This is a genomic window from Cupriavidus sp. 10L43_2 (assembly GCF_056395265.1).
On record NZ_JBFTJE010000019.1, the window covers coordinates 56786 to 114456 of the forward strand.

Annotated in this window: 52 protein-coding genes and 2 pseudogenes (2 of these 54 running past the window's edge); 20 read left to right on the top strand and 34 right to left on the bottom strand. The window is 62.6% G+C overall.

The features are described 5' to 3' along the window. The 4 genes from kdpA to AC1DEL_RS22760 all read right to left on the bottom strand — a co-directional run. Positions 1 to 1323, bottom strand: partial view of a potassium-transporting ATPase subunit KdpA gene (gene kdpA / locus AC1DEL_RS22745; RefSeq protein WP_441644158.1) — the 5' portion only. It extends 504 nt beyond the left edge of the window; the window shows 1323 of its 1827 coding nt (coding positions 1-1323); its start codon is at positions 1321 to 1323; the stop codon falls past the left edge of the window. 11 nt (positions 1324 to 1334) lie between these two features. After that, positions 1335 to 1424 (bottom strand): K(+)-transporting ATPase subunit F, encoded by a 90-nt coding sequence (gene kdpF, locus AC1DEL_RS22750; protein WP_092291198.1) that lies wholly within the window; start codon positions 1422 to 1424, stop codon positions 1335 to 1337. After that, positions 1424 to 1552, bottom strand: a complete 129-nt coding sequence (locus tag AC1DEL_RS22755; RefSeq protein WP_255370702.1) for a hypothetical protein — start codon at positions 1550 to 1552, stop codon at positions 1424 to 1426. The genes kdpF and AC1DEL_RS22755 overlap by 1 nt, the downstream gene beginning before the upstream one ends. 178 nt (positions 1553 to 1730) lie before the next feature. Then, positions 1731 to 2702 (bottom strand): magnesium and cobalt transport protein CorA, encoded by a 972-nt coding sequence (locus tag AC1DEL_RS22760; RefSeq protein ID WP_441591503.1) that lies wholly within the window; start codon positions 2700 to 2702, stop codon positions 1731 to 1733. Between the two features lie 197 nt (positions 2703 to 2899). Here AC1DEL_RS22760 and minC point away from each other — a divergent pair, with 197 nt between their 5' ends. From minC to AC1DEL_RS22780, 4 genes are all read left to right on the top strand, one after another. Next, positions 2900 to 3718 (top strand): septum site-determining protein MinC, encoded by an 819-nt coding sequence (gene minC, locus AC1DEL_RS22765; RefSeq protein ID WP_441591505.1) that lies wholly within the window; start codon positions 2900 to 2902, stop codon positions 3716 to 3718. Positions 3719 to 3790: 72 nt separating this feature from the next. Then, positions 3791 to 4606, top strand: a complete 816-nt coding sequence (minD, locus tag AC1DEL_RS22770) for a septum site-determining protein MinD (RefSeq protein WP_092291192.1) — start codon at positions 3791 to 3793, stop codon at positions 4604 to 4606. 15 nt (positions 4607 to 4621) lie between these two features. Continuing rightward, on the top strand, positions 4622 to 4876 hold the full coding sequence (gene minE, locus AC1DEL_RS22775; protein ID WP_011296252.1) for a cell division topological specificity factor MinE: 255 nt from the start codon (positions 4622 to 4624) through the stop codon (positions 4874 to 4876). 450 nt (positions 4877 to 5326) lie between these two features. Beyond that, a complete protein-coding gene (locus AC1DEL_RS22780) occupies positions 5327 to 6430 on the top strand; it encodes a porin (protein ID WP_092291190.1) in 1104 nt (367 codons plus the stop codon). A gap of 80 nt (positions 6431 to 6510) precedes the next feature. Here the strand turns inward: AC1DEL_RS22780 and AC1DEL_RS22785 are convergent, their stop codons facing one another. After that, a complete protein-coding gene (locus tag AC1DEL_RS22785; RefSeq protein WP_477126254.1) occupies positions 6511 to 7314 on the bottom strand; it encodes a response regulator transcription factor in 804 nt (267 codons plus the stop codon). A 176-nt stretch (positions 7315 to 7490) separates the two neighbouring features. On the opposite strand from AC1DEL_RS22785, the gene AC1DEL_RS22790 reads away from it, so the two are divergent. Beyond that, the gene (locus AC1DEL_RS22790; RefSeq protein WP_092291186.1) at positions 7491 to 8222 is read left to right on the top strand and encodes a response regulator transcription factor; all 732 of its coding nucleotides are present in this window, start codon (positions 7491 to 7493) and stop codon (positions 8220 to 8222) included. Between the two features lie 21 nt (positions 8223 to 8243). Here AC1DEL_RS22790 and AC1DEL_RS22795 read toward each other — a convergent pair whose 3' ends face one another. Both AC1DEL_RS22795 and AC1DEL_RS22800 read right to left on the bottom strand, forming a co-directional pair. Then, complete coding sequence (locus AC1DEL_RS22795; protein ID WP_441591508.1) at positions 8244 to 9236, bottom strand: Bug family tripartite tricarboxylate transporter substrate binding protein; 993 nt, start codon at positions 9234 to 9236, stop codon at positions 8244 to 8246. Positions 9237 to 9353: 117 nt separating this feature from the next. Then, positions 9354 to 9617 carry a hypothetical protein gene (locus AC1DEL_RS22800; protein ID WP_177219853.1) on the bottom strand — a complete coding sequence of 88 codons (264 nt, stop codon included), beginning with the start codon at positions 9615 to 9617 and terminating at the stop codon, positions 9354 to 9356. A gap of 262 nt (positions 9618 to 9879) precedes the next feature. Here AC1DEL_RS22800 and AC1DEL_RS22805 point away from each other — a divergent pair, with 262 nt between their 5' ends. Then, positions 9880 to 11187: a M20/M25/M40 family metallo-hydrolase gene (locus AC1DEL_RS22805; RefSeq protein ID WP_092291180.1), complete on the top strand. Its 1308-nt coding sequence runs from the start codon at positions 9880 to 9882 to the stop codon at positions 11185 to 11187. A 94-nt stretch (positions 11188 to 11281) separates the two neighbouring features. Here the strand turns inward: AC1DEL_RS22805 and AC1DEL_RS22810 are convergent, their stop codons facing one another. Further along, positions 11282 to 12511, bottom strand: a complete 1230-nt coding sequence (locus AC1DEL_RS22810; RefSeq protein ID WP_477126255.1) for an MFS transporter — start codon at positions 12509 to 12511, stop codon at positions 11282 to 11284. Between the two features lie 189 nt (positions 12512 to 12700). Between AC1DEL_RS22810 and AC1DEL_RS22815 the strand changes: the two genes are divergently transcribed. Continuing rightward, positions 12701 to 13519, top strand: coding sequence for an AraC family transcriptional regulator (locus AC1DEL_RS22815; protein WP_092292079.1), 819 nt, complete (start codon positions 12701 to 12703; stop codon positions 13517 to 13519). Positions 13520 to 13565: 46 nt separating this feature from the next. Here AC1DEL_RS22815 and AC1DEL_RS22820 read toward each other — a convergent pair whose 3' ends face one another. The 8 genes from AC1DEL_RS22820 to AC1DEL_RS22855 form a co-directional block, all read right to left on the bottom strand. After that, positions 13566 to 14825 carry a M20 aminoacylase family protein gene (locus AC1DEL_RS22820; RefSeq protein ID WP_477159185.1) on the bottom strand — a complete coding sequence of 420 codons (1260 nt, stop codon included), beginning with the start codon at positions 14823 to 14825 and terminating at the stop codon, positions 13566 to 13568. Positions 14826 to 15052: 227 nt separating this feature from the next. Next, positions 15053 to 15901 carry a fumarylacetoacetate hydrolase family protein gene (locus tag AC1DEL_RS22825; protein WP_092291174.1) on the bottom strand — a complete coding sequence of 283 codons (849 nt, stop codon included), beginning with the start codon at positions 15899 to 15901 and terminating at the stop codon, positions 15053 to 15055. Positions 15902 to 16048: 147 nt separating this feature from the next. Beyond that, positions 16049 to 16828, bottom strand: a complete 780-nt coding sequence (locus AC1DEL_RS22830) for an oxygen-binding di-iron domain-containing protein (RefSeq protein ID WP_092291172.1) — start codon at positions 16826 to 16828, stop codon at positions 16049 to 16051. Between the two features lie 97 nt (positions 16829 to 16925). Then, positions 16926 to 17591 (bottom strand): glutathione peroxidase, encoded by a 666-nt coding sequence (locus AC1DEL_RS22835; RefSeq protein WP_369823464.1) that lies wholly within the window; start codon positions 17589 to 17591, stop codon positions 16926 to 16928. A 131-nt stretch (positions 17592 to 17722) separates the two neighbouring features. Next, the gene (locus AC1DEL_RS22840) at positions 17723 to 19213 is read right to left on the bottom strand and encodes an MDR family MFS transporter (protein WP_441644157.1); all 1491 of its coding nucleotides are present in this window, start codon (positions 19211 to 19213) and stop codon (positions 17723 to 17725) included. Between the two features lie 251 nt (positions 19214 to 19464). Continuing rightward, complete coding sequence (locus tag AC1DEL_RS22845; RefSeq protein WP_441591515.1) at positions 19465 to 19905, bottom strand: CBS domain-containing protein; 441 nt, start codon at positions 19903 to 19905, stop codon at positions 19465 to 19467. A gap of 202 nt (positions 19906 to 20107) precedes the next feature. Further along, positions 20108 to 21538, bottom strand: a complete 1431-nt coding sequence (gene dbpA, locus AC1DEL_RS22850) for an ATP-dependent RNA helicase DbpA (protein ID WP_092291166.1) — start codon at positions 21536 to 21538, stop codon at positions 20108 to 20110. Positions 21539 to 21591: 53 nt separating this feature from the next. Next, complete coding sequence (locus AC1DEL_RS22855) at positions 21592 to 22467, bottom strand: DUF72 domain-containing protein (protein WP_477110339.1); 876 nt, start codon at positions 22465 to 22467, stop codon at positions 21592 to 21594. A 182-nt stretch (positions 22468 to 22649) separates the two neighbouring features. Here AC1DEL_RS22855 and AC1DEL_RS22860 point away from each other — a divergent pair, with 182 nt between their 5' ends. The 3 genes from AC1DEL_RS22860 to AC1DEL_RS22870 are packed head-to-tail and all read left to right on the top strand — an operon-like array spanning position 22650 to position 25343. After that, the gene (locus AC1DEL_RS22860; RefSeq protein WP_441591518.1) at positions 22650 to 23090 is read left to right on the top strand and encodes a DUF3375 family protein; all 441 of its coding nucleotides are present in this window, start codon (positions 22650 to 22652) and stop codon (positions 23088 to 23090) included. Then, a complete protein-coding gene (locus AC1DEL_RS22865; RefSeq protein ID WP_477126256.1) occupies positions 23087 to 23701 on the top strand; it encodes a DUF4194 domain-containing protein in 615 nt (204 codons plus the stop codon). Before AC1DEL_RS22860 ends, AC1DEL_RS22865 begins: the two co-directional genes overlap by 4 nt. A gap of 10 nt (positions 23702 to 23711) precedes the next feature. After that, positions 23712 to 25343, top strand: a complete 1632-nt coding sequence (locus AC1DEL_RS22870) for an ATP-binding protein (RefSeq protein ID WP_477126257.1) — start codon at positions 23712 to 23714, stop codon at positions 25341 to 25343. A 14-nt stretch (positions 25344 to 25357) separates the two neighbouring features. Here AC1DEL_RS22870 and AC1DEL_RS22875 read toward each other — a convergent pair whose 3' ends face one another. The 3 genes from AC1DEL_RS22875 to AC1DEL_RS22885 all read right to left on the bottom strand — a co-directional run bounded on the left by AC1DEL_RS22875 (position 25358) and on the right by AC1DEL_RS22885 (position 28445). Next, positions 25358 to 25690 carry a nucleotide pyrophosphohydrolase gene (locus tag AC1DEL_RS22875; protein WP_441591525.1) on the bottom strand — a complete coding sequence of 111 codons (333 nt, stop codon included), beginning with the start codon at positions 25688 to 25690 and terminating at the stop codon, positions 25358 to 25360. A 347-nt stretch (positions 25691 to 26037) separates the two neighbouring features. Further along, positions 26038 to 27102, bottom strand: a complete 1065-nt coding sequence (locus AC1DEL_RS22880) for a hypothetical protein (RefSeq protein WP_477126258.1) — start codon at positions 27100 to 27102, stop codon at positions 26038 to 26040. A 383-nt stretch (positions 27103 to 27485) separates the two neighbouring features. Then, entirely contained in the window at positions 27486 to 28445 is a 960-nt protein-coding gene (locus tag AC1DEL_RS22885; RefSeq protein WP_477126259.1) for a hypothetical protein, read from the bottom strand. Positions 28446 to 28896: 451 nt separating this feature from the next. On the opposite strand from AC1DEL_RS22885, the gene AC1DEL_RS22890 reads away from it, so the two are divergent. From AC1DEL_RS22890 to AC1DEL_RS22900, 3 genes are all read left to right on the top strand, one after another. Then, positions 28897 to 30156 (top strand): hypothetical protein, encoded by a 1260-nt coding sequence (locus AC1DEL_RS22890; RefSeq protein WP_477126260.1) that lies wholly within the window; start codon positions 28897 to 28899, stop codon positions 30154 to 30156. 96 nt (positions 30157 to 30252) lie between these two features. Continuing rightward, positions 30253 to 31728, top strand: a complete 1476-nt coding sequence (locus AC1DEL_RS22895; RefSeq protein WP_477126261.1) for a reverse transcriptase domain-containing protein — start codon at positions 30253 to 30255, stop codon at positions 31726 to 31728. A 221-nt stretch (positions 31729 to 31949) separates the two neighbouring features. Beyond that, on the top strand, positions 31950 to 32591 hold the full coding sequence (locus tag AC1DEL_RS22900) for an SLATT domain-containing protein (protein WP_477126262.1): 642 nt from the start codon (positions 31950 to 31952) through the stop codon (positions 32589 to 32591). 163 nt (positions 32592 to 32754) lie between these two features. Here the strand turns inward: AC1DEL_RS22900 and AC1DEL_RS22905 are convergent, their stop codons facing one another. The 15 genes and pseudogenes from AC1DEL_RS22905 to dnaA all read right to left on the bottom strand — a co-directional run bounded on the left by AC1DEL_RS22905 (position 32755) and on the right by dnaA (position 51494). After that, positions 32755 to 33006, bottom strand: coding sequence for a hypothetical protein (locus AC1DEL_RS22905; protein WP_477126263.1), 252 nt, complete (start codon positions 33004 to 33006; stop codon positions 32755 to 32757). Between the two features lie 59 nt (positions 33007 to 33065). After that, positions 33066 to 34883 carry a TniQ family protein gene (locus AC1DEL_RS22910; RefSeq protein ID WP_477126264.1) on the bottom strand — a complete coding sequence of 606 codons (1818 nt, stop codon included), beginning with the start codon at positions 34881 to 34883 and terminating at the stop codon, positions 33066 to 33068. Positions 34884 to 34885: 2 nt separating this feature from the next. After that, the gene (locus AC1DEL_RS22915) at positions 34886 to 35755 is read right to left on the bottom strand and encodes a hypothetical protein (protein WP_477126279.1); all 870 of its coding nucleotides are present in this window, start codon (positions 35753 to 35755) and stop codon (positions 34886 to 34888) included. Positions 35756 to 35881: 126 nt separating this feature from the next. Next, positions 35882 to 36268 (bottom strand): annotated as a pseudogene (locus AC1DEL_RS22920) (TniQ family protein); the annotation flags it as partial. Next, complete coding sequence (locus AC1DEL_RS22925; protein ID WP_477159186.1) at positions 36265 to 37230, bottom strand: TniB family NTP-binding protein; 966 nt, start codon at positions 37228 to 37230, stop codon at positions 36265 to 36267. The gene AC1DEL_RS22925 and the pseudogene AC1DEL_RS22920, both read right to left, overlap by 4 nt. A 9-nt stretch (positions 37231 to 37239) precedes the next feature. Next, positions 37240 to 39207 (bottom strand): transposase, encoded by a 1968-nt coding sequence (locus AC1DEL_RS22930; protein WP_477126266.1) that lies wholly within the window; start codon positions 39205 to 39207, stop codon positions 37240 to 37242. Continuing rightward, positions 39167 to 39754 (bottom strand): TnsA endonuclease N-terminal domain-containing protein, encoded by a 588-nt coding sequence (locus tag AC1DEL_RS22935; protein WP_477126267.1) that lies wholly within the window; start codon positions 39752 to 39754, stop codon positions 39167 to 39169. Before AC1DEL_RS22935 ends, AC1DEL_RS22930 begins: the two co-directional genes overlap by 41 nt. A 363-nt stretch (positions 39755 to 40117) precedes the next feature. Then, positions 40118 to 40540 (bottom strand): helix-turn-helix domain-containing protein, encoded by a 423-nt coding sequence (locus tag AC1DEL_RS22940; RefSeq protein WP_454035716.1) that lies wholly within the window; start codon positions 40538 to 40540, stop codon positions 40118 to 40120. A 491-nt stretch (positions 40541 to 41031) separates the two neighbouring features. Then, entirely contained in the window at positions 41032 to 41244 is a 213-nt protein-coding gene (locus AC1DEL_RS22945) for a KTSC domain-containing protein (RefSeq protein ID WP_179592631.1), read from the bottom strand. Further along, positions 41241 to 43073 carry a helicase HerA-like domain-containing protein gene (locus AC1DEL_RS22950; protein WP_179592630.1) on the bottom strand — a complete coding sequence of 611 codons (1833 nt, stop codon included), beginning with the start codon at positions 43071 to 43073 and terminating at the stop codon, positions 41241 to 41243. Before AC1DEL_RS22950 ends, AC1DEL_RS22945 begins: the two co-directional genes overlap by 4 nt. Beyond that, positions 43070 to 44332, bottom strand: coding sequence for an SIR2 family NAD-dependent protein deacylase (locus tag AC1DEL_RS22955; protein WP_477126268.1), 1263 nt, complete (start codon positions 44330 to 44332; stop codon positions 43070 to 43072). The genes AC1DEL_RS22950 and AC1DEL_RS22955 overlap by 4 nt, the downstream gene beginning before the upstream one ends. A 148-nt stretch (positions 44333 to 44480) precedes the next feature. Then, positions 44481 to 45379, bottom strand: a pseudogene (locus AC1DEL_RS22960) (IS3 family transposase); the annotation flags it as partial. A gap of 134 nt (positions 45380 to 45513) precedes the next feature. Further along, on the bottom strand, positions 45514 to 48039 hold the full coding sequence (gyrB, locus tag AC1DEL_RS22965; RefSeq protein WP_477159187.1) for a DNA topoisomerase (ATP-hydrolyzing) subunit B: 2526 nt from the start codon (positions 48037 to 48039) through the stop codon (positions 45514 to 45516). A 211-nt stretch (positions 48040 to 48250) separates the two neighbouring features. Further along, positions 48251 to 49366, bottom strand: coding sequence for a DNA polymerase III subunit beta (gene dnaN / locus AC1DEL_RS22970; RefSeq protein ID WP_477159188.1), 1116 nt, complete (start codon positions 49364 to 49366; stop codon positions 48251 to 48253). A gap of 367 nt (positions 49367 to 49733) precedes the next feature. Then, positions 49734 to 51494 carry a chromosomal replication initiator protein DnaA gene (gene dnaA, locus AC1DEL_RS22975; RefSeq protein WP_092291122.1) on the bottom strand — a complete coding sequence of 587 codons (1761 nt, stop codon included), beginning with the start codon at positions 51492 to 51494 and terminating at the stop codon, positions 49734 to 49736. An 815-nt stretch (positions 51495 to 52309) separates the two neighbouring features. Between dnaA and rpmH the strand changes: the two genes are divergently transcribed. The 7 genes from rpmH to mnmE form a co-directional block, all read left to right on the top strand. Further along, positions 52310 to 52444, top strand: coding sequence for a 50S ribosomal protein L34 (gene rpmH, locus AC1DEL_RS22980; protein ID WP_008650850.1), 135 nt, complete (start codon positions 52310 to 52312; stop codon positions 52442 to 52444). 143 nt (positions 52445 to 52587) lie between these two features. After that, positions 52588 to 53025, top strand: a complete 438-nt coding sequence (rnpA, locus tag AC1DEL_RS22985) for a ribonuclease P protein component (RefSeq protein WP_092292073.1) — start codon at positions 52588 to 52590, stop codon at positions 53023 to 53025. A gap of 8 nt (positions 53026 to 53033) precedes the next feature. Further along, positions 53034 to 53333: a membrane protein insertion efficiency factor YidD gene (gene yidD / locus AC1DEL_RS22990; protein WP_092291108.1), complete on the top strand. Its 300-nt coding sequence runs from the start codon at positions 53034 to 53036 to the stop codon at positions 53331 to 53333. Positions 53334 to 53355: 22 nt separating this feature from the next. After that, positions 53356 to 55038 carry a membrane protein insertase YidC gene (gene yidC / locus AC1DEL_RS22995; RefSeq protein ID WP_477159189.1) on the top strand — a complete coding sequence of 561 codons (1683 nt, stop codon included), beginning with the start codon at positions 53356 to 53358 and terminating at the stop codon, positions 55036 to 55038. A 122-nt stretch (positions 55039 to 55160) separates the two neighbouring features. Continuing rightward, positions 55161 to 55931 carry a trans-aconitate 2-methyltransferase gene (gene tam, locus AC1DEL_RS23000; protein ID WP_477105413.1) on the top strand — a complete coding sequence of 257 codons (771 nt, stop codon included), beginning with the start codon at positions 55161 to 55163 and terminating at the stop codon, positions 55929 to 55931. 119 nt (positions 55932 to 56050) lie between these two features. After that, entirely contained in the window at positions 56051 to 56848 is a 798-nt protein-coding gene (locus AC1DEL_RS23005) for a CHAD domain-containing protein (RefSeq protein WP_477126269.1), read from the top strand. Between the two features lie 46 nt (positions 56849 to 56894). Then, positions 56895 to 57671, top strand: the 5' portion of a protein-coding gene (gene mnmE, locus AC1DEL_RS23010; protein ID WP_477126270.1) for a tRNA uridine-5-carboxymethylaminomethyl(34) synthesis GTPase MnmE. It continues 651 nt past the right edge of the window; only the first 777 of its 1428 coding nucleotides appear in the window; the start codon lies at positions 56895 to 56897; its stop codon lies beyond the right edge, outside the window.

The window sequence follows — 57671 nt, forward strand, 5'->3', positions numbered from 1 at the left end:
CGTGCGGCCAATCATCAGCCCGGCGATGAACACCGCCAGCACCGCGTAGACCAGCATGCCGTACAGGCCCGAACCCACGCCGCCGAACACCACTTCACCCAGCTGCATCAGCAGCATCGGCACCAGCCCGCCGATGGCCGTGAACGAGTCGTGCATGCCGTTCACCGCGCCGCACGACGCCGCCGTGGTGATCGTCGCGAACAGGGAGGTCGCCGAGATGCCGAATCGCACTTCCTTGCCTTCCATGTTGCCGCCGGCCTGGAGCGCAGAGGCCACGTGGTCGATACCCAGCGATGTCAGCGCCGCGTTGACCTGCTGCTCGGACACCACGGCGGCAATCGCCATGACCACGAAGATCACGGTCATCGACGCCAGCACCGCCACGCCCTGCCGGCGGTCACGCACCATCTCGCCGAAGGCGAAGCACAGCGCCGCCGGGATCAGGAAGATGGCTAGCATTTCCACGAAATTCGTGAACGGCGTGGGGTTCTCGTAGGGGTGCGCCGAGTTGGCATTGAAGAAGCCGCCACCGTTGGTGCCGAGCATCTTGATGGCTTCCTGCGAGGCCACCGGACCCATCGCCAAGGACTGCGTGCGGGTCTTGACGGTCTCCGTCACGGGCTGGCCGGCGGTGTCGAGCACGGGCTGGCCGGCCGCATCCACCTTGGGCTGGGTGTAGGTGAGTTCCGAGACCAGCGCTGCATCCTGGTAGCGGTCGAAGTTCTGGATCACGCCCTGGCTGACCAGCAGCAGCGCGGTAATCAAGGACAGCGGCAGCAGCACATAGAGCGTGGTGCGCACCAGATCGACCCAGAAATTGCCGAGCGTGGCGGCGCCGTGGCGCGCGAAGCCGCGGATCAGCGCAAACACCACCGCAATGCCAGTGGCCGCCGAGACGAAGTTCTGCATCGTCAGCGCCAGCATCTGCGTGAGGTAGCTCATCGTCGATTCACCGGCGTAGCCCTGCCAGTTGGTATTGCTGACGAAGCTGATGGCGGTGTTGAACGAGGAGTCGGGCGAGATCGCGCCGAACGCCTGCGGGTTCAGCGGCAGCATGCCCTGCAGGCGCTGGATCGCATAGACGAAGACCACGCCGAGCACGTTGAAGACGAGGACGGCGATGGCGTACTGCTTCCAGCCCATCTCCGCGTCCGCGCGCACGCCGGCCAGACGGTAGAGCGCGCGCTCAAGAGGGCGGCCCCAGGCGGTCAGGCGATAGTCGCCCTCCTCCAGCGCGCGGCGCATGTAGCGGCCGAGGAACGGCGCCATCGCGAACAGGATCGCGAGGTACAGGACCAGCAGCCCGATGAATTGTGTGGACAACGGCGTGGACATCAGAATTTCTCCGGCCGGAACAGGGCAAAAAGCAGGTAGAGGAAGATCGCGGCGGCCAGGGCCCCGCTCAGGATGTCGGTCCAGTCCATCAACGCCCCCGCTCGTCGTCCGTCTGCCGCGCAGACGGCGGGTTGGCGCCCAGCGCGGCGCACAGTGCCAGCAGCGCGCCAGTCAGCGCGCCGAAGGCCAGCAACACGAGGAAATAGATCCCGTCCATACAAACCCCAAATAGGAAAAACGTGAAGGATTCACGTTGACTTCACGTTCTGGAGATTAGGGACGGCGGGGTAAAAACGGGGTAGAGAGGGGGAGGGGTGGTGTAAAGAAGATATAAAAACGGCGCCAACGCCAGGCGTGGCGCCGTTTTCCAGCCATGGCGGCTGAGTCGGACTGGGCTAGATCCAGCCCGCCCGGTGCAACTTGCGCCAGAGCCAGGTGCAGGCCGTGGCGGTCACGCCGATGACCACCGGATAGGCGTAATGGAGCTTCAGCTCTGGCATAAAGCTGAAATTCATGCCGTAGAGGCTGAAGATCACGGTCGGCACGGCGAGGATGGCGCCCCAGCCGGCCAGCCGCTTGACCACCTCGTTCTGGCCCACCGTGACCAGCGCCAGGTTGACCTGGACCGCCGTGGTCAGCATCTCGCGCACCACGTCCAGCGTGCGGACGATGCGGCTGGCGTGGTCCTCGATGTCGCGGAAATAGGCGCGCAGCTCCTTCGGCACCAGTTCCTCGTGCAGCCGGATCAGTTGGCTGCAGATGTCCTCCACCGGATAGACCGCGTTGCGCAGCCGCAGCACCTGGTGCTTGACCTGGTACAGCCGTTCGATGGCGGCACGATCGAATTCATCGCGGAAAATGTCCTGCTCAAGCGTCTCGAAGCTGTCCTCGAGCCGGTTGACGATGGGCAGGTAGTGGTCCACCACGAAGTCCATCAGCGCATAGAGCACATAGCCGGGGCCGTTGGCCAGCCCCTGCGGGTCGCTCTCGCAGCGCTCGCGCACCGGGGCGTAGGTGGAACTGGCGCCGTGCCGTACCGAAACCACGTAGTTCGGGCCGACGAACAGGTGCGTCTCTCCCACCACCACCTCCTCCCCGACCAGTTGCGCGGTATTGAGCACCACGAAGACCGAATCGCCGTAGGTTTCCAGCTTGGGCCGCTGGTGGGCGTCCAGGGCGTCCTCCACGGCGAGGTCGTGCAGCCCGAACGCCTGCTGGACCTTGCGCAGCAACGCCAGGTCCGGTTCGTGCAGGCCCAGCCAGACAAAGGTGCCGGGCTCGGACAGTACGCCGGCGAGGGCGTCGAATTCGACCGGACCCAGCTTCTTGCCTTGACGATAGGCCGCGCAATTGACGATGGCGCCCATGGGAACTCCGTTGTCGAGATGCGCAATCGTAACAAGAGCGTCACCCTTCTGCGAGCGTAAGCGGCATCGCCCGGCACTTTAGGCGCGCGATCCGGCCGGGAAGCCCCGCATCGGGCACGTTCGGCGCCGGGTTCGAGAATTGTTACAGTTCGCCGGAGAACCGACGTTAGAATGTGGCATTTCCACGGTCACCGACTATGTCTCAGAAGAAATCGCCACGCTTCGAGCTGCGCAGTGGCAACGTCGACGCCCTCCTTCTCGCCCTCAAGACCGCCGACATCGAGGCGCTGCGGGATGATCTCCTCTCCCGCTTCGAATCGACCCCCGATTTCTTCTCCAATGACGTGGTGGCGCTGGACCTGCGCCGCCTGGAAGGCGACGACCGCCTGGCGCTGGACCGCGTGATCGACACGCTGGCCACCCTGCGGGCCCGGGCCATCGGCGTGGTGGCGCGCGACGACCAGCGCGCCTGGGCCGAAGCCTTCGGTCTGCCGCTGCTGGAGAGCCAGAGCCGCCGTGGCGGCCGGGACGAAGCGGCGACGGCTGCCTCGCCCGCCGGCGCCAAGGACGCCACCACGGCCGCCGAAACCCCTGAATCCCCCGCCGCCGAAGCCGCGCCAGTCAACAACACGGCCTCGGATATCGCCGAGATCATGGCCGCTGCCGCCGCCCCGCGCGCGGTGCCAACCCTGCTGATCGACAAGCCGCTGCGCTCCGGCCAGCAGATCTACGCGCAGGGCGACGTGGTGATCCTGGACCTGGTCAGCTACGGCGCCGAGGTCATCGCCGAAGGCAACATCCATATCTATGCCCCGCTGCGCGGACGCGCGCTGGCGGGTGTCAAGGGCAACCCGGACGCGCGCATCTTCTGCACGTGCCTGGAGCCCGAGCTGATTTCCATCGCCGGCATCTATCGGACCGCCGAGCAGACGCTCCCGGCCGATGTGCTCGGCAAGTCGGCCCAGGTGCGCCTGGCTGACGAAAAGTTGATTCTCGAACCGCTGCGGATGAAATAACCGCGCTAACCCATCGGTACGGCCGGCCCGCCCGGTACGAAATACCCTGCACCCATACTGGACCATAGAGCCATGGCAAAAATCATCGTTGTGACCTCCGGCAAGGGAGGCGTTGGCAAGACCACCACCAGCGCGAGCTTCGCCGCCGGCCTGGCCCTGCGGGGCCACAAGACGGCCGTGATCGACTTCGACGTCGGCCTGCGCAACCTCGACCTGATCATGGGTTGCGAGCGCCGCGTGGTGTATGACCTGATCAACGTGGTCCAGGGCGAAGCCAACCTGAACCAGGCGCTGATCAAGGACAAGAAGTGCGAGAACCTGTTCATCCTGCCGGCGTCGCAGACGCGGGACAAGGACGCGCTGACCCGCGACGGCGTGGAAAAGGTCATCAACGGCCTGGTGGGCATGGGCTTCGAGTTCATCGTCTGCGACTCCCCGGCGGGCATCGAGTCCGGTGCGCTGATGGCGATGTACTTCGCCGACGAGGCGCTCGTCGTGACCAACCCGGAAGTCTCGTCCGTGCGCGACTCGGACCGCATCCTCGGCATCCTGGCCTCGAAGACCAAGCGTGCCAGCGAGGGCGGCGAGCCGATCAAGGAGCACCTGCTGATCACGCGCTACAACCCGAAGCGCGTGCATGGCGGCGAAATGCTGTCGCTGACCGACATCCAGGAAATCCTGCGCATCAAGCTGATTGGCGTGGTACCGGAATCGGAAGCCGTGCTGCACGCGTCCAACCAGGGCACGCCCGCCATCCACCTGGAAGGCAGCGATGTGGCCGACGCCTATGGCGACGTGGTGGACCGCTTCCTGGGCAAGGACAAGCCGATGCGTTTCACCGACTACCAGAAGCCGGGCCTGCTCTCGCGCATCTTCGGTAACAAGTAAGGAGGACTCATCCCTATGTCGATCCTGTCCTTCCTGCTGGGGGAGAAGAAGAAGTCAGCGTCGGTCGCCAAAGAGCGGCTGCAGATCATCCTCGCCCATGAGCGCACCGGCCATTCCGCGCCGGCCGATTACCTGCCGGCCCTCCAGCGCGAGCTGGTGGCCGTGATTTCCAAGTACGTGAAGATCAGCGACCAGGACCTGCGCGTCAGCCTGGAGCGCCAGGACAACCTCGAAGTGCTCGAGGTGAAAATCGAAATCCCGCAAAACTGATTGCCCTTCGGCATTTTCGGTATTCGTTTTTCGGTTTTCGAATTAATTCGAGTTTCCCGGTCCTGAACGGCGCGCGGATACCTTTCCGTGCGCCGTTATCCCATTAACTAAGGGATAACCCGCCCCTCGCAAGGAGGGGTTTTTGCATTGCAGCAACCATCCACGTGGTGGCTGCAATCGCGCCTGCACAGCCGCCCCACCGCTCGCCTCCCACGTCCATGCACTGCCATGGCGCACGCTGCAATGCACCATTATCACGAGGGTGTGACATTGTGTAGCGACAAACCAACGGAATTGCACCAAATGTCTCTCTAGAGTGCCGGTTCACGCTGCTTTTATGTCCGAAAGTTCCGTGTTTTGTTAAATTTTCGCGGCGTTTACTGCAAACGTAAACCTTTGTGCCGGCCGTGATCCGGTTACGGCACAACCACAAGACAGAAAAGGAGCACCATGAAGAAATCGCTACTCACCCTCGCCATTGGCAGCCTGCTGGCCGGCAGCGCCTACGCACAGACGTCGGTGACGCTGTACGGTATCGTTGACCAGAGCATTCGCTTCCAGACCAACGCCGACGCCGGCAACCACAGCCAGACGCAGCTGACCAACGGCGCGATCACCAACAGCCGTTGGGGCATCAAGGGCAGCGAAGCACTGGGCAACAACCTGAAGGCCATCTTCCAGCTGGAAAACGGCTTCGATCCGGATACGGGTCGTTCCAACCAGGTCAGCACCGCCAACCCGAGTGGCCGTATGTTCGGTCGTCAGGCCTACGTGGGCCTGGCCGGTGACTTCGGCGCAGTCAAGCTGGGCCGCCAGTACACCGAAGGGTTTAATTTGTTCGGCGACTTCGACCCGCTGACCATCGGTAACTACGACAACAACGCCTGGCCGTTCTTCCTGACCCAGATCCGTACCGACAACGTGGTGAGCTACTCGGGCGCGTTCGCGGGCCTGAACGTGGGCGCCAGCTACGGCTTCGGTGAGACCGCCGGCAGCATGACGCGCAACCAGTACTGGGGCACCCGTGCCTCGTACGACATCGGGCCGTTCGGCATCGGCGCCGTGTACCAGGAATTCCGCAACGCCAGCAGCGAGCGCCAGCAGATGTGGGGCCTGGCTGGTAAGTACACCATCGGCGCAGCCAAGCTGTTCCTCGGTTACGTCGGTGGCCGTGACGCCACCGGTACGATCGACAATGGCTTCCTGAACCGCTCGGCCGCCACGACCACGGTTGCCGCCCAGAACGCCATCGCCGCCGGCGCCGCCAACACGCCGCGCAAGGACATGATCGGCTACGTCGGCATGACCTACCAGGTCAGCCCGGCCCTGGCCGTGACCGGCGTGTTCTACGGCGACCACGTGAAGGACAAGAACGGCGTGGAAAGCAGCGGCAACCGCTACACCGGCGTGCTGCTGGCCGAGTACTCGCTGTCCAAGCGTACCCAGGTGTACGGCACCGTCGACTACAACAAGGTCACGGGCGCTGTGCAGGCCGAAATGCCTGGCAAGAACAACCAGACGGGCGTGGCCGCAGGTATCCGCCACATCTTCTGATTGTTGGTCTGACCGCATCGCAGAAAGGCACCTTCGGGTGCCTTTTTGTTTTTCAGGGCGGCGGGTCGTTCCTGCCGTCATCAGCGATTGGGGCCCAGCACCGGCTGGCGGCCCGTTCCACGGCGCCTGCGGGAGCCGCCGGCCGGCGCGGCGTCGGGCTTGGGTGCAGGCCCCGCCGACCCCTCGTCGCCGAGCAACTCCAGCCGATAGCCATGCGTGTACAGCGGGACGATGCGCACGCCGTTGTCGGGCCAGAGGCCCAGCTTGTTGCGCACGCGGGAGATGTGGGTGTCGATGGTGCGGGACATCGGCGGGATGTCGCGCCCCCAGACCGCCACCACCATGTGTTCGCGCGGCACCACCCGGCCGGCGTTGCGGAACAGCAGTAGCGCGAGGTCGAATTCCTTGGGCGTCAGCGCCACCTTCTGGCCGTGGCATGTCGAGGCCCGGGTGGCCAGGTGGAAGGCGAAGCAGCCCCAGGCCATGTTGCCGTCGCGCGACTGCCGCAGGTCCGGGTACGCGCGGCGCAGCAGCGCCTCGATCCGCGCGGCCAGTTCCTGCGGGCGGATCGGCTTGACCATGTAGTCGTCCGCTCCCGCTGCCAGCGTCGCCACGATGTCCCGCTCGTTGTCCAGCCCGGTCAGGAACATCACCGGCACGCGGGCGTCCAGATGGGCGCGCACCCACGCCAGCACCTCGCGGCCGCTGACCTGCGGCGCGTGCCAGTCCAGCAGCAGCAGGTCGAACGTGACCTTGCGCAGCGTCAGCAGCATGCGCCGGCCGTCGTCGAACGTCACGCACTCGTGCCCGGCGGCGGTCACGATCTCCCGAATCCGCGCGGCGTGGCCGGCGTCTGGCTCCAGCGAAGCTATCCTCAATCCCATCGTCGTTGCGCGCCCCCGAGGCGCATCCGTTGTCTGCCATCCGAGCATTAGAGGCCGGGACGCGTCGCAACCCTATAAGACGATGCTCATTTTTAGTCGGCAACAAATGTTTACTTCGTGCCGGCCGGCGCGCGGCCTACCATGGCCGCATTGAAACAAGCCGAGGGAGGCCCATCGTGAAGATCGCCGCGCTGGCGGACAACCCGTCCCGCGCCGGAATGCTCAGGCACGCGCTGCATCGGGGCGGGCATGTCGTGCGCTGCTTCGGGTGTGGAAAGTCGATGACGGACGCGGTGCGGGATGCCCGCTACGACGTGCTGCTGCTGGACCGCGCCAGTTCCATCGCCGCCGCGACGGCCGCGTGCGACGTGCTGAAATGGGTGCGCGACACGCTCGGACAAGGCGTGCCGGTGATGATGCTGGGCCGGGGCGACGACGACGCACAGGTGGCGGCCTGCCTGGCGGCGGGCGCCGATGCCTACGTGGGCGAGGCGGGGCGCGGGGCCGAGTTGCTGGCGCGCGTGGAGGCGCTGGCGCGGCGCGCGGCAGTACCGGGAATGCTGGCCGGCACCGTGGCGCCGGCGGGCTTCGGCGACATGCCCGAGCAACTCGTGAGCGGCGTCTATCGCTTCGTCACGGCCGAGCGGCAGGCCTGGGTGGCCGGTGTGCCCGTGGCGCTGGCGCCAAAGGAGTTTGCGCTGGCCCTGCTGCTGTTCCGCAACCTGGGCACGCTGGTGCTGCGCGAGGCGATGATCCGGCACGTCTGGCCGGACGGCGGGGTGCACACACACGCGCGCACCGTGGACAGCCACCTCTCGCGCGTGCGGACCAAGCTGGCGCTATGGCCCCGCAACGGCGTGATGCTGCGGGCGATTCACCGGCTGGGCAGCCGGCTGGATCTGGTCTAGCCGATGGTGGACGACGGGGGCTCAGTCGGCCTTGATGCCGGCTTCCTTGACGATGCGCGCGTTGTCTTCCGATTCCGCGCGAATAGCGGCGGCGAACTGCGCGGCGGTGCCGCCGGTGGGCACCTCGCCGCCCTTGAGCAGGCGCTCGCGCACTTCCGGCTCGCCCAGCGCCTTGTTCAGTTCGGCGTTGAGGCGGTTGATGATGGCCGGCGAGGTCTTGCCCGGAGCGAAGATGCCGAACGTCGACGTCAGGTTGGCCTTGGGATAGCCGAGTTCGGCGAAGGTCGGCACGCCGGGCAGGCTCTCCAGGCGCTTGGGCGCGCCCACGGCCAGCGCGCGCAGGCGGCCCGCCTGCATATGCTGGCTCAGCATGGGGCTGGCGTTGGTGCTCATCACCTCGAACTGCGCGCCCAGCGCGTCGTTCATCTGCTGGCCCGCGCCCTTGTAGGGGATCAGCGTGATGTCGGCCTTGGACTTCGCCTTGACCTGCTCGAGCATCACGTGCCCGACCGTGCCCAGGCCCGAAGTGGCCCAGCGGACCGAACCCGGCTTGGCCTTGGCCTGCGCGACGAGGTCCGCGAAGGCCTTGCCGGCGAAGCCCGAGGTGGCCACCACGAGCACCGGCGAGTACATGACGCTCATGACCGGCGCCACGTCGTGCTCGGGGTCGTAGTTGACGCGGCCCACGTGCGGGTTCAGCGTCAGCGGGCTGGTGGAGGCGAAGCCGATGGTGTAGCCGTCCGGCGCGGCCTTGGCCACGGCGTCGATGCCGATGCTGCCGCCAGCGCCGGCCTTGTTCTCCACCACCACGGAGGTGCCCATCTGTACGGACAGCTTCTCGCCCAGCGCGCGGGCCACGGCGTCGCTGATGCCCCCGGTCGGGTAGGCCACGATCACGCGGATCGGGCGGCTCGGGTAGGCGTCGGCCGCGTGGGCGGAGGAAACGAAGGACGGGGCCGCAAGCGTGGCGACAGACAAGGCCGCCAGCAGCGGCTTGGAAATGGCAGGAAACATGGCGGAAACGGGGCGGGAGGGTTGCTGATGGATAGGCGCTATCTTAGCCGAAGGGCCCCGGCGGCCGAACCGCCCGCTTGCCGTTCCGGCCTTGCCAGCCCTCCCGGCGAAGCCGTTTTAGCGCACGAGCGGGTGTTCCGGCACCCACGAGACGAAGAGTTCGTTGGCGCGGTCGTACAGCCGCCACGCCGTGCCGCACTCGCGGCAGGTGAAGGACAGCATGCTGAACGGCACCCCGGCCGCGCTGGCACTGACATGGGGCGCCGTGTTGCGCAGAGCCAGGCAGGCGTGCGGCTCGCGCCGGCGCGGGTCCTCGGCCAAGGCCAGGCAGTGGGCGCAGGCGGGGCGGGTGGGTACCGGCAGGGGCGGGGCGGCTGGCATGGCGGGATGACCGGAATGACCGGGGAGCGGGGGCACGGCGGACTTCATGCCCGCCATGATGCCGCAAAACGCTGGCGTTGGCCCCATCTGGCGGTGATTGGTCCGTGGCCGGGCCATGGGCAGGCCATGTCGCGCCATGTCTGCTGCGTGCGCGCGACAGGCTGGCGTTTTCACGCGGCATCGCGTCTGGCGCACTTTACGTGGCGGCGCCATGCGCTCAAGATTTCCGATCCCACATCCCCATAACAAGGAGCCTGACCGCATGCCATCCGTTCGTCGCCCCCGCTTCCCTGCCCTGCGCGCCCTGCCGTTCGCGCTGGCACTGGCCTCCGCCTGCGCCGCCACGGCCCACGCCGCCCCGGTGGAGCCGGCCTACCAGCTCGCCCAGCAGGAGAAGCCCGCGCTGATCGCCACGCTCAAGGATCTGGTGTCGATCGAGTCCGGCAGCAAGGATATCGAGGGTCTGGACCGCATCGCCGCGCTGATCCGGGACCGGCTGGCCGCGCTCGGCGGCGACGCCAAGCTGGTCGAGCCCACCGAGGTCTACCGGATGGAAGACACGCCGGAGAAGGTCGGCAAGATGGTCGTGGCCCAGTTCAAGGGCACCGGGCGCCGCAACATCATGCTGATCGCCCACATGGACACCGTGTACCTGCGCGGCATGCTCGCGCAGCAGCCGTTCCGCGTGGACGGCGACCGCGCCTACGGGCTGGGCATTGCCGACGACAAGAATGGCGTGGCCGTGATCCTCCACACGGTGGCCATCCTGCAAAAGATGAAGTTCAAGGACTACGGCACGCTGACGGTGCTGATCAACGGCGACGAGGAAATCAGCTCGCCGGGCGCCCGCGCCATGATGACCAAGCTCGGGGCGCAGCAGGACGCCGTGTTCTCGTGCGAGGCCACGCGCGTCACGGGCGACCGCCTGTCGCTGGCGACGAGCGGCATCGGTGCGATTTCGCTGAAAGTCGAGGGCAAGGCGTCGCACGCGGGCAGCGCGCCGGAGCTGGGCCGCAACGCGCTGTACGAGCTGTCGCACCAGATCCTGCAAATGCGCGACCTGTCCAACCCGGACACCGGGCTCAAGGTCAACTGGACGATCTCGAACGCGGGCACCAACCGCAACGTGGTTCCGGCCGTCGCCACGGCGCAGGCCGATGTGCGCGTGCTGCGCACCGCCGACTACGATGGCCTGGAGCGCACGCTGCAGGAGCGCGTGAAGCAGAAGCTGATTCCGGACACCAAGGTCGAGGTCAAGTTCGAGCGTCGTCGCCCGCCGCTCGAGGTCACCCAGGCGGCGCGCACGCTGGCAGCCCATGCGCAGGGCATTTATTCGGAAATCGGCGAGAAGCTGATGGTCTATGACACTGCCGAAGGCGGCGGCACCGACGCGGCGTTCGCGGCGGCGGGCACCAAGGCACCGGTGATCGAGCGCTTCGGGCTGCGCGGCTTTGGCGCGCATTCGAACGATGCCGAGTACGTGGACCTGAACTCGGTCACGCCGCGCCTGTACCTGCTGACGCGGATGATCATGGATGTGTCCCAGGATAAGGCTGGGGCCGCGAAGTAGGCGTTCTACGAGGGGTGGCGGGCAGGTTCATGCGCCGGCCCTCTCCCCCGGCCCCTCTCCCGCAAGCGGGCGAGGGGAGCAATCCAACGGCGGGCTAGGCCGCCGCGGTCTTCTTCCGTCCGCCAAGGTCCGGCAGGAACACCGCCAGCAGGCCGAGCAGCGGCAAATAGGCGCAGACGTCGTACACGGTCTGGATGCCGTGCGTGTCGGCCAGGGTGCCGAGCACGGCGGCGCCGATGCCGCCCATGCCGAACGCGAAGCCGAAGAACAGGCCGGACACCATGCCGACCTTGCCCGGAATCAGCTCCTGGGCGAACACGAGGATGGCCGAGAACGCCGAGGCCAGGATGAAGCCGATCACGAACGACAGCACGCCGGTCCAGAACAGGTTGGCGTGCGGCAGCATCAGCGTGAACGGCGCCACGCCGAGGATCGACGCCCAGATCACGCGCTTGCGGCCGATGCGGTCGCCAATCGGGCCGCCGAGGATGGTGCCGGCCGCCACCGCGAACAGGAACAGGAACAGGTAGATCTGCGAAGACTGGCGGGTCAGCCCGAACTTCTCCATGAGATAGAACGTGTAATACGTGTTCAGGCTCGCCATGTAGAAGTACTTCGAGAAGATCAGCAGCAGCAGCACCGCGATGGCGCGGACCACGGTGCGGGTCGGCAGCGGCTTGGCCGCCGTGCCGGCGCCCTTCTTCTTGGCTGCGCGCTCGGCCAGGTGGCGGCCGTACCAGCCGCCGATCTGCCACAGCACGGCAATCGCCAGCAGCGCGGCCAGCGAGAACCACGCCACGCTGCCTTGCTGGTGCACGATCCACGCCGCCAGCAGCGGCCCCATGGCGCTACCGCCGTTGCCGCCCACCTGGAAGATCGACTGGGCCAGCCCGTGCTGGCCGCCCGAGGCCATGCGCGCCACGCGCGACGACTCCGGATGGAAGATCGACGAGCCGGTACCCACCAGCGCCGCCGCCACCAGCAGCACGCCATAGGTCGGCGCCACGGACAGCAGCAGCAGCCCGCACAGCGTAAAGCCCATGCCGATGGCCAGCGAATGTGGCTTCGGATGCTTATCTGTGTACAGGCCAACGATCGGCTGCAGCAGCGACGCGGTGATCTGATAGGTCAGCGTCAGCAGGCCGATCTGGGTGAAGCTCAGGTTGAAGCCGCCCTTGAGCATGGGATAGATGGCCAGGATCAGCGACTGAATCATGTCGTTGAGGAAGTGCGCGAAGCTGATCGCGTACAACACGCGGAAGCGCGTGCCTTCCTCGCGGTGCGCGGCCTCGGCGGCGGGGGCGGGATTGACGGTTGTGCTCATGGGGCGGGGCGCATTGGCCGATCTGGTTAAAAGTGTGACGATCGCATCCTAAATGGCAAATTTCCGCCTGTCCTGCGAGAATGGGGCCGGAACTTTGGAGAAAAGGACATGCCGCCCACCCCCCGTCCTCGGAAAGCGACGCCGCCGCCAGTCGAGTGGATCGACCGCACCACGCCGGGCGCCCGGCGCCTGCCGCCCGATGCCCCGCACGACCCCGATGCCGACGCCCGGGCCGACACCTACGCGGCCTCGCCAGCCTACATCCGCTACGACCGCAGCCCGATGCCGGTAACGGCCATGGCCGCCGACTACGCCCCGGGCCACGTCACCAAGCCGCACCAGCATCCCCACGCGCAGTTGATCCACGCGATGCACGGCGTGATGGTGGTCTCCACGGCGGACGGGCAGTGGATCGTGCCGCCCACGCGCGGCATGTGGATGCCCGGCGGCACGGTGCACTGGATCCGCATGGTCGGCCGCGTGCAGATGCGCACCGCCTATATCCGCCCGGACGCCGCGCCGGACCTCCCCACCCGCTGCACCGTGCTCGGCGTCACCGCGCTGCTGCGCGAGCTGATCCTGGCCGCCATCGACATCCCCCTGCCCTATGCACCGGACTCGCGCGACGGTCGGCTGATGCGGCTGCTGCTCGATGAGGTGCTGCTGGTGCCGACCCTGCCGCTGCACCTGCCGCGCCCGAGCGATGTCGGCCTGCGGCAGATCTGCGACGCCATCGTCGAAAGCCCGGACACCGACCTGACCCTGGCCGACTGGGGAAACTCGCTGGGGGTAGATCCGAAGACGATCCAGCGACGGTTCGCGCGCGAGACCGGCATGACCTTCGGCCAGTGGCGCCAGCAGGCGCGGCTGCTGGCCGCGCTGGAGCGCCTGGCGGCGGGGGCGAAGGTGGTGGATGTGGCGCTCGACATGGGCTATGGCAGCCCGAGCGCCTTTGCGACGATGTTCCGGCGGCAGTTCGGCGTGCCGCCCAGCGCCTTCTTCCGATAACTGCCCGATGAGCCCGGTCGGGGCTCAGGCCCCGATCGGGTCCCGCTCAGGCCCCATCCAGGTAACGCTCGGCCAGCCGGGTCCAGTACGCCGCGCCCACGGTCAGATTCTGGTCATTGAAGTCGTAGCCGGCGTTGTGCAGCAGCGGCTGGTTGGCGCCGTTGCCCATCCGCACGAAGCAGCCCGGGCGCTGTTGCAGGAAGTACGCGAAGTCCTCGCTGCCGGCGATCCGGTGGAAATTCGGCACGGCACGCTCCGGCCCCACCAGTTCCTCGGCCACCTGGCGCGCGAACTCGGTTTCGGCCTCGCTGTTCACCAGCACCGGGTAGCCGCGCACGTAGTCGATATCGACCGTAGCGCCGTAACCCTCGGCGTGCGATGTAGCCAGCTGGCGGATGCGCGCCTCCATCGACGCCCGCACCTCGGGGTTGAACGACCGCACGCTGATTTCCATGCGCGCGCTGTCCGGAATCACGTTCGGGGCGTGGCCGGCGTGCAGCGTGCCGATGGTCACCACGGCGGTCTCGTTCGGATCCACATTGCGCGATACCACCGATTGCAGCGCCATCACCAGGCTGCCGGCCACCAGGATCGGGTCGATCGACTGGTGCGGGCGCGCCGCGTGGCCACCCTTGCCGCGGATCGTGATCGCTACCGTGTCGCAGGCCGCCATGAACGGGCCGGAACGGAACATGAAGGTGCCAGCTTCCACGCCCGGATGGTTGTGCAGGCCGAAGATCGCATCGCAGGGAAACCGCTCGAACAGGCCATCGGCCAGCATCCGCTCCGCCCCGCCGCCCGCGCCGATTTCCTCGGCCGGCTGGAAGATCAGGTGGATGGTGCCGTTGAAGCGGCGGGTCCGCGCAAGCTGGCGGGCGGCGCCCAGCAGCATGGTGGTGTGGCCGTCGTGGCCGCACGCGTGCATCTTGYCCTCATGCACGCTGGCATAGGGCAAACCCGAGCGCTCGTGAATCGGCAGCGCGTCCATATCGGCGCGAATGCCGACACTCCGCTTGCCCGTGCCGGCGCGCAGCGTGCCGACCACCCCGGTGCCGCCCACGCCGCGCGTGACCTGATAGCCCCACCCCTCCAGGCGGGACGCCACCAGTTCGGCAGTGCGGATCTCGTTGAAGGCCAGTTCGGGATGCTGGTGGATGCTGCGCCGGATGTCCTGCAGCTCGTCGTGGCAATCGAGCGTGTCGTGCAGCGTGCAGTAGGAGCGCGTGGGGGATTCGGTGGAACCGTTCGCGAGCTTGACCGCGACGGTCTTCAATATCGATTCTATTTCGGGGGCATGTTCAGACATGGCATTGCTCTTTTGGCTTGCATGTATGAACAGTATTTCACGCAGGGTCGAAGGGTAAAACCCAGAATGCGGATTTCGTGCGTATGCGCCCTAAACCGTGCCAAAACTGTTGCCCTTAGGGGACGCTTTGTGTGGAACTGCGACCCTTTGTATGAAGACGTTTCAGCGGGGAACCCGAAAGTCCCCCTTTTTCTGGCAACGATGTCGGACATGGGCCGACGCCCGACTCAGCGCTCGCCGTATGGCACGACCTGCTGGGTCTGCTCGCCGAGGCCGGCGATACCGAGGCGCATGGTGTCGCCCGCGCGCAGGTAGCGCGGCGGCTTGAACCCCATGCCCACACCCGGCGGCGTGCCCGTGGCGATCAGGTCGCCGGGCAGCAGGGTCATGAAGCGGCTGACATAGCTGACCACGGTGGCGACGTCGAAAACCATGGTCGCGGTGCTGCCTTTCTGCATGCGCTGGCCGTTCACGTCCAACCACATCGCCAGGTTCTGGGGTTCGGGCACCTCGTCGCGCGTGACCAGCCAGGGGCCGACCGGGCAGAAGGTGTCGCAGCCCTTGCCCTTGTCCCAGGTGCCGCCCCGCTCGATCTGGAACTCGCGCTCGGACACATCGTTGACCACGCAGTAGCCCGCCACGTGCTCAAGCGCCTGGGCCTTCGAGACATTGCGCGCGGTGGTGCCGATGACCACGCCCAGCTCCACCTCCCAGTCGGACTTCTCCGAACCGAACGGCAGCATCACGGCATCGTTGGGGCCGTTCAGCGAGGAATTGGCCTTCAGGAAGACGATCGGCTCGGCCGGCAGCGGCATGCCGGCTTCGGCGGCATGGTCAGCGTAGTTCAGGCCGATGGCGATGATCTTGCCGATGCCGGTCCAGGGCACGCCGTGGCGGGCGCCCTCCACCAGCGGCAGCGTGGCGGGGTCGATCGCGGCCAGCCGGGCCAGCGCGGCCGGCGCCAGTTCGTCCGGGCCGATGTTGCCGATCACGGCAGACAGGTCGCGCACGCGGCCATCACGATCCACGACGCCCGGGCGCTCTGCACCGGGCTGTCCTACGCGTACTAGTTTCATGGTGATTTCCTTGGTTTCTGGGCTGGCCGTGGGAAGCGAGACGGCAAGGAAACCGAGGATAGCCGGAATCTGGCCGGCTTGTCCTGTGCAGCAGCGGAGACATCCCCGGTGGAGAAGTACCGCCAGGGTCACCACCATGCGCTACGTTTACGCCCCGGCCGGCACGCGATAGTGGGAGCTGTCGAGCAGGTCGAGCCCGCATTCGAGCTGCCCCACCCAGTCGATAAAGCGCTTCACCATCGCCCGGCCCCGGAACGACGGCCCGTGCTGCGGCACGATCCATTCGATATCCATGGTCCGCGCCATCTCGGCCCAGAGCCGGCACGCCCGGTTGCCGCTCATATAGCGGCGATGGAACGGCAGCATGCGCGGGAGATGGGCGTCGAAGTCCTCGACCACCGCGCCGGCCTCGGCGGCCGTGGTCATGGCCGCGCCCAGATCGCCCGAGAACAGGATCTTGCTGATGGGATCGTAGAAGTGGAAATTGCCCTCCGAATGGAGGAAGTGGGCGGGGACGGCGATCAGGTTGCTCGCGCCGAGCGGCACGACCATGCCGGCATCCGGAATGCCGACCACGCGGCCGGCCATCTTCCCGGCCTGGCAGATATGGGGCAGGAAGCGCGCCCATACCTGCGAGATCAACACCTTGCTGTCCGATGCCGTCAGCCAGCGCCCCACCGACGCCACGATGTCCGGATCGGCATGGGAGGCCAGCACGTAGTCTAGCCGCTTGGGCGGAAAGTGGCGGCTGATCGCCATATACAGCTCGCCGTAGGTCAGCGCACCGCCGGGATCGATCAACGCCCCGTGACCGTGGTTGACCACCAGGAACTGGTTCGACTGCACGACGTCCCCGTCGCCATCGTCCACCAGGTCGGTGAACACCATGCAGACATGCTCGCTCGATTCATATAGCGCGATAGCCATCGCGGCCCCCCTTTCGCTCGTTTTTGTTTTGAATCGGCGAAAGTACCAGCGGGGGCGGTTCGACCTTTGACGGGGATCAAAGGTCGGTCATGCGGTCTTAGCGCGTGCTGAGCAGCTTCTCGATATTGGCCACGAGTTGCTTGTCGTCCGGCTTGACCATGCTGTTGTAGCTGCCGACGACCTGCCCCTTGCGGTCGATCAGGTATTTATAGAAGTTCCACTTCGGCGCGGTGCCGGTTTCCTTGGCCAGCAGCTCGTACATCGGGTTGACATCGCTGCCGCGCACGTGGGACTTGCCCAGCATCGGGAACTTGACGCCGTAGGTGTTGTAGCAGAAGTCGGAAATTTCCTTCGAGGAGCCGGGCTCCTGCGAGAAATCGTTCGACGGGAAGCCGAGCACGACCAGGCCGCGCTCCCGGTACTTGGCGTAGAGCGCCTCGAGGCCCTCGTACTGCGGCGTGAACCCGCAGTAGCTGGCCGTGTTGACCACCAGCACGACCTTGCCGGCGTACTGGCACAGGTTCTGGGGCGACTCGTCCTGCAGGCGCGGGAACTTGAAGTTGAGCGTCGCCGGGCAACTGCCGGCCTGACCGGCTGAAGCGGCGGCTGTGGGGGTCGACTTCTCGGCGGCGTGGGCTGCGCGCGGCAGCAGGCTGGCCGTGGCGGCGGCCATCGCGGACACCGCCAGGGCGGCGAGCAGCGCGCGGCGCTGGAGCGTCAGGGTGGCCGTGCGCGGGTGGCGCATCCGGGTCGGGGGGACCATGCGGGTCATGACGGGCGACTCCATATTGGGGCGTGAAAGGTAGCCTCCGCAGTCTACGCCTTCGTCGGGTTCACTGCACTCCGTGCTGCAGGATCGATGATGGAAGATGGCGGCCGCCATCCGTCCGGGGGTCAGTCCATCACCGCCGTCGCGGCGTGCTCGGTCACGCTGGTACGCAGTTCCAGGTCCGGCATGCGCCGCACGATCAGTAACGCCACCACCGCCGCCACCGCGCCCGCCGCGAAAATCAGCTGGAAGCCCGACTCCACGCCGGCGGACAGCACCTGCCGCACGGCCGGCGACAGATGCGCCATCGCCTCGCTACCGTGGCGCAGCGCGCCAAGGTCCAGCGCCTGGGTCACGCCGGCGCGGCCCATCGCCTCGCGGAACTCCAGCGCCAGCAGCGTGCCGGCCAGTGCGCCGCCAATCGCGCTGCCGAGCGAGCGCACCACCAGCAGCGCGCCGGTGCCGGCGCCCATGTCGCGGCGCTCGAGCGCGTTCTGTACCGAAATCAGCGTGCCGACCATCGCCATGCCCAGCCCCACGCCGCCCACCGTCATGGCGAGCAGGACGGCAGCCGTGGGCACGTCCGGGGTAGCGCCAGCCAGCGCGCTCAGGCCGATGGCGGCCAACACGAAGCCGGCGCTGAGAATGCCCCGCATGCGTCCCATGCGCGGCGCCAGCCAGGCCACCACGAGGTTGCCGGCCACGGTGGACAGCAGGAACGGCACCACGAGCAGGCCGGACATCGCGGCATCGGCATGGCGCGCCAGCTGGAAATGCAGCGGCAGCGCGAAGATGCACAGGAAGATATTGAGCGCGGCCAGCGCCGAGGCGCCCACGCCCATCACATAGGCGCGGTTGCGGAACAGACGCGGCGGCAGCATCGGGTCCGCCGCGCGGCGTTCCTGCCAGGTCAGCAGCGCCAGCGCCCCGGCCGTGATGGCCAGCAGCGCGCCGGTTTCCGGGGAGATCCAGTCGAAGGCATCGCCGGCCCAGCTCATGGCGAGCAGGAAGGCGACGATGGCCACCGCGAGCAGCAGCGCGCCCAGCCAGTCCACGCGCGGCCGGCCGCCGCGCGGGCGCAGGTTGGCCAGGCCCCGGTAGCACATCGCCATGGCCAGCGCGCCGAGCGGCACGTTGATCCAGAACAGCCAGCGCCAGGACAGATGGTCAGACACCCAGCCGCCCACCAGCGGCCCGGCGATCGAGGCCATCGCCCAGACCATCGCCAGATAGCCCTGGTAGCGCCCGCGCTGGCGCGGCGCCACTACGTCCGCAATGGCCGCCTGCGCCAGCGACATCAGCCCGCCGCCGCCCACGCCCTGCAGCGCCCGGAACAGGATCAGCTGCGTCAGCGACTGCGCCAGCGCGCACGCCACGGAGGCGAGGATGAACAGCGTGATGGCCACCATCAGCAGGCGCCGCCGCCCGAAGCTATCGGACAGCTTGCCGTACAGCGGCGTGGTGACGGTGGAGACGATCAGGTAGGCAGTGACGATCCACGACAGATGCCCAAATCCGTTGAGATCATTCGCAATGGCGGGCACGGCGGGGATGACCACGGTCTGGTCCAGCGCCGCGAGCAGGATACATAACACGATGCCGCCGATCACCCGCATGATGGCGCGGTGATCGTGGACGATGGGCGGATGTTCGGGAACGGAGGCGGTAGCCTCCACGGCGGATTGCGGCGAGGTGGGCGACGACATGTGGCTACGGCGGGATGGAGGCTGCGGGGACCATCCCTTGCGTGGGGACGGCCTAATTCAGTATCCGCATAATTATATGCGGAAGCCATCGTTGACGTAGCAATGAATTTTGGCGAGAAGTGGCCACGGCGCCACATGGCGCGTCCGTGGCCTGATGGCCGCTAGCGCGAGCCGCCGGTGATGTAGTGTTCGAGTTGCTCGATCACGAAACGCTGTTCGCTGATGATGTTGTTCACGAGGTCGCCGATCGACAGCATGCCGAGCAGTTCGTCCCCTTCCATCACGGGCAGGTGGCGCAGGCGGTGCCGCGTCATCAGGCTCATGCAATCGTCCGTGGTCTGGTCCGCCCGCACATAGATCACCGCTGAGGTCATGATCTCCCGCACTAGCGTTTCGCGCGACGTACGTTGCATCAGAATCACTTTTCGGGCGTAATCGCGTTCGCTGAGGATGCCCTGGATCTTGCCGTGCTCCATCACCAGCAACGCGCCGATGCCTTTCTCCGCCATCAGTTGCAGCGCGGCGTAGACCGTCGCTGAAGGAGGAATGCTGAAGATCGCCTGATTTGGCTTCGCTTCCAGAACCTGCCGTGCGGTTTTCATAGACCGACTCCTTATTGCTGTCTGGGGAAATCGCTGCACCGGCCCGCCGCGCTGTCTTGCCCCCGCATACGCCGCCGGCCGCTCATTCAGATTAGCAAAGGATAGTCGGCGCTTACAGGGTGACTTTCACGAATCTTTGTAAGCAAGCCGACGTGCCTTATTGTTTCTTCTTGCGCACAATTCCCAGCAGCGAAGTCGCGCGTTACTCGGTCAGCATCCGCACCCGCACCTTGCGGCCCTTGACCTTGCCATCGTTGAGCCGTTTGACCGCTTCCTTGCCGATGGCACGATCCACGGCGATGTACGTGGACATCTCCATCACGTTGATCTTCCCGATCTGTTCCTTGGTGAAGCCGGCCTCGCCGGTCAGCGCGCCGAGGATGTCGCCCGCGCGGATCTTTTCCTTGCGGCCGCCGAGCATTTGCAGCGTGACCATCGGCGGCAGCAGGCGCTCCTTGCTCTTCGGCACCAGCTCGGTCAGCGCGTGCCATTCGAATTCGCCGCCCTGATGCTGTTCCAGGTTCCCCACGCGCCCCATTTCATCCATGCTGACCAGGCTGAACGCCCAGCCTTCGGCATCCGCGCGGCCCGTGCGGCCGATGCGGTGCACATGCACCTCGGGGTCGGGCGTGACATCGACGTTGATCACGGCTTCCAACTGGGCGATGTCGAGACCGCGGGCTGCCACGTCCGTGGCCACCAGGACCGAGCAGCTCCGGTTCGCAAACTGCACCAGCACCTGATCGCGGTCACGCTGTTCCAGGTCGCCATGCAGCGCCAGGGCCTCGAAGCCCTGCGCGCGCAGCAATTCGACGAGATCGCGGCAACGCGCCTTGGTATTGCAGAAGGCAAGCGTGCTGGCAGGCCGGAAGTGATCGAGCAGGCGGCCCACAGCTTGCAGGCGGTCGCCATCCTCCACCTCGTAAAAACGTTGACGAATCTTGCTGGCGCCGTGCGTCTCGGCCAGCTTGATCTCGCGCGGCTTGTTCAGGAACTGCTGGCTCAGCTTGACGATGCCGGGCGGGTAGGTGGCCGAGAACAGCAGTGTCTGGCGGTCCTTCGGGCAATGGTTGGCGACGAACGCGATGTCATCGAAGAAGCCCATGTCGAGCATGCGGTCCGCTTCGTCCAGCACCAGCGTATTGATACCGCGCAGGTCCAGGCTGCCGCGCTCGATGTGATCGAGAATGCGCCCCGGGGTGCCCACAACGATATGCGCGCCATGGATAAGGCTGTCGACCTGTGGCCGCATAGGCGACCCGCCGCACAGCGTCAGCACCTTGATGTTCTCTTCCGCACGCGCCAGGCGGCGGATTTCCTGCGTGACCTGATCGGCCAGTTCGCGCGTGGGGCAGAGCACGAGCGCCTGCACGTCGAAGCGGCGTGCGTCGAGCCGATGCAGCACCGCAAGCCCGAAGGCGGCGGTCTTGCCGCTACCAGTCTTGGCCTGCGCGATCAGATCCTGCCCGGCCAGCGCCAGCGGCAGGCTGGCGGCCTGGATCGGCGTCATGGTGTCGTAGCCGAGCTGCGCCAGCGTGGCGAGCATAGCGGGCGACAGCGCCAGATCAGAGAACGGCGCGCCTGCCGAAGTCGTGGCGGGGGCGGTGGAGTTGGGGGTTGGGCTCGAAGTCATGCCGGATTATAGCGGCGGGGGTGCGGCGGGGGTGGCTCGGAAACCGGCTTCAGTCACGCAGCCTTGCGCGCGGCGGGCTTCTTCACCGGCACGTCCTCGGTCGGCGCCCATCCCAGCCGCTCGAGCAGGGCCTGCGCCGCCGCCGGCGCGTGCTCCTTCGCCCCGTTGATGAAGAACAGGAACAACCCCTTGGGCTTCTGACGGGCGCCGGCCTGCTCATCCACGCGCGGCAGGTCGTCCGGCACGCTACCGCCGGCCCACGCGGTGGCGCGCGCGGCCCAGCCGTCGAGATCTTTCGGCGCATAGCCGGTCTTGAGCTTGGCCTGCGCGTTCATCAGCCGCGCATAGGCAAAGTCCGCGGTCGGGTCCGCGAACGACGGAAACTTTGGCGAATCTGTGTACACCGTGGCCGCCTTGAACTTGCGCGCGAGTTTCAGGTAGTCGTCGCACATAAAGCTCTCGTGCCGCACCTCAAGCACGTGCCGCAGCTTCACGCCTTCGACAGCATCCGGGAGCAAGGTCAGGAATGCCTCGAAGTCATCGGCCACGAACTGCTTGGTTGGCGCGAATTGCCAGACGATGGGACCGAGTTTCTTGCCCAGCTCGGCAATGCCGCTGTCGATGAAGCGGGCGATGGAGTCGCCCGACTCGGCCAGGATGCGCCGGTTGGTGGCGAAGCGCGACGCCTTCACCGAGAACACGAAGCCATCCGGGGTCGCATCGCGCCAATTGGCGAATGACGTTCGCTTTTGTGTCCCGTGATAGGTGCTGTTGATCTCGATGGCGGTCAGGTGACGGCTTGCGTACTCGAGTTCGCGCGCCTGCGCGAGCCCGGACGGGTAGAAGTTGTCGCGCCATGGCGCAAAACTCCATCCGCCGATGCCGATGTGGATGTTACCTACCGTCTTGCCTTGCTTGCGCACTGCCATGACCACCTCCGCCAATCACGCAAAATGCGATGCATACCAGTCTAGCGCGCAGCGGCGTGTCCGGCCAACGCCACGTTTTCGTCGCATGACGATTCATGGCGGGAATGTTGCTTCCTGAATGTGGCGACCGAAGGCACACTACAACCGATTCCAGCCGCCTCACCTAACCCGGAGGGCCCGCCTTGCGCATCGACCCCGACACGCTCCCGGCCATTCTGCAAAGCATCGAGGCACGGGCCCTGGCACTGCGCGACACCCCGCCAGCCGGCTTGTTTTCGTCGATCGACGAGACGGCGGCTCACATCGACCTGCCCATGGAGCGGGTGCTGTATCAGCCGCCGCCGGCTGCGGCCCTGAGTCAGAGCCTTCTCAAACGACGGGTCGAAGCTGCGCTACGCAGCCAGCCGCAAGTCTCGCTGCAATCCCTCTGCGGGGACCACCCACTCGAACACGGCCTCGCGGAGTTGCTGACTTATCTGCAACTGACTGGCGATACCTTCCATTGCGTCGTCGATGAGGCGGCGACCGAGACCGTCACCTGGCACGCGCGCGGCATGGGCGGCGAGCCGCTGACACGCGGCGCACAAATGCCACGCGTCGTCTTTGTGAGACATGGATCATGAGCGCGCAAGGTCCCCACGCCCTGTCGCCCCTGGTGGTCCCGCTGCTCAAAGGGGTGCTGTGCCGCGAAGACTCACCCAGCGCTTGGCAGGCACTCGTGTCACAGCAGGCAGCCGTGCGCGACTATGTGGCCGTGCTGGGCCTCGCCCTGGTCGTCGACGAGGACGATGGATTCGCATTTCTACGAGTGCTATCAGCGCCAGCGGCAGATGCCACGGCGCCCTCTTTGATCGCCAGACGCCCCCTGTCCTACGCGGTCAGCCTCACGCTGGCGTTGCTGCGCAAGGCGCTCGCCGAATTCGACGCTGCCGGTCTCGATGGCCCACTGATCCTGACGCGCGAAGACATCGCTGAATTGCTACGCACGTTCCTGCCTTCGGGCAGCAATGAAGCCAAGCTTATCGACATGGTCGACTCGCATGTGGGCAAGATCGTCGAACTCGGCTTCCTGCGGCGCGCGGGCCAAACGGAAACACCTTCGTACGAAGTCCGCCGGGTGTTGAAAGCATTTATCGACACCCAATGGCTGGCCGATTTCGACGCGCGGCTGGCCGCCTATCAGACACAACTGCGCGGCACCTCCACCGAGCGCACGCGAGGCGTCGATGGATAGGCCACCCACCATGGCACCGGAGACGGTGGCCCCGGATATCGAGGCCACCACACTGGATGCAGGATTCCGCCTGATGCGGCTCGAGGTCTCGAACTGGGGGCCGTTCCGGCAAGGTGTGACGTCGATGTGTCCCGACGGCCGCCATGCCGTGCTGACTGGCAACCTCGGGCCAGGCACGAGCGCCTTGGTCGAGGCCTTGAGAATGCTCCTACTCCCGGCCCCGAACCCCGCCATCACGCCGCATGCGACGGATCGGCCAGCCATGCTGCTTGGCGTCTTCCACAATGCCGCGTTCGACAGAACGGTCACCCTCGCCCAGATATTCCCTAGCGCGGCGGATCAGCCCCTGCCCGCGCGGCTGTTCGTCGCCGCGCCGCATGAATTGAGCGTCGGCGGGGATCTTTCTCACTTCGACGGCGACCTCGTCGCCCTCCGCAAATCGCTGCGCACGGTCGGCGCCGAATCCTTCGACACCTTCGCGCGGTATCACGCATGGTTCCGTCGCTGCTTCGCCATCGGCGATCCGCTACCCGTCGAAGCTCTGCGCGCCTGCCGCGACGCGCTGGACGGCTACTTTGCCAGCCTCAAGCTCGCGCTGCTGGAGGTGCGGCTCGGACAACTGGCCGACGACTGGGCGCGGCACGACCGCCGCGTGCTGGATGAAGTGGAGCGCCACGCCGCGCTGCGCGCCCAGGCCCTGCACCTGCGGCATAGCATTTCCGCGAGTGGCGGGGAGCGGATCGCGCAGCTCGACATCGATATCGAGCAACTCGAACGGGTACGCGACATCCGCCGGCAACGCGCAACGCTGTACGCCACGCTGATTGCCTCCGTCAACGAAGCGCCTGCCGCCACCGAGGCGGACTTCCTCGCCCAACGCGAGCGGCTGGCGGCGCGCCGGGCCCATGCGCCGTCCGCAGCGCTCTCGCAACTCTCCGCTTTTTCAGACTTCCACGAAATCGACTGGCACATTCCGGCGCGCGACGCGGCGCGACTTGGGGAGGAAAAGCAACGACTCCAGAATGCCTCGGACATCCTCCAGCAACTGGCTGATGGGCTGGAGGAGTTACGAGGGACAATCCGGTCATGCGAGCAATCGCTCGATGCCTGCCGCGACGCCCGCACGGCGGCGCAGACGGCGATGGCCATCGCAGAAACGGAGCGCCAGCAGGCGGAAGACCTACTGGCCGCGTCCGAACCCGCCATGCAGTCGGCCAGCCTCGACATGCTCGACGCGCTGCGCGCCGAGGCGTTCGGGCAACACGCGCCCACCGTGGAATCATGCGACCCCTGCCGCGAGAGCATGCGCCGCTGGCTCCAGGCCCGCATCGACGCCGACGCACGCGACTGGGCACTTCTGGACGAACAACTACGCGACGCGCCATCCGCGCTGGCCACCGCAGAGGCGGCTCGGCCCTACCGCTTCCACCTCGCCGTGCTGGATGAATCATTCTGGCGGGGCGACGACGACACCACGCGCAACTGGCTACAACGGCTAGGCGCCGCCAACGTGCAATGCCTGATCGTCACCCCGATGGAGAAGATTCCTATTGTTGAGCCGATGGTGTCCAGCGTGGCGTTTGTGCGGTATGAGGGAGACGCTGCAGCGCGGGTCTGGCGGGTAGGGATAGAGAATCGGTAGGTGGCGGTATCCCGCTACGCTTCCCCCGCCGGTGGGGGATATTTCACCGCATTCATTTCCATTTTCGCCCTCACCGCGGCATCCAGATCCACCCCCAACGCCGTCACAAGCTGCGTGAGGTAAATCGTAATATCCGCCAGTTCCTGCTCCACATGCGCCCGCTCCGCGGTCGCCATGACGTTGCGGGATTCCTCTTCCGTCTGCCACTGGAAGATTTCCACGAGTTCGGACACCTCGACGCTCAGCGCCATGGCGAGATTCTTGGGGCTGTGATACTTGCCCCAGCCGCGCCGCTCGCCAAAGGCGGCGGCGGCGAGTTGGAGATTCTTGATATCAATGAGAGGCATGGACAGTCTCACTTCAATGAAAAAGGGTTACGGCCTGGCAAGCCGTAACCCCATTTGATGACTAGCATTTTTATGATCTCGCTAGGATCGGCGCACCACCTTGTCGGATGACACGGAAAATGAAAAAGCCCCAGGGGGCACAAACGGAATTTTCAAGTTTCGCGACACACGTTTCACTCGAGTGTGACACCAAAAGTGAAAGAACCCGAAATTTCTGCCACGGAAAGTGAAAAAATCTGCGCAGGCAAAGCAACTACCCCTTGAGCCTTACTATTTGGTGGCGGCACGAGGGCGTAGGGTTCTCTAGCATCCGTCAGACGGACCCGTAGTGGAACCTCGTCACAACCTCACCCAGCAGCCACGTTAAGTCTCGCTGGCGAGTTGAGATGCTGGCCCCGGATCCTTTCGAGGATCTCAGTGACGTGCTTAGGATATTCACCGCTGAAGTACTCGAAGGTTAGCGGATTGGCTGTATAGAAGTGGCAGCAGAACTCGACCCAGTCCTTCGTTCTAAGCGGGCCATTTATCTTGAAGACCTTGCTTGACCGGGCCTTGATGTGCGCCGGCTTCTTCATCGTCATGTTGAAGTCTGAATCCCGCCTCTGGAAATACTCTTCTTCCGTGAAAAGCTGGATCGCACCGTCGAAGTGTCTGAAACAGTTGGCCGCAAGATCGAACTCGGCGTGCAGGTAGCGGGCGGGGAAACAGCGCTGCCCCTCGACCTCAATCCAGATGTCCTCAGTCTTCATTTCCAGGGCCTGGAACGACTTGATGCCATCCGACTCGCTCCACATGATGTCCAAACAGTACGCGTCTGCGAAGAAGAAAGAAACATGCCGAGATTCGAGATCCATTGGCGGACGCAGCTTGACGATTCCAGGTTTGATATTTCGTATGTCCTCGTCGAAGGGCGCGCCGTACCAAGTGTCGGCTTCAAAATAGCCCAGCCTATCGACGTCGATCCGGACTCGGTCTTCGTCGAGGGCAATGTATTTCTCTATGCCGGGGCCTTCGAACCGCCAAAACAAGTCTGCAAACCTTGGCGCCCAGTTGTTGCCTGGGTGCATACCGCGCCGGTAACAAGGATGAGCCATCAAGATAAAGTCGGGCCCGGCAAAGCATCCTTCGTAATGAGCCGGTAACCGGTTAGCGATCTCGTGGAACGCAAGCAGTCCGTCGCGTTCGGCCCTTAGTGGTTCTAACAGCGCCCTTGCGATGCCTGGCGCTTTGGCGACGATGCCGATGGTCTGGATGTACTCGAATGACTCAGCCCTCAGGGTCACGCCCTTGGACGCAGCCAGAGTCGTGAACCTAGCAATCAGGTCAGTCGCTTCGGCCAGCCGTTCGCGGGACTGCTTTTCCATGTCGGCGACGTACCTAGCCGTCATCTCGTCATATTCTTGATCAGCCATCACGGTATTCCGAGGTGATAGAGTTCTGTCGCTATGTATGCACAAGTTAGCGAAGGACTGTGGGAAGATCGCGGCGGAGCAGTGCCGCTAACTCGTGATCAGGAAATCTGTCCACGGCCGCCTTCCAAACGCGGCTAGCGTCGGCTACTTCCCCGGCGTTCCAATGCACACTACCCATGTTGATCCATCTTCTCCCTTCTATCACTTAACCCAGATGCATGGTACTTCGTTTGCGGCACGGACTCGCCATCCATCGAACATGTGCTGTAGGTGCCCGAAACGGCGCGGCTGCCGACTTCTTGTTGTCGGTCTCTGCGGCCTACCTAGAAAATAGCTTGCACGTACCAGACGAATATTCCCGCCCCCCCGCAGTCCAAATTTTGCTATTTCGCCGCTCCTGCAATTGGTGTGCGTGAGACCAAAAGCCGAGACGCTTCCATGTGTTCACCGCCCTCCGGCAGCGTGGCACGCGCAATCTTGATGAGGTGGACGTTCTTGCGGTCGGCTATCGCCTCCGCCAATACAGGCAGGTATTTTGGCGAGGCGGAAGGTATCTCGTTGGTCCGAAGGTTCCACGCGGCCATGACTCCGGCGAAATGATCCGGAATACGTAAGTGCTGCTCGCACCAGAGTCGTTCACCTGGCAGCGGGATCTGGTTGACCCCCAGTGCGGGCCCTTGCCAGCCGGGAACCAGTTGCTGACACAGTCCCCTGACGTTCGCAGCGTACATGTCATTTACGAAACCACCAAACGCCGTCGTGATCTTGTCAACATCGGAAAACCAGCCAACACGTTCAGTTGGCCCGAAGCGGCAAAGTTGTGCGGTAAGGTACGCCGCGAACGTGGAGGCAAAAATCATGTCGTCGAGCAGCCTGACATTGAACGAGCGTGACAAGGCCTGCCGCCGCATCTCTTCCAGCCGCTTGATCATCGGTAACGCAACACCTCGATTCCGCCACTCCTTGGTCATCGCAAGCGTGGCGGCGATGGCCGCCCGCGCGTCTTCCACCTGTTGCGAGCGCTTGCGAGGCACGAGGAAGCAGAAGGTCATGATGCGATGATCCTGCAGTAACTGCATCATGGAGGGACTGACCTTAGAGCAATCTTTGAGGTCTCGATCGGACAGACGTCGGATGTCCCTGCCGATTATTTCCAGGTGACGACCGGCGGGAACGAGCGTGAAGGCGAAGGTGTCATTGTGCCGATTTGCCTGACCAAGCACGTAGTCGGAGAAGAGCAGCCAGCGACGGGTCCGATGCCAGCGCACATAGTCGCGTAGCGATGAATCGATGCCTTGAGCGAAGGTGCTTCGCAGGACTTGAACGATCAGGTCAGGAGTCATGCTATCTCAGTCCTGTGGCGGTAGGTGGCACCGGACACGGCGCTAGCGAAGCGCGCAAAGACAACCGGCTGGAGGTAATCGTGCCATTTTAGCGACAACGCGGAAGCGCCAGACAAGCACTATCCGTCAGACACCTCGGTGGACAAGTCCGATATACGCGAATGCCCCACGGTGTTAGCGGTGGCTGCCACTACCCCGCGAAGGGAGGGTTACGCCCCACACTTTCGATTCCGACACTATCTATTTTCCGTGGAAACGCAATGCGACCCGTCGGTGCAATATTCATGACTATCATAACGATCGGCTGCCAAACTGCTTACGCTAGGATCAACCAGCCGTGCTCGGGTAGCAAGGGCGGCGCATCGGACTGTAGTGCAGGGGAATTTCTATGCAGGGACGGTGCGATCAGTCAGTCCAGCAAGACTTGCATGCGCTAGCTCGAACTATGGCTATGAGCTGCAGCACGCAATCGCACAGCCGCCCACTGATTGTCTACCTGGACAGCAGTGATTTTTCCGTACTGTCTGACAACAGGCAGAAGACCGAGATGCACATGCGGGTCGAGCAGCGGCTGCTCGATTGGCAGGAAGCCGGTGCGATACAGCTCAGATTCAGCTACGCCCACGTTATCGAGGCGGCTGCCGTTCGCCAGACTGATGTTGGGGCGGCGAGAAGTCGGTTGCTTCATATTCAGCGGCTGTGTGGGAAGTCAGCACTGGTCGATCCGTTTTCCCTGTTTGAAGCCGAAGTGCGTGCCGTAGCGCAAGCACCTCAAAAACAGAGCTGGAGTTCGGTCTACCGCGACGACGGCTACTGGATGCCACCCCTCGGTGATCTAGGCATCGAATTTCCTTCACTTGCCACCAGCCTGGAAGATGCGCTGGCAAGTACCACCAACAATCGCGCCGAACGCAGAAGAGCAAAGAGACTGTTCGATAGTACAGGCCGCTTGCGCACCGCGAAGCAGTTACCTGCAGACGAACTCGGACCCGAAGTCCACAGGCAACTAGATCAGTATCCGCTAACGGCTGAAGGACGACGCCAGGTCATCAGATTCATTCGAGGCCACGGCAGCAAGGCACAGGTGCTGGAAGCGATCGAATCTTCGATGATCGACCTCCGGACTTTTTCGGAATGGTATGAGCGGCAGTGGGACAGGACCGCGCCGCTATCCCAGTTCCTCCGCAAGATTGGTGACGACCTACGTCAGTCAATGCAGGACGCGCGTCTGGGCGTGCAACGCGCGCATGAAGCGCTGCAGGGCACGGGGGCCTCTCACAAGACCACCCCCGCCATTCAGGCCGCGTTGGACGATGGGCTGCGTAGCGTTCCTGACTCTATGCTGCTGCGGCTGGCGAGCGTCTTTGGGCTATCGCTGAGCGAATCAGCCCATTGCTCGTGGGAGCAGACCCCGAGCCTGCTGGCGGTAAGTCAGATTCTGTGTCATGTGGCGAGGCTGTCCGCGCTGCCGGCGAACGGAGGAAGACCATCCAAGGCTAGCGATCTCGGTGATGCGCTGCATGCCATCTATTTGCCATACGTCGACATCCTTCGTGTCGATGGATTCACTGGGAATGCGATCAAGGATGCCAGGTTACCCTGCCCGACCACTGTCGTGACGAAGTTGCTCGAGTTGCCGGCAGCCATCGAGAAGCGACTGCAAACTCAAAGTGATGCCAAAATTCGTGGCGCCGCGCAGCTTGCAGATTAAGTGCGAGGATCGTCATCATCATTAGATTGCTGTCCGGTTCCTAGTCCACTTAAGTTTCCTATTAGATGCCCAGTCCGGAGGAGGGGTAATACATAGATGGCACAACCGCCCAATGCCCATCAACTGCTGCTACCTCTTCTGGAGGCATCGACAGTAGCAACCTTATGGCCCGATCAGATTGACGACACGATGCTGTTCAGTGCCTTGTTCTCTGCGGCGGCTTTAGAAGCGGTGTTCAGGGAAGAATTCACAAGCACGACCGGTAAGGGAATTGATCGCTTGAATGGCTTTCAGTTCGCACTCGATGCAAGCGTCCAGTTGTCGACTGCATCGGCAAAATGCCTGACTGGGAAGTATAGGTTCTCTCCATTCCTTGAGGTACTGAAGACGAAGGGAAGAGATAAGAAGCCACGATTGATCGGCATCCCCACGGTTCGTGACCGTGTTGTGCTGCATCAACTAAACAGGTTTCTCGCTATCCTATATCCGGAGCGTGTCCCAAAGAACGTCGCGAGCACATATGTGCGCGAAATCTCGATCGACATAATGAGTAAATCTCCAACGGAGACGTGGATCTGCAGCACTGACATCAAGACTTTCTATGACTCGATCCAGCGCGAGCGGTTGCTCAAGGTACTCGCAAAAAAGATCAAAACTCCGATTGCGCTGAAGTTGATCCGCCACGCACTTGCAACACCGACGGTTCCAAAGAATACGAGAAGAACCAGGCATGCGGACTACCGGACAGACGTTGGCGTTCCTCAAGGCCTGGCCATCTCGAATATTTTGGCATCCATCTACATGCAAGAAGTTGACGATGTCATGCCGACGACAGGCATTACCTACTACCGATACGTCGACGATGTGCTGATGTACGGCGATCACGACGCAGTGCAGAAGGCCCTCGCTTCACTTCGTGCGAGACTCAAGCGGCGTGGCCTAAGCTTGCATCCCCTCGGGTCAGGAAAGTCACACCTCCAGCAGCTATCCAAGCCGTTCGGTTACCTTGGCTATACGTTCCATTGGCCGCTGATCTCGGTGAGGGACTCGACCACCGAGCGATTTCTACAGTCGATAGCTGCAAAGTTCAGCGACTACACGCACAACCGGACGCGCCGCTTGGAAAGGTTTAAATACCTCACGCCAGAAAGGCTGAAGGAGATCTTCGTCCTTGAACTCAACGAGCGAATCACGGGGGCGATCTCGCACAAGAAACGCTATGGGTGGATTGCCTACTTCAACCAAATCAGCGATTTGAAATTGCTCTATCGATTGGATCAAGCAATCGAAGGTATGTTCAAGCGCCTGACAGATTTCGATTGTAGAGCGCCGGCCGATTTAAAGAAGCTGCGACGCGCCTACTTCGAAATGAAGTTCAACCCAGAGGGTGGGTACGTGCGGAACTACGACAAGATTAGGACCAGGGCAGAGATGTTGGCTTTGCTCACCGAACGAGGCCGCGTCGGACCAGACGAGGCACTGACCGATGAGCAGCTCAAGGATCGCTACGAAAAGTACCTGCAGCACGTCCTATTCGCCATGCACAAGGACGAAGGGGCGCTCTATGGCTAACTTCGCTATAATTCGCGTGCGGGTGACGCCTATCGTGCAAGCGATACCTCGCAAGGCTTCGGTCTCGCGGGCGGAAGTGCTCTCTACCCTGCGCAAGCATGGGACGTCGCATTTTGTGACAAGACCTTCTCGAGGGAATGCTCTGCATCGCTGCTTGAGAAGTGGATATGACCTGATTCTTGAGGTGTCTCCCGCACCCCCAATTTGACATGCTCTCACCAATGAGGCAGTTCGTCTCGGACCTCCGCACGCGGGCTTGGAAGACCTCTGGTTCGCGCTACAACGCTGCGCGACGCCTAAAGCAGCGAGAGATGTTTTCGACCATCAGTCTCGCGATGCTCTCGGCGTTGAGTGTCGCAGCGGCGGTGGCACAGCGAATCTACTCGCCCCAACCTGGGACGCCGCTGGACAACTACCTGACCGCAATTTCGGTCGCGCTTGGTGTGTTCCTTTTGGCCATCAGTCTTCTCGAGTGGGGCGCCGCTTACGGCGCGAAGGGAGATGCGCTACATCGTAACGCCGAGGATCTTACGGCCTACCACCTTAAGCTGGCACATGTACTTGCCAGAATGGAGTGCGGCCAGGTAGTGGAAGATTCAGAGGTAGATGCGCTTCGAGTTGAGTACGAAACGATAAAAGATCGCTGCCCCTACAACCACGCGCCGTCCGATCACGAGCTCTTCAGGGCTCAGCAGCGCTTAGCGCCCGAGTTGGGTGCGACTGAAGAAGAGCCGGTGATGACTGGATGGGCTGCTCTGTTCGTCAAAGCACGCTGGGAGTGGTCGACAATCTGGTTCTTTCTCTTGGTATGGATAGTGGTCGCGGCTGCTTGTGCGTACTCCCTTTGGATACCAAAGACATAGAGTCACACGGCGAATACACTTTCCACCGCCTTTGCTGGTGACAGCTCTTGATCGGAAACGGCTTTCAGTTGAGAGAAATCAGAGGCCGGTCGCAATGGCCGAGGGTTGAGTCCATCTTGTTCCCAGACCTTGTCTCTCGTACCTCGACCGTTTATTGACCGATCTACAATTGACGGACGACTTTCATCCCCTCAGAAACACTTACGGTAATCAACTCCCGTCTCCCATCTGGCCATTCACGCACTACATAGTCCGGAAATTTCTCGTCACTATAGTAGATGGGGTTACCAGCCCTAAGATGCGCCTTGGCCACCTCTCCGTCATCCCGACGGAGGCAGGCCTCGAAGCGTCGCCAGAACTTCCGCTCCTCTTCAGGAGACATTTTTTCCAACTGAGTACCGTTCCAGTCAAACATCGGTTCCTGACTCCAGATTTAGTTCACGCACTGTGAACGTGAGGTGCTTTAGTGAGAGGCTATCGCCCTACCTTGAGATGGCTCTCTCCTAGGTTCTTTGCGACCTCGTCTCGCCGATAGAAATACTGTCGAGTGCCGTCAACCGTAGGTCCACATACAGGCCGAGCCGACAGGATAGCAAGTAGTTTGCGGGGTGCCATCCCCTGAGCAGTAGCAAGCTCTGATAGAGATATGTATCGCTGACCAAATGCCTTTAAAGCATCACCGCTTACGCGCCGGATTCCATTGTCCTCCTCTGCAAGTAGTAGCCCGCGGTAGACCAGTTGATACGCAACCTGCTGCTTGACCCTCAAACACTTCGCTGCCGTGTCCACGGACATCCAAGAGCTGGTCTGAGCCCGATGCGCATCTAACCAAGAGCGAAGGGATTCCGTTGATATGCCCGCCCGCCCCATCCCCCGGCCAACGGTTGTGGTGCTGGCAATCGTCACGTCGCCCACGAGAAGCGCACGTACCAGCGCTGGGAACTCTCCGCTACGCAAGCGCCATGTTTGGAGTATGGTCGCCAAAGCCATATTCGCCTTGGACACGCCGTTGACCATCGTCAACGCTGTGATGGACAACAACTTGTATGCGTCTTGCTTGGACAACCACCATACCGATGCGCTTGTTCGGCGCGGATCTATCCATGCGCGCAGTAGTCCTGCGTCGATAAGCTCGCGCACCCGCTCTCGCCTTAGCCCCAACAGGTGGGCAGTCTCGCGTAAAGAGAGGCTATCGGCTTTGCAAGCACTCACGCCCTTCGCATCGTCGCGATGCACAGCTATTGTCGTTCGTCCGGAGGCATGCGCTACCGCATGTCCGCGAATCAAACCTAGGACCGCCAGACGGCGTACAGCCGCCTTGCTCGCACACGCGGCCCTGGCGATCTCCTCCGGTGGTCTATGCGGATGCACTGCAATCGTCTTTGGTTGAAGCCTGCGATTGCGGCGTCCCAGGAGTCCAAACCAGTTTTCCTGCAAGTATGTCTCGAACTCTTGCCGCAGAAAGTCAAGCGAGCCGTCATTCAGATCTCGATATAGGACGCGATAGAACGGTCCAAACGCATCCCCTATGTGGGTTGCAAGAGGTCGCGCCGCTCTAATGCGGGCCAGCAAATGCTTAAAGTTTGTCGGCCATTTCTCGAGGATGCTGGATGTTCCCTTGGCAAGCTCAACGGAAACACGCAGTTCGTGTAGACGCTTCTGCTGACCGGGACGAGTAGCGAACGGGGCAGCGTCGAATGATCCCAAGTATTTGACCATCCGCACCCAATTTGTCGGCGTGATGCCGCCGGGCTCACCACTTCCACACCGCAGGGCTTGCGCCAGAATTTGGTGCAAATCTACTAGGCCCCCGTCTGCTGGCGCAGGTGAAGCGCGCTCTAGCCTGTATCCGCAGCTGCATGTCGATATTGAGCATCGCTCCAATGGTTGACTCGAGGCACATTGAGGGCAGCGATCCATCAAATTGACCCCGTGTGGGACACATACACAACAGAGCTTTATTCCCCATTCACCTCGCAAGTAATCTCCCTCCGACAAGCACTTCGGGCACCAGCGCATGAAGTAGTGGTTGAAGTCATCACGGCGCAAGCCGTAAGAGGTGCCTGATACCGCGTCGCAGTAACGAGGAAGTGGTCCTCGAAGACAAGCAAGCTCCGACGATTGCAAGCTGAGAGAAGCGCGAAAGGAGACTCTATTTGCTCGAATCACTCGGCAAAGCTCCCGCGGATTCTCGTATCCGTTGGCCGATGCGGCTCTTACGAGGTAGCCGAAGGCAAGCTCACCGGCATATGGCCGCGGCCGAACCAGGAAGCGCCCTGTTGATGTCCTCACGGTCAGTCACCATGTATCTGAGTTGCCGCAGCGATCATGCGGTCCAGCACAGTGCTTGGTGTCTTCACGAGCGTGGACCAAAGCTGACGCAGGAACGCATCCGGATCGGTGTGTTCAAACTCGGGACATGATGCAATCCATGCGCGAAAAATTAAATGACATCTTTGAGGTTCAATGCCTTCAGCGGCAATCCTGAAAAGCTCATTCAACAGATCAATTGCTCTTGCTTCTCGACCATCCGGGTAGGCGGTTACGTACCCCGTCATCTCGGAAACAGCAGCGGGATCGCTAGCGACATACCCTCGGCTGAGGGCCTGCCACCATAACAGCAAAGCTTTGATTCTTCCCGTCTTCTGGGAATCGCCCAACTTGGGATTGAAAATTACAAGAGTATGCGCTGGAAATGGCGCCCTTACCGAGTCAATCAAGCGGAGGACGACTTGGTCTATCGTGCTGTCAGCAAGCGATGTAGAGGCCGCGGCTCGCACATATTGAATTCCGTGCCAAATTGCGGAATTATCCTCTATGAGGATTAGGGTACGGCCATCGTTCCTGCAAGCCCAGCGGACGAGACGAATGAGGCCATCTTCAAGATTTCGTGGCCACTTGCTCAAGAGATCGTATTCCCACCGATGAGGTTCAGGGCGAGCCTTGGATGTCCGCCTGTCGCTGTGGGAAAGTGACGGTGGCATATTTCGCATAAGTGAATCGACAATCAAGCGCCGAAGCCCGTGCAATACATATAGCGACTCTATTACGGTCGCATAGGGAAGCGATGGCCAGCCGTCCGGTTGCTTAACGCTTTCGTCGCGAGATTGCGGTAAGGGCAGGTCCGATGCAAGGCAAATCGTGGAAGCTTGTTTGTATTCCATGACTCCCGCAGGCTCAAGCGGGCCGTCGGTGACTACCGCTCCGCAGTGACAATGCCAATCGGGGTGCAAATAGGGCCATTCATATTTGCTACCGCACCGGCGACAACTATTGACCAGCCTACAACGGTGGAAGGGGCATGCTCTTATCAGAGGCATTTCCCACAGGGCGAAGTGAATCCCTTTCTCCGCGACACACTTTGGACAAAGGACAAGCTGCGGCCATCTCAAGCGCGTCACACGAATGCTGGAAATGTGTGTTCGCCACAGTCCTCTCCACGCTGCTGACCAATCGCACGCGCTGACGCGGGCACGACGACCAAGCAAAGCCTCGATCTTCTCCCATGTGCATGGGTCAAGTGCCGCGATCCCTTGGCCGTATATATTGCCAATCAGTGTGGATGTATCTGCGGGGATCGCATGTCCATTGAGCGAATGGGCTCGATAGACGTAGCCAGCAAGACTTTCCCCATACTGATGAGACGGTCGGATCGGAAAGCTATCAAGGAGTATCACTTTCGTACTCGAACTCGGTCTCGGTACGGCACAGTCAGGACTTGCTCAAATGGCTCGTTTGCCCGATTCAGTCGTCGGAACTGAAACCGCTCGTTGAATGGATTGAGCYGATCCACACCTTCCCACCAAACGTCCTGCGTGAAGGCCATCTCCAGAGTTTCAGGCCCGACATTTGATAGCTCTTGCTCAAGGGCTAAGCGAATGCCGCCAGCGAGCAGCTTCTTGATGTAGGCAACCCGCCCGTCGCACGCGAAATATATGCGTTGCGCCATCTCACTCCACCCCATCGATCCACATGACACCGGAATCGGAAAATTGTCACCAAGTGATAGAAAAAGTTGCAGACACTCAGCTTCGACACTTGTTTCACCCTGTTGCCCCATCTGTAGATACCTGCGCCGGGAGAATCGCCGTCGCACTTGCTCGTTGACTTGGAGCAAGCTCGCTACCCGCGGAAGGCCGAGTAATACGGTCGGAACGCCGACTTCGTCCATGACGGTCTTCAGCCAGTCTCCGACGAGGTACTGAGTTGGCATCTGGCCACGGTCCCGAATATGTTGTGCCTCATCGATCAGCAGGAGTTCCACCGATACAGCATGTGCCAGCTTGACCGCGCGAGCTGTCTTCGCTGAGACGGTTCCTCTGGTGGGTGATGGGTCTCCGAGGCGCGCTAGCATCGCTTCGGTGACTGCTGCAATGGTGGCCACGGGAGGGATCGAGACATGCAGCACGGGAACCACGTCTCTTTCGGCCACGGCGACGCGAGGATAGCGAGTCACGAAGTCTTGGCACAGCGTAGTTTTCCCAGTGCCACTCTCGCCCAGTACGAGTAGATGTTGGGCGATGCCGGATTCCCGATACAGACGCAGAAGACTCTCTATGTCGTTGAACGCCGCCACATAAGCAGGGAACTGGAGAAGGTCGTCGTTGAAGCGTTCGAGGACCGAGTGTATTGATTGCATCGCCGTACCTCACCGCTTCACGCTAAACGAAGTATAGCGCGCTGTTGGTAGATCATCGTCGGATGCTGCAACGCTTGACCTCGCTGGAGCCACCGGCCTTGCCGGAACTAGCTGGACATCAGATTGCGGATTCGAGCTGCTGATTCCTCGAATCGCTGCAGCCTTTCTTCGATGCCCTTGCTTCCGACTCTGCATTAGTTTCTGGACTGCTGCGACCAACTCATATTTTGCCCGCTCCAGCGCGCCCTTGTTTTCGGTTGTCTCACCTTGTTCGCGCAATTTCGCCCTAATTAGATCATTCTGGCGTGAGGTCAAGTTTCTCGCGTAGTTCTGATCTGCGGCAAGCACTGATATCGGCGACTCCTGGTGTGGGCCCCAGACTTGAATGACGCCGAGGTCTTCAGGGTCGAAGAGAACCCGGACGCGGACGCCCTCTCCGTATCGGGTCAGTATGGTCTGTAGCTCATCGTCGCAGTAGCGGATGCCGTGGAGCCATATCCCGTCACGGCGTAGTGACCGCTCCTCGGTCAAACCTATGCGTCGCTGAAGATCCTGGAAGTCGGCAGGCAGACCCGGCGTCCGGTGTCGCAATCCTTCTTCCCATTTGTGCCACGGCGTAACACCAAGCGCTCGATGCCTTTGCTGCGCGTAAATGTCGATCACCCACTTCTCGAAGATGTGCTTGAATTCGGCCACCGTCAAAACTGCATGCTTCAGCGGATCGTAGTCGCCGCGATGATGCATGCGTGCGAAGCTCGTACCGGGGAGCTGATGAGCAAGGAAATAATTGATCGTCTTAAGATACCGCTCGACTACCCCCTTAAATCGCGGCTGATGTTTGGGGCAGTACTGAATGCGGATGTCGAGATCAAAGCAAACGCTCTCCAGATCACGCCCATGGAACTCGAGCCCGTTGTCAACGACCAAGACGTCGGGGCGCCCGTAGCATGGCCATTCTTTTGTAATTGTGATATTCGCTAGTGCAGGCACAGCAGCGGTCTTTGGGAGGATCGCATGGCGAAGTGCAGCCATCACTGCGGCGGCGGATGGGCTATCAAAGCTCACGTGGTAGCCGAGTAGCATGCGACTGAAATGATCGACAACAACGGTAAGGGTTGGACGGCCCAGTGGTAGGCACGTCCTTTCATCAATGAGGAACAGGTCGAGAGGCGTGTGGTCGATCTCCACTCTCTCCAGGATGCGATTGCATTGCACGCCGGCCTTGTTTAGGCGCAGCCTTCTATCCGCCGTGTTCTTGCCTTCGCGCAGCGCGACGTGCTCGTACACATCGGCACGTGCCAGCATTCGATACACGGTACGCAGCACCGGACGTTTAAGCTGTTCTGCGGGAAGCCTCGTGCGATTCTCCTGCTCGATCTTCTTGATAAGATAGACATAGATTGTCGGGACCGTCGCTCGAGGCGATGCGTTGATTGCTTCCTGCATCGCTTCGGCAGCAAGCTTGAGGATTTCTGAATCTTGCCGAAGAATACGGCTACCGCGACGATCGGACCGAGGTATCAATACGCGCCGGTCCTGATGACACCTGTAACGTGAATACCACCGATACAGCGATGTAACGCTTGGGGGGGTGGCATCTCCGATCCGATCTGCCACAGCTGCAATGAATGGCTTCATAGCTTGCGGAGTGAACGCAACGCCGTCACTCTCTAACAACGACTGTACGTAGTGCCAACGTCGCGCCAGTTCGGTTTGAACGTGCGCTGGCAGTTCGTCTAGCGCGCGCGAGTAGATGGGCGGTGCGTTCGCGCTCGATATGCTCGCGGCCTGCGGCCGTACCGACACCCGTCCTTCGGCATAGTCGGATAGTAGGCGTTGGCGTGTTATCGACATGAATTGCCCATCCTCAAGCCGTTCGAGTAGCAAATCGCCGTTGGGTTGAAGGCGATCGATTCGGAAAACCGTGCTGTCCCAACTAAAAGTCGTGCTGCGGAGCAATGCGAAACCAGGCATCATCTCCCTCCTTTGTTATATGGAGTGGAGTTTCAGGGAGAATCGGTTGGTCTAGATCGCAGCGCAGTAGGCCGGCGAGTAGCATGCTGTAAGGCTCCACGCCGCGATCAAGAAACAAAGTGGTGGCCGAAGAGATCGGCAACGGAAACCTGAACGCGTGCCGGTCTAGTGCGGCTTTGTATGCAGAAATCGGTTGGCGAATACGGGGCGCGCAATGATAGATTTGACGCAGATTTGCCTGACGGGGCTCCATCCGCAATGAACTGTCGTCGAGTATCAGGAAGCACTGGTCCGATCGCTGAAGATGCATTCGCACGCGATCGAGCTTGTGTCGCACCGCCTTATCAGCCAGGCCGATCAGTGGTTTGACTTCGACGAGTACGCAGTCCCCATTGCTTAGCGTCAGTTCGAAGTCTGGCGTATAGCGTCGCAATCGCGGTCCATCCGGATAGCGTATTGTGAGCGGCTGCTCCCGATACGTGGAAATCTGCGGCGAAGCTTCAAACAGATAGATCGCATCGAGCTCTAATAGTCCTTCGTGATGGACCATTCGGCCGTTCTTGCGGCTCGGAAACTTGCCGCGAACTATGCCGCCAGTCGACCTGACAATTCTTCTCGCTCTTATATGAGGCTCGCCAGCGGGCCTTTGCCCGTGCCACAAGCCTCGCCAGGGTGTTGCCGACATGAGCGTCTCCCTGCCGGGTCGCTCCGGACCCAGCATTCGTCACTTGATACGCCTGTCTACGGACGTACGAACAACGCGTATGTGTCCTGTACGCTCGGATTACATTTAGGCGTTGAGTGGGAGGCTTGACGCTGGCGGGAAGGATGACGATACTGAAGGTGCGATCCGTGGGTGTCGTCAGATACCTACACCAGCGGGGCAAGCCGAAAGGATTGTCCCGTTTCTTTTTTACATGCTTACCTCCACTTTGCTGCGACGCTTGATGCGCCGATTCAGCTTTGGTGCGGGCTCTGCAAAAACCCCTCTTAGGTCCAAAGCGTCTCGAATCATCTTGATTTGCAGCGGATGTAGTTCGTTCACCTGGTCACGCAGCTCCTTCAGCATCCAGTAGACGTCGGGAGAGCAATCTCCGTTCAACGCGAGCTTTCGCTGAGACGCTTCGGCAATGCTCCGAAGTTCTTGCCGCTCTCCTTCGCTCATCCCGAGCGCGGCGATCAATCTCTCTATGAACTCTGGCGTTGGTGGGCCTTTGACACCGATCTCTAACGCCGAGATGTAGCTTTGCTCATACCCGAGCAAATCCGCCAGTTCCGACTGTCGGATTTCCCGGCGCATGCGTAACTCGTAGAGATAATGGGAAAACGGGCTCATTGCTACCTACGCCTGCAATTTGAACTAAAGCCAGCGTAGGTAGCAATTAGTGTCGCGTCAAGAGAAATATCTGACCTAAGTCTTTGACTAAAAATACATTTTTAGTCAACCAATGAAGGCTATTTAGTGCTTACTCGGGAATCCATATATCAGCCGTGAGCCGAATTCTTCTCTTCGGCGACTTCAATTTTGAGGTGTGGTAGTCGTGTATTTATTTATTGAACAAGCCAACAGGATGCGTGCTAACGGTATCCAAATCGCTCTACGAACCGCTTGCCGCCGTGGTCGATCAAAATTGAGCTGGGTTGGCCTCACGTCGCGAGAAGAGCGAGGGTAGAAACCGGCCAGAAACTGTGAATCAGAGCACTTTCCTGACTGACAGCTTCTAGCTGATTTCAAATATTTGTTGCCCCAGACTTGACTGACTGCCTTCGAATGCGACGGGCACTCTCTTAGTCGGCCATGACGCCGGAGATAGCCGAAACGCGCACCTATCCGACGCGGGAATACGGATAAGCGTTCTTGATTTGGTATGCCAAGAACTGTCCCTTTGAACCCGCCTGCATGAGTTGCTCGAAGAGCGCCTGCGTCACGTTGTAGTATTGGTAGACAGCACCGGTCTTAAACTCCACTTCCAGCGTCTGCGACGGTTCATCGTATCCGATTGCAATGATCGTAGATGACGCTACTGGTTCTCGGTTCATTGTTCTCCTCCCTGTGGTTCTGTGGTGTCTTCGACTGGCACTCGAACAATGCCAAGGTTTCGCGTGACGGCGAAGGTTCTCTGCGCTCGCCAAGAGGCCACGACTCGGTCGTATCCCTCTGCGATTCGCTTATTAGCCCAGGCTTCGGAGACCTTGGGATCAGAACTCTTGGGACGTTGCTCAGGAGGGGGGAGCGTTACCCGGCATCGCACTGGCAGTCTGGCCGCTTCTCCCGCCACGATTGCTTCCCCTGTTCTCAAAACAGGCAGTAGATCCACTAGACCGCCTAGATTGTCGGGAAGCGCCCCCTTTACGCGGGCACGGTCCTCAGGGTTAGATAGTCGCAAGGCTAAGATCGTGCCGCACTGCGACAGGATGGTTTCATCAACTTCGGCGGGGCGTTGGGAGACCACCATCGCACCGATTCCGTACTTTCTCCCCTCTTTGGCAATCCTTTTCACTACGTCGGCAGCTGCGTCGTCCGCCTTCGCGCCAGATAGGTATCGGTGGGCCTCTTCCATTACGACCAAAAGCGGACGGTGTATTCCCCCTTCGGTTTTTTCGCGACTCCAATAGAGCGCCTCGTAAACGATTCGCAAGATGGAACCAACGAGCGTCGTCAACACCGAGCTCGGTACGCCCGATAGATCAAGAATGGTGACTGGCTTCTCGTGCCCCAGCCAGTCGTCCAAGAGTCTATCTAGGTCGAACTGAACGGCTCCATCCAGCGCTGGTTCCCACGGGCCAGGATGCAAGATGAAGTCGAATCGATGATCTAGTAGCCGTGACCGCATAAGATTCAACTGCCGTCGAATGCCCTTCGCCTGCTGGTTCAGGAACGGTCCAGCAGCACCCATTGCCGCCGGGGTGTACCTTGGGGGTGTCAGAGTCGCTGGATCACCGGCATGTTCCAGTGCAGGCTGGTCTCGCTGCGGTCCGTTGAAAGTCCGCATCTCAAAGTCGATGAGGTCATACCAGCATTGCTTGAGGCTGAAGGGTACCGGGCTGTCGGCCGTGAGTGATTCAGGGTCCAATCCGGGAAAGTTGGCCGCCGCCAGCACCCCAGCCTTCATATCCTGGATCTTGTCTGAGAAAGCAATTTCTTGGTTCTCGGTCAGTCCTCCCGCAACGAAATCCAGAAGATCCCTCGATTGCAGCGCCCAGTAGGGAACGAACAGTGGTCGCTCGCCGGGCTGCGGTGTGGCGCTATACACGCGGGCGAAGTCCGCCAGCGCATGGGTGTACTCGCCATGAAGATCCAAGAGAAGGATTCGAGACGCGGGTGAGCCCCCTTCTTGATTTGGCCGAACAATAGAACGTAGCAAGCTTGCGATGGTCGTGGATTTGCCAGAGCCGGTTGAACCCAGAACAGCAGCGTGCCTAGTCACCAAGGCATCCAGTGAGAGCTTGACGGCGATGCTATCGGAACTGGAAAGAGTGCCTATCGTTATCTGATCAAGGCCTTCGCTCCCGTATATGCGCTTAAGGTCTGCCTCAGTAACAATGTGCACCGAGTCGTTGATCGACGGCAACTGGCTGAGCCCGCGCTCGAAGCTCTGTCCCAGAGCCTCTCCAGCGAGCTCCACCCTCATCCAACGCCCCCCACTAGCCGCCGTCGAGTCAGCCGATGCCCCAACTTCACTAACGATGCCGAAGAGGTCCTGGTATCCCTGAGGAATCCGTACGAAACCTCCGACCTGAGCAACCCGGTACATGTGCCCTTCAATCACAGCAATACCTGACGCTAGGGATTCAGCGAGCGACACGGTGACTGTTGGACCCGAAACGGAGGTGACCAATCCGAGAAAGGTCGGATCTTTGGCGCTCACGCTTTTGCCTCCCCTGCATTCGCTACAGCGACCGCAACGACCGCAGCCCCGCCTCCATTCACCGCTGCAACGGCGGCGTCAGGTGTAGCTTGGGCACTCATGTCGGTCGCTTGGGCCAGGGCGCAGAAGCGAGTAAGCAGTGCAAAGTCACCAAGCAGGAACTGGCTCTGTTGCCCTGGCCACCTTGGTCCCCAGAACGTCGCTCGGATGTCTTCCCAGTTCTTGGGAGGATCTCCGGGGCGCCATGTTCCCTTGACGCCGCCGATCACAGCGCCGTCGGACGCGTACACGGAAAGGTTGGGGCGTTCGTAAGCCAACTTGCAAGCGGGCTCTTCAGATGCCAAAGGCATGTACTGGAATGCCATGACCGAGGCGTTCGCGTTCATGGCAAGCGATTCGTCCAGCACTGCGCAGATATGTGCGTCGCGGAACGAGAAGCCAGAAGTGAGCAAGATGCTGTCCGGTGTCAGGAGAAACTGACGCAGGCGTTCGAACAAAGCCGAGTAGGGTTGCTTCTGTGTCAGCTCGTACTTCAGGTGATCGGGGTAGACGAGTTGAGAGGCCGTCCGCCCTCCTCCGCGTACAACTGAATCACCTTCCAAAGCCCAGCCCAAGGAGCCATGCAATTTCCAGAGCCGCGACCATCTTGGTGGCAGATCATCGCTGGCCACGCTAACGGGATCAAAGAAGGGTAGATGCCCCCCGGTGAACCCATCGAAGTAGGACGCCCGGGATCGCTCGAAAGCCTCTTCGAACAGGAGATCGTAGTTGGTTGTGAATATCTCAACTGCATGCGCCCGTAGCGTTCCACTGACCCAAGAGACCAACTCGGTGTAGGGGTTTCGCTCCTTGGGCAACGGTGCTCCGACCACTTCGCCGATCTTTTTGCATACCTCCGCCCCAAGAGCCTTGTACCCTTCGGAGTCAAGTCCATGAACCTGCGCCGGCCCTAGTGCCTGTTGCAGGAGTCGGATGCGGGTGAGGATCGATTCAATGTTTGCTGCGGCGCCGAGTTCCGCACGAATCGCTTCGGCAGCGACCTTCTGTTGTCCGGCCAGCGCTTCAATTGCTTGGGTCGTCAACGCCTCAACCCCAGGCATTAATGAGCGCCCACCGTCAGGGACCAACGTGCCAGCCTCGTTCACCCGAAGCGACATTGGTGCTCCTGCGCCAACCAGCAGACCGATGCGCTTCCGCCCTTGAGAGAGAATCTGTCGAAGATCCGACATGAAGCGGTCAGGATTGTGAAGAGTGTTCAAACAAGCCTCCCCTCCATATTTTTTAGAATCTCCATTTTGCACGGTTTTAACGAAGGAAGTTTGGCCCGAGTGCGCCAATATCCTCTACTTGACCGGGATCTATCATCCCTGATGGCCGCTTGGCGCCGATAGCGGGACATCTTCGCGGGGACACCCATTTCTGGTTAGGACGTTGTGCGTCGAACTGGCGGTTGAGCAGATTCGGCGCCGCCCGTCCCATCTCCCCGCGATAGGAGCGGTACTTTTTCGGCCGCACCAGCGACTTCAGCCGCAATTACCCCATAAGGCGCTGTACGGTCTTGTGGTTGATGATCCAGCCCATCTGCCGGATTGTGGCGGTGATCCGCCGATAGCCATAGCGCCCCCTGTGGCATGTATAGACGGCCCGGATCCTGGCTTTCAGCTCCGCGTGCTTGTCACCGGCATTCACCACCTTTTGCTGGTAATAAAACGTGCTGCGGGCCAAATCTGCGGCCTTGAGCAAGCCCGCCAACGGGTACTGCTGCCTTAGCTCAAGCACTATTTGCGCTTTTTCTGCTGCGCTGCTTTCTTCGCTTGAACCAAGGCATCGAGTTTTTTTAGGTACGCCACCTCCGCGCGCAGGTACTCGATTTCTTTGAGCAATTCCTTGCGCGGACGCTCGTCATCGGCAACCGGCTCGGCCGGAGATTTGGGAGGAATGGCTTGCGGCATCGTCTTGGGGCGCCCGCGAGGTCGGGGCGACAGGGCATCTATACCGCCACTATGATAGCGGCGCTCCCAGACGCCAATGCAACCCGGGCTGCGGATGTCAAACAACGCCGCCGTTTGCTCGCCTGAAAGACCTTCTCGCCACATGCGCAGCAGCACCGAGAGTTTGAATTCAGTGCTGTAGGGATTGCGCTTCTTGCGCAGCCCGTCTTGGCCATGCTGGCGGTAGCTCGCCACCCAACGCTGCACGAGCTTGTAGCCAACTCCATACTGCGCCGCGATCGCCTTGAATCCATCTGGCCCAGCCAGATACTGCCTTACCAGCTTGAGCTTGAACCGCTCATCGTACTTCGCCATGAAAAACACCCCAAAGGTTGGATGGGTGTCCAACTTTTGGGGTGCAGTTCATTTAGGCGGTTTTTTCATTTACTGCGTCACAAAGTTTTCAGTAACTTGACACAGTTTTCACTTTCCGTGTCATCCGACACACCTCAAACATCAATATTCCGCGCCACCAGCGCATTCGACTCAATGAAATGACGACGCGGTTCCACTTCGTCGCCCATCAGCGTGGTGAAGATCTGGTCGGCCGCGATGGCGTCTTCGATCTGCACGCGCAGGAGGCGGCGCTGGGTCACGTCCAGCGTGGTTTCGAACAGCTGCTCGGGGTTCATCTCGCCCAGGCCCTTGTAGCGCTGGCGGGACACGCCGCGCTCTGCTTCGGAGAGCAGCCATTGCATGGCCTGGTGGAAGTCGGACACCGTCTGATCGCGCAGGCGTTCGCCTTCGCCGCGCTTGACCTTGGTGCCTTCCGGGATCAGGCCCTGGAAGGTCGTGGCGGCGCGGGCGAGTGCGGCGTAGTCGGCGCCATGGACGAAGTCCGCGTCCAGGTGCGACAGGCGCACGTTGCCGTGGTGCCGGCGCGCGATCATCAGGCGGTGCTTGTCGGTTTTCTCGTCGAATTGCGCATACACGTCAGCGGTGCCGTCGTCGTTCACGGCGGCGCCCAGCAGCGTCTTGGCGTGCATCTCGGCCAGCTTGGCCTTCAGCGCCACGGCCGAGGCTTCCGCCGCTGCCGCGTTGTCGAGATCCAGCACCACGCCGTCGGCGATGGCGCGCAGCGCGTCCGGGTCGACGATGCGGGACAGGCGGCCGATGACGCCTTCGGCCAGCTGGTACTGGCGCGCCAGCTCGGTCAGGGCGTCGCCCATGATCTCGCTGCCGTCCGGGCGCGTCAGGGACGCCTTCTCCATCGCCAGCTTCAGCAGGTAGGCGTTGAGTTCGTTGTCGTCCTTGATGTACCGCTCTTCCTTGCCGTGCTTGATCTTGTACAGCGGCGGCTGGGCGATGTACACATAGCCGCGCTCGATGATGTCCGGCATCTGGCGATAGAAGAACGTCAACAGCAGCGTGCGGATGTGCGAGCCGTCCACGTCCGCATCGGTCATGATGATGATGCGGTGGTAGCGCAGCTTCTCGAGGTTGTAGTCGTCCTTGCCGATGCCGGTGCCCAGCGCCGTGATCAGCGTCAGCACTTCCTGGCTGGACAGCATCTTGTCGAAGCGCGCGCGTTCCACGTTCAGGATCTTGCCCTTCAGCGGCAGGATTGCCTGGAACTTGCGGTCGCGGCCCTGCTTGGCCGAGCCGCCTGCGGAGTCGCCCTCCACCAGGAACAGTTCGGACAGCGCCGGATCGCGCTCCTGGCAGTCGGCCAGCTTGCCCGGCAGGCCCATGCCGTCGAAAGCGCCCTTGCGGCGCGTCATTTCGCGGGCCTTGCGGGCCGCCTCGCGCGCACGAGCGGCATCCACGATCTTGCCGCAGATGATCTTGGCGTCGTTCGGCGTTTCCAGCAGGAAGTCGGTCAGCGCCTTGCTTACCAGTTCCTCCACCGGCAGACGCACTTCGGACGACACCAGCTTGTCCTTGGTCTGCGAGCTGAACTTCGGCTCGGGCACCTTCACGGAGAGCACGCAGGACAGGCCCTCGCGCATGTCGTCGCCGGACGTCTCGATCTTGGCCTTCTTGGCGATCTCGTTTTCTTCGATGTACTTGTTGATGACCCGCGTCATCGCCGCGCGCAGGCCGGTCAGGTGGGTCCCCCCGTCGCGCTGCGGAATATTATTCGTGAAGCACAAAACCTGCTCGTTGTAGCCATCGTTCCATTGCATGGCCACTTCCACCGTGATGCCTTCCTTCTCGACATTCGCGTAGAAAATGGTCGGATGCAGCACGGTCTTGGCGCGRTTGATGTAYTCRACRAAGCCCTTCACGCCGCCCGAGWASGCAAAATCCTCTTCCTTGCCCGTGCGCTGGTCGGTCAGGCGGATGTGCACGCCGTTGTTCAGGAACGAGAGTTCGCGGATGCGCTTGGACAGCACCTCGTAGTGAAACTCCACGTTGGTGAAGATTTCCTCGTCGGCCAGGAAGTGCACTTCGGTGCCGCGCTTGTCGGTCGCACCGATGACCTTCATCGGCGAGACTTCCACGGGGTTGCCATCCGGACCGTTCACGGTCTCGATCACGCGGTTCTGCACCTCGCCCTTGGCGAACTCGATCAGGTTGACCTGGCCGTCGCGGCGCACGGTCAAACGCAGCCACTTGGACAGCGCGTTCACGCAGGACACGCCCACGCCGTGCAGGCCGCCAGACACCTTGTAGCTGTTCTGGTTGAACTTGCCGCCCGCGTGCAACTCGGTCATGGCGATTTCCGCCGCGCTGCGCTTCGGCTCGTGCTTGTCGTCGAACTTCACCGCCGGCGGAATGCCGCGGCCGTTGTCGACGATGGAGATCGAGTTGTCGCTGTGGATCGTGACCTGGATCTCGGTGCAATAACCAGCCAGCGCCTCATCGATGGAGTTATCCAGGACCTCGAACACGAGGTGGTGCAGGCCAGTACCGTCGGAGGTGTCGCCGATATACATGCCCGGGCGCTTGCGTACCGCCTCCAGGCCTTCCAGGATCTGGATCGAAGAGGCTCCGTAAGAGTTTTCCTGCTGCGGATTTTGCTGGTCGGTCATGTTTTCCTACTCACGATACTCACGGCAAATGCGGAATCCGGTCCCGACGCCGGGCTGGCGCGGGGTCTGGGGTCCGCAATGGCGGGTTACTTAAAAACGGCAAAAGGGGCGGATCGTTGGGATCCTGCCCCTGCTGCGGTGTGTGCCCGGTTGTCTACTGGACAGTCCACGGCCATCCCCGCGTGGGCGGGCATGGCCGGAGTCCCGGTCATCAGATCCGCATCGGCATGACGACGTACTTGAAGTTGTCGTCTTCCGGTACGGTAATCAGGGCGCTCGAATTGGAGTCCCCCAGGCTGACCTGCACCTGTTCGCTCTTCAGGTTGGCCAGCACGTCGAGCAGGTAGGTCACGTTGAAGCCGATATCGAGCGCGTCGCCCGAGTAATCGAGTTCGAGTTCTTCCTGCGCCTCTTCCTGATCGGCGTTGGTCGAGCTGATCTTCAGCATGTGCGTATCGAGGATACAGCGCACGCCCTTGAACTTGTCCGTGGTCAGGATGGYGGTACGTTGCAGCGCCTGCTGCAGCTTCACGCGGTCGATCGCGAACGCATTCTTGTAGCCCTTGGGGATCACGCGCTGGAAGTCCGGGAACTTGCCTTCCACCAGCTTGCTGATCAGTTCGATGTTGGCGAACGTGAACTTGACCTGGTTGGCGGCCAGCTGCACCTGCACGGGATCGTCGTTATCTTCGAGCAGCCGCTGCAGTTCCAGGATGGTCTTGCGCGGGATGATCACTTCCTGGCGCGCGCCGCCGCCGGTGGCCTCGGTCTCGAGTTCCACGCCGCAGTACGCCAGGCGGTGCCCGTCGGTGGCCACGGCCATCACCTTCTTGCCGTCCACGACGAGCAGCATGCCATTCAGGTAATAGCGGATGTCCTGCTGCGCCATGGCGAAGTGGACCATCGCCAGCAGATGCTTGAACGTCTTCTGCGGCAGGCTCACGCTCGCGTTGAACTCCGCAGCCTCGGCCACGGTCGGGAATTCCTCGGCGGCCAGCGTCTGGAGCGCGAAGCGGCTCTTGCCCGATTGCACCGTCATCCGCTTGTCGTTCAGCGACAGCGCCACGTCACCGTCAGGCATCGCGCGCAGGATGTCCAGCAGCTTGCGCGCCGCCACGGTGGTGGCCACGCTGTCGCTGCCAACGCCGCATTCGGCGTGGGTGGTGATCTGGATCTCGATGTCCGTCGAGAGGAAGGAAACATTCGAGCCGGACTTGCGAATCAGCAGGTTGGCCAGGATCGGGAGGGTGTGGCGGCGCTCCACGATGCCGCTCACGATTTGCAGCGGACGCAGCAGATTGTCTCGCGAGGTTTTGACCAATTGCATTGAATTTATCCTTCGTCGTTTGTCGTCAGCGACCGCAGGTTGCGCGCAACCCCAAATTCACTTAGGAATCAAGGAGTTAATTATGCATTGTACCAAGGATAAGCCGCTGCGGTGAAGCGGGCCGGCTCCGGCGCGGAGGACGGCTGTGCCTAAAAAGCCACGATCCGTCATTTCTTCCCGCCAAGCCGCCCCGACTCACCGCAAAGCCTTATCTGAGGCCGATTTCCCGCGATCCAAGCGTTTCGTTCAGTCGCCCGTTTGCCGCCGGGCGCGCACCCTGTAGTATGCCAGCCCGGCAAGGCCAACCTTTAAAATCATAAAACGGTGCCAGGCGGCGCAGGATTCACCTGCGTCACCGGCTCAGGCATCACCCCTTGAGCGTCTGTTCCAGCACGTGCAGCTCGTGGTTCAGCTGCGCGTCCTTGCTCCGCTCGTCGGCGATCTTGCGCACGGCGTGCAGCACCGTGGTGTGGTCGCGTCCGCCGAACAGCTCGCCGATCTCCGGCAGGCTCTTCTGCGTCAGCTCCTTGGCCAGGTACATGGCGATCTGGCGCGGCCGGGCGATATTGGCGGGCCGCTTCTTCGAATACATGTCCGCGACCTTGATGTTGTAGAAGTCGGCACAGGTCTTCTGGATGTTCTCCACCGAGATCTGGCGGTTCTGCACGGTTAGCAGGTCCTTCAGCGCCTCACGCGTGACATCGATCGTGATGTCCTTGCCGTGGAAGTTGCTGAACGCCAGGATCTTGCGCAGCGCGCCTTCCAGTTCGCGCACGTTGGAACGCAGGTGCTTGGCGACGAAGAACGCCACCTCTTCGGGCACGCTCACGTTCTCGGCGGCGGCCTTCTTCATCAGGATGGCCACGCGCATCTCGAGCTCGGGCGGCTCGATGGCCACGGTCAGCCCCGAGTCGAAGCGCGAGATCAGCCGGTCGTCGATGCCGGTGATTTCCTTCGGATACGTGTCGCTGGTGATAATCACCTGTGCGCGATTCGCGATCAGCGCCTCGAACGCGTAGAAGAATTCTTCCTGCGTACGGTTCTTGCCGGAGAAGAACTGGATATCGTCGATCAGCAGCAGGTCCAGCGAGTGGTAGTACCGCTTGAACTCGTCGAACGCCTTGCGCTGGTACGCCTTCACCACATCGGACACATACTGCTCCGCGTGGATGTAGCGGATCCGCGCGCGCGGGTTCTCCATCAGCATGAAATTGCCGATGGCATGGATCAAGTGGGTCTTGCCCAGGCCCACGCCGCCATAGAGATAGAGCGGGTTGTACGACTTGCCCGGGTTGTTGGCCACCTGGATCGCGGCGGCGCGCGCCAGCTGGTTGGCCTTGCCGGTGACGAAGTTGTCGAACGTCAGGATCGGGTTCAGGCGCGAGCGCTCATGCACCGTGTCGCTAGGCTGGGCGCCGCCCATCGGCTGCGGCTGGCCCGGGTGGGACTGGTGCTGCGGGTGTTGTTGGTGCTGCGGGTGCTGCTGCACATGTTGCGGATGCTGGGGCTGCACGCGGTACGAACGCGCGCTGGCCTCCGACGGGTCCATCTGGGCCACGTCGATATCACCGATATCCGCGCCATGGCCGCCGGCATTGCCTTGCAGCGGATGACCGGTGTGCGGCGCCTGCGGCATCTGCGGCCGCGCCGGGTAGTTGCCCTGGGGATTCAGGGCAGCCATGCCGGGATAGCCGCTCGGCGCGCCCGGGTTCGGATAGTCGGGATAACCGGTTCCCTGCGGCGCATGAGAAGCGCCGTGCTGTCCACTCGGATAGCCGTTGCCGGGTGCGCCCATCGGCGTACCCATTGCAGCGTGCGCGCCGGCGTTGTCACCCATCTGTGCCGTGGCCTGCTGGGTATAGGCGGCCGCGCGCCCCGAGGCGGCAGGGTCAAGGACAAAGTGAACGCTAACCTGCGCTTCCCAATATTCGCAGGCGAGGGCCGTGATGCGGCCCGAGAATTGGCTCTTGACCCAGTCGAGCTTGAAGCGGTTAGGCGCGGCAATCCGCAGCGCATGCGCCTCCTCGTCGAAGGCGACGGGCGCCAACGGCTTGATCCAGGTCTTGAACTGTTGCGGCGTCAGTTCGCGCTCGAGTTGCGCGGCTGCCGCCTGCCAGAAATCTTGCATGTGTTCTTGTTTGGTGATCGCGCCAGGCCGCAGCGCGTCACGAGTATCGGGGTGCCCGCCAATCATCCGGCTTCCCGCCACGCGGCCCCTCGGGGGCCAGCGCGACGCGGCAATGCCACCCCATCGGCGTGCGGCAAGCATCGCCCGATCAAGCGGTATACCAAGGCAGGAAGTCCGGGTTGTGCGTGCGCCACGCGGCCCGTGTAGTGTTTGGACCGGGATTGTACCCCCCGCCTCAAGTTATCCACAAAGGATAACCCTGTGGACAAGTTGTGAAAATTCAGTGGATTGCTGTGCACAACCTATAAGGAAGAACGGCCCGGAGAGGGGCCTGGGCAGCTGATAATCCATCGGAAACAACGAGTTGGACATCTTGGCTACCGCATATAGGTGACCCCGGATACCCACAAGGTTACCCACCGGCCATTGTGGACAATGGCGCACCGACGCATGCGCCTGCCATTGTGGCGGCGTCGGCGGCACTGGCCATCGGTTGCCTTGACAGTTCGCGCGAATATCGGTTAAATGGCGGGTTCTGCGATGCGGCAGGGGATCACGTATGCGCATCGCCGGGTCTGGCCCGTACCGCCACGTGTAAACATGTGCGGCATCAGGCAAGCGGCCTGATCCCCCGTCAGCGCCTCGGCCTTCAGCCAGGCCAGCGGCGGCCGGCAGCAAGACAGAACCAGAATCGTCGGCAGACCGCAGCAAACCCGATCGGAATTGCGGCGGCCCCATGCGAACCATACGCGGCGGCCAAGGCGCCCCGGCATTGGCCGGCGCCCGGAAAGCCCGGATCAACCAGAGAGTGCAACATGAAACGTACCTACCAACCTTCCGTTACCCGCCGCAAGCGTACCCATGGTTTCCGCGTGCGCATGAAGACCCGCGGCGGCCGTGCCGTCATCAACGCTCGTCGCGCCAAGGGCCGCAAGCGCCTGGCCATCTGAGCGCCGGGCGACCGGCCCGGACGGTCGAGCGCCGCGATGGCCTGCCATCGCACCGCGCACTGACCGTCCCCGCCACCGCCTCGCACTCAGGTCAGCCAGGGGCAGCCGCCGCAAGCCCAGCGATCCCGCTAGCTTTGCACAGCGTGTCTACCCATGCCTTTCCCAAAGCCGCGAGGCTCACAAAGACGGATGAATTTTCATCCGTTTTTGCTTTGCGGCCACGGCGTCGCAGCGCACACTTCGTGCTGTACGTGCGAGCCAACGGCCAGGCGCAGGCCCGGCTGGGCATCGTCGTCGGCAAGAAGTTCGCGCCGCGCGCCGCCGAGCGCAACCTCGTGAAGCGCATGGCGCGGGAACTGTTCCGGGGCCAGCAAGCCAAACTCGCGGGCCGCGACATCCTGTTGCGGCTGCAGGCCAAGTTTCCGCGCGCGGACTTCGCCAGCCGGACGGCCGTCCGGCGGGCGTGCCTTGCGGAAATCGCCGGCCTGCTCGAGGTGGCGGCCAGACCCTTGCCCACCGCCCCGCCCGCCGTCGATGCGGCCGGCCCGGCGGCGCCTGCCACGCCCAACGCGCCTGCCTGATATCCACCATGAAGCGAATCCTGCTTGCCCTGCTGCGCATCTACAAGATCGCATTGAGTCCGTACCTGGGCTCGCGGTGCCGCTTCCTGCCTACCTGCTCCGAGTACGCCCGTGACGCCATCGTGCTGCACGGACCGGCCCGGGGCAGCTGGATGGCCGCGTGCAGGCTCTGCCGCTGCCATCCTTTCACGCAGGGCGGGTATGATCCCGTGCCCGACCCCACGAAACACGGGAATGCCGCCGCGGCGACTCCTGCCTCCGCCGCGCCAGGCCGCCCGCCTGTCACGGTCCGGCTCCCGAGACCCTGATTTCCTCCGACCATAGCGAGACATGGATATCAAACGCACCATCCTGTGGGTCATCTTCTCGATGGCCCTCGTGCTGCTCTACGACAACTGGCAGCGCGCCAACGGCCACGCGTCGATGTTCTTCCCGAGCGCCAACACGCAGCAGCAGGCCGCCCCGGCCGGCGGCGCGAGCGGCGCTGCGGCGCAGGGCGACGTGCCCAAGGCGAACGCATCGGCCACCGCGGGTGCTTCGGCGCCGGGCGCAGTGCCTGGCGCCCCGCAGGCCGCTGCCCAGCCCACGGGCGAGAAGGTGGTGGTCACCACCGACGACCTGCGTGCCGAGATCGACACGGCCGGCGGCATCCTGTCCCGCCTGGAGATGCTCAAGCACCACGAGAAGGACGGCAAGCCGGTCGTGCTGTTCGAACGTGACGCCAACCGCACCTACATGGCGCGCTCCGGCCTGATCGGCGGCGACCTGCCCAACCACACCACGGTGTTCTCGGTTGCGCCGGGTCCGCGTACGCTGGATGGCAAGGACAAGCTCGAAGTGGTGCTGACTGCCGAGAAGAGCGGCGTGAAGTTCGTGAAGACTTACATCTTCCACAAGGGCAGCTACGTGGTGGATGCGCGCTTCGACGTGACCAACGCCGGCACGGCGCCGATCTCGCCGACGCTGTACCTGGAACTGGCGCGCGACGGCAGCAAGGTCGAGCAGTCGCAGTTCTACAGCACCTTCACCGGCCCGGCCATCTACACCGATGCCGACAAGTATCACAAGCTGAGCTTCGAAGACATCGCCAAGGGCAAGGCCACCGTGCCGGCTGCCACCACCAGCGGCTGGGTGGCGATGGTGCAGCATTACTTCGCCTCCGCCTGGATTCCGCAGGCTGGCAAGCAGCACAGCTTCTACGCCGAGCAGATCGATCCGAACCTGTACCGCGTGGGCATCCAGCAGCCGCTGGGCCAGATCGCGCCGGGCGCCTCGGTGACCACCGATGCCCGCCTGTTCGCCGGTCCGCAGGAAGAGCGCATGCTCGAGCAGATCACGCCGGGCCTGGAGCTGGTGAAGGACTACGGCTGGCTGACCATCCTCGCCAAGCCGCTGTTCTGGCTGCTCGAGAAGCTGCATGGCGTGCTGGCCAACTGGGGCTGGTCGATCATCGCGCTGACGGTGCTGATCAAGCTGGTGTTCTTCCCGCTGTCCGCAGCGAGCTACAAGTCCATGGGCAAGATGAAGGACCTGCAGCCGCGCATGACCGCCATCCGCGAACRCCACAAGGGCGATCCGCAGAAGATGAACCAGGAGATGATGGGGCTGTACAAGACCGAGAAGGTCAATCCGCTGGGCGGCTGCCTGCCCATCGTGATCCAGATCCCGGTGTTCATCGCGCTGTACTGGGTGCTGCTCTCGTCCGTGGAAATGCGCGGCGCGCCGTGGCTGGGCTGGATCCACGACCTGTCGGTGCCGGATCCGTTCTACATCCTGCCGGTGGTGATGGCCGTGTCGATGTTCGTGCAGACCAAGCTGAACCCGACCCCGCCGGACCCCGTGCAGGCGAAGGTCATGATGATCATGCCGCTGGTGTTCTCGTTCATGTTCTTCTTCTTCCCGGCCGGCCTGGTGCTGTACTGGGTCGTGAACAACATCCTGTCGATCGCCCAGCAATGGCAGATCAACCGGATGCTCGGCAAGGGCAAGGCGGCGGCGGTGGCCAAGGGCTGATCGCGCTGACATTCGCCTGAGACGAATCTGAAAGTAAGCCCGGCCTCGCGCCGGGCTTCTTTTTTGGTGTGCCGGCGGCGTATGCTTGTGCCCTGATCCAGCCACGATGAAGAGGACGCGAGATGACATGGTCGGCCAGCCAGTACGTACAGTTCGAGGATGAGCGCACGCGCCCGGTGCGCGACCTCGTGCAGGCGATTCCCACCCGCGAGGCGCGGCGCGTGGTCGACATCGGCTGCGGGCCCGGCAACTCGACCGAGGTGCTCGCGGCGCGCTATGCCGACGCCCAGGTCACCGGCCTGGACAGCGATGCCGACATGGTGACGGCCGCCCGCAAGCGCCTGCCGAATATCGACTTCGCCCTCGCCGACGCCACCACGTGGACCGACGCCGGCCCCTATGACGTGATCCTGGCCAACGCGGTGTTCCAGTGGGTACCCGATCACGCCGCGCTGTTCCCGTCGCTGGTGAGCAAGCTCGCGCCGGGCGGCAGCCTGGCCGTGCAGATGCCGGACAACCTCGACGAACCGCCGCACCTGCTGATGCGCGAGACGGCCATGAACGGGCCGTGGTCGCCCAAACTCACGGCGGCGGCGCAGGCGCGCACGCCGCTGGCGTCCGAGCGCTGGTACTACGAACTGCTCAAGCCGCATTGCTCGCGCGTGGATGTCTGGCGCACCATCTACCAGCATCCGCTCAAGGGCGGCCCCGCCGCCGTGGTGGAGTGGTTCAAGGGCAGCGGCCTGCGGCCATTCCTGGCGCCGCTGGACGCCGCCGAGCAGGCCGACTACCTGCGCCAGTACGAAGCCGCGCTGGCCAAGGTCTTCCCGGCGATGGCCGACGGCACGGTGCTGCTGCCGTTCCCGCGCGTGTTCATCGTCGCCACGCGCTAGCGCCGGCAACTCCTTGGGCGCCCTTGTGCGGCGCAGCGGTCACAGCATCTCCGGCGACGCGTGCGCTATCGCCTACACTGCAGTGACACAGTCATTGTCGTGGAGGTCAGAGGTTGCCGATGCCTACCGCCCCCGCCCTGCACCGGAACATGCGTCCGGCCCAAGCCTTCGTGGACCTGGCCACGCAGGGCCTCAGCGCCGTGGAGGACGGGCTGGAACTGGTCTTGCACCGCGATCAGGCAGAGGACGTCCACGCGCTGCGCGTGGCCTTGCGACACCTGCGCGCCGTGGCCTGGGCCTTCGGCCCGGTACAGCCCGCGCGCGTCAAGGCCCGCTGGAAGCGGGCGCTGCGCGACGTGGCGAACGCCGCCAGCGACGTGCGCGACTGGGACGTGTTCGTCATCGAGACGCTGTCCCCGGCGCTGGCCGACCATCCCGGCGATGCCGTGCTGGTGGCGCTGATCGAGACCGCGCAGACACGCCGGTCGGCCGCGCGGGAAGGCATGGTTACACGATTGTCACGATATCGGCAGGCGCCTTTGCCTACACTGCACCGAGACCTGCTGCACCTTGCCGGGCGCAAGTCGCGCGGCAAGCTGGGCGCGTTCGCCCGCAAGCGCATCCGCAAGGCACGCGATCGGGTACGTGACCTCACCCGCACCGCGCGCGACGGCCGGACCGAGCACGTGCACAAGCTCCGCATCGGCAACAAGCGGCTGCGCTATGCGATCGAAGCGCTGTCCGATGTCCTGCCGAAGCGCTATCGCAAAGGACTGCGCAAGCAACTCGTGGCAAGGCAGGGGGAGCTCGGCGCCGTGATCGACGCCTCGGTGGCACGTCGGTTGATGGCGGAATGCCTCGGTGTATCGACGACCGAATCCATGGCCGAATCGACAGCCAAACCCACCCCGCCCTAACCGCCGGCATGCGCCGCACCCATCCCGTTCTGCGACAATAGTGCCCATGACTGCTCCCCAGCTTCCTATCGCCGCCATCGCTACCGCACCGGGCCGTGGCGGCATCGGCGTCGTGCGCGTCTCCGGCCCCGATGTGGGCACCGTGATGCGCGCGGTCTGCGGCCAGACGCTCAAGCCGCGCCATGCCACTTACCTGCCCTTCCTCGATGCGCGCGGCTGCGTGATCGACCACGGCCTCGCGCTGTACTTCCCCGCCCCCAACTCGTACACCGGCGAAGAGGTGCTCGAACTGCAGGGCCACGGCGGACCGGTGGTCATGCAGATGCTGCTGTCGCGCTGCCTGGAGTCCGGGCGCGAGATTGGCCTGCGCGTGGCCGAGCCCGGCGAGTTCACGCGGCGCGCCTTCCTGAACGACAAGCTCGACCTTGCCCAGGCCGAAGCGGTGGCCGACCTCATCGAGGCCAGCACCGAAGCCGCGGCGCGTTCCGCCGCGCGCTCGATGGAAGGCGAGTTCTCGACGGCCATCCACGCGCTGGTCGAGAAGGTCATCCATCTGCGCATGCTGGTGGAGGCCACGCTGGACTTCCCCGAGGAAGAGATCGATTTCCTCGAAGCCTCCGACGCGCGCGGCCAGCTGGCCCGCATCCGCAGCGACCTCGCCGGCGTGCTGAAGCAGGCGCGCCAGGGCGCGCTGCTGCGCGAGGGACTGTCGGTGGTGCTCGCCGGGCAGCCGAACGTGGGCAAGTCGTCGCTGCTCAACGCGCTGGCCGGCGCCGAACTGGCCATCGTCACGCCGATTGCCGGCACCACGCGCGACCGCGTG

Bases quoted from the DNA above. Each gene is read 5' to 3' on its own strand.
- AC1DEL_RS22880 (WP_477126258.1), bottom strand. From the start codon at position 27,102: ATGGCTGATCAAGAATATGACGAGATGACGGCTAGGTACGTCGCCGAC.
- AC1DEL_RS22780 (WP_092291190.1), top strand. From the start codon at position 5,327: ATGAAGAAATCGCTACTCACCCTCGCCATTGGCAGCCTGCTGGCCGGC.
- AC1DEL_RS22900 (WP_477126262.1), top strand. From the start codon at position 31,950: ATGAGGCAGTTCGTCTCGGACCTCCGCACGCGGGCTTGGAAGACCTCT.
- dnaA (WP_092291122.1), bottom strand. From the start codon at position 51,494: ATGCAAGATTTCTGGCAGGCGGCAGCCGCGCAACTCGAGCGCGAACTG.
- AC1DEL_RS22855 (WP_477110339.1), bottom strand. From the start codon at position 22,467: ATGGCAGTGCGCAAGCAAGGCAAGACGGTAGGTAACATCCACATCGGC.
- AC1DEL_RS22875 (WP_441591525.1), bottom strand. From the start codon at position 25,690: ATGCCTCTCATTGATATCAAGAATCTCCAACTCGCCGCCGCCGCCTTT.
- AC1DEL_RS22945 (WP_179592631.1), bottom strand. From the start codon at position 41,244: ATGAACCGAGAACCAGTAGCGTCATCTACGATCATTGCAATCGGATAC.
- AC1DEL_RS22755 (WP_255370702.1), bottom strand. From the start codon at position 1,552: ATGGACGGGATCTATTTCCTCGTGTTGCTGGCCTTCGGCGCGCTGACT.
- AC1DEL_RS22890 (WP_477126260.1), top strand. From the start codon at position 28,897: ATGAGCTGCAGCACGCAATCGCACAGCCGCCCACTGATTGTCTACCTG.
- AC1DEL_RS22930 (WP_477126266.1), bottom strand. From the start codon at position 39,207: ATGATGCCTGGTTTCGCATTGCTCCGCAGCACGACTTTTAGTTGGGAC.
- AC1DEL_RS22845 (WP_441591515.1), bottom strand. From the start codon at position 19,905: ATGAAAACCGCACGGCAGGTTCTGGAAGCGAAGCCAAATCAGGCGATC.
- AC1DEL_RS22865 (WP_477126256.1), top strand. From the start codon at position 23,087: ATGAGCGCGCAAGGTCCCCACGCCCTGTCGCCCCTGGTGGTCCCGCTG.
- AC1DEL_RS22935 (WP_477126267.1), bottom strand. From the start codon at position 39,754: ATGGTCCATCACGAAGGACTATTAGAGCTCGATGCGATCTATCTGTTT.
- minE (WP_011296252.1), top strand. From the start codon at position 4,622: ATGTCGATCCTGTCCTTCCTGCTGGGGGAGAAGAAGAAGTCAGCGTCG.
- AC1DEL_RS22895 (WP_477126261.1), top strand. From the start codon at position 30,253: ATGGCACAACCGCCCAATGCCCATCAACTGCTGCTACCTCTTCTGGAG.
- AC1DEL_RS22915 (WP_477126279.1), bottom strand. From the start codon at position 35,755: ATGGAATACAAACAAGCTTCCACGATTTGCCTTGCATCGGACCTGCCC.
- yidD (WP_092291108.1), top strand. From the start codon at position 53,034: ATGAAGCGAATCCTGCTTGCCCTGCTGCGCATCTACAAGATCGCATTG.
- AC1DEL_RS22940 (WP_454035716.1), bottom strand. From the start codon at position 40,540: ATGAGCCCGTTTTCCCATTATCTCTACGAGTTACGCATGCGCCGGGAA.
- AC1DEL_RS22840 (WP_441644157.1), bottom strand. From the start codon at position 19,213: ATGCGGGTGATCGGCGGCATCGTGTTATGTATCCTGCTCGCGGCGCTG.
- tam (WP_477105413.1), top strand. From the start codon at position 55,161: ATGACATGGTCGGCCAGCCAGTACGTACAGTTCGAGGATGAGCGCACG.
- AC1DEL_RS22905 (WP_477126263.1), bottom strand. From the start codon at position 33,006: ATGTTTGACTGGAACGGTACTCAGTTGGAAAAAATGTCTCCTGAAGAG.
- AC1DEL_RS22795 (WP_441591508.1), bottom strand. From the start codon at position 9,236: ATGTTTCCTGCCATTTCCAAGCCGCTGCTGGCGGCCTTGTCTGTCGCC.
- AC1DEL_RS23005 (WP_477126269.1), top strand. From the start codon at position 56,051: ATGCCTACCGCCCCCGCCCTGCACCGGAACATGCGTCCGGCCCAAGCC.
- AC1DEL_RS22830 (WP_092291172.1), bottom strand. From the start codon at position 16,828: ATGGCTATCGCGCTATATGAATCGAGCGAGCATGTCTGCATGGTGTTC.
- kdpF (WP_092291198.1), bottom strand. From the start codon at position 1,424: ATGGACTGGACCGACATCCTGAGCGGGGCCCTGGCCGCCGCGATCTTC.
- dbpA (WP_092291166.1), bottom strand. From the start codon at position 21,538: ATGACTTCGAGCCCAACCCCCAACTCCACCGCCCCCGCCACGACTTCG.
- AC1DEL_RS22870 (WP_477126257.1), top strand. From the start codon at position 23,712: ATGGCACCGGAGACGGTGGCCCCGGATATCGAGGCCACCACACTGGAT.
- AC1DEL_RS22785 (WP_477126254.1), bottom strand. From the start codon at position 7,314: ATGGGATTGAGGATAGCTTCGCTGGAGCCAGACGCCGGCCACGCCGCG.
- AC1DEL_RS22885 (WP_477126259.1), bottom strand. From the start codon at position 28,445: ATGACTCCTGACCTGATCGTTCAAGTCCTGCGAAGCACCTTCGCTCAA.
- AC1DEL_RS22825 (WP_092291174.1), bottom strand. From the start codon at position 15,901: ATGAAACTAGTACGCGTAGGACAGCCCGGTGCAGAGCGCCCGGGCGTC.
- AC1DEL_RS22835 (WP_369823464.1), bottom strand. From the start codon at position 17,591: ATGGTCCCCCCGACCCGGATGCGCCACCCGCGCACGGCCACCCTGACG.
- minC (WP_441591505.1), top strand. From the start codon at position 2,900: ATGTCTCAGAAGAAATCGCCACGCTTCGAGCTGCGCAGTGGCAACGTC.
- AC1DEL_RS22800 (WP_177219853.1), bottom strand. From the start codon at position 9,617: ATGCCAGCCGCCCCGCCCCTGCCGGTACCCACCCGCCCCGCCTGCGCC.
- rpmH (WP_008650850.1), top strand. From the start codon at position 52,310: ATGAAACGTACCTACCAACCTTCCGTTACCCGCCGCAAGCGTACCCAT.
- AC1DEL_RS22760 (WP_441591503.1), bottom strand. From the start codon at position 2,702: ATGGGCGCCATCGTCAATTGCGCGGCCTATCGTCAAGGCAAGAAGCTG.
- AC1DEL_RS22805 (WP_092291180.1), top strand. From the start codon at position 9,880: ATGCCATCCGTTCGTCGCCCCCGCTTCCCTGCCCTGCGCGCCCTGCCG.
- AC1DEL_RS22810 (WP_477126255.1), bottom strand. From the start codon at position 12,511: ATGAGCACAACCGTCAATCCCGCCCCCGCCGCCGAGGCCGCGCACCGC.
- minD (WP_092291192.1), top strand. From the start codon at position 3,791: ATGGCAAAAATCATCGTTGTGACCTCCGGCAAGGGAGGCGTTGGCAAG.